The organism is Nocardioides sp. S-1144 (genome assembly GCF_005954645.2).
GTDB lineage: Bacteria > Actinomycetota > Actinomycetes > Propionibacteriales > Nocardioidaceae > Nocardioides > Nocardioides dongxiaopingii.
The window spans coordinates 2,734,278-2,790,458 of record NZ_CP040695.2; the positions used below are offsets into that span (position 1 = coordinate 2,734,278).

Sequence of the window (56,181 nt, forward strand, 5' to 3'; positions counted from 1 at the left end):
GACGCTGCGACTTCTGCCAGATCGACACCGGCAAGCCCGAGCCCCTCGACCGCGACGAGCCCCGCCGGGTCGCTGAGTCGGTGCAGAAGATGGAGCTGCGCTACGCCACCATCACCGGCGTCGCCCGCGACGACCTGCCCGACGGTGGCGCCTGGCTGTACGCCGAGACGGTGCGGATGATCCACGAGCTCAACCCCGGCATCGGCGTCGAGAACCTGATCCCCGACTTCAACGGCGACCCCGACCAGCTGCGCGAGGTGTTCGAGTCGCGGCCCGAGGTGCTGGCGCACAACGTGGAGACGGTCCCGCGGATCTTCAAGCGGATCCGCCCGGCGTTCCGCTACGAGCGCTCGCTCGACGTCATCACCGCGGCCCGCGACTTCGGCCTGGTGACCAAGTCCAACCTGATCCTCGGCATGGGCGAGACCCGCGAGGAGGTCTCGCAGGCGCTGCGCGACCTGCACGCGGCCGGCTGCGAGATCATCACGATCACCCAGTACCTGCGGCCCTCGGTCCGCCACCACCCGGTGGAGCGGTGGGTCAAGCCGGAGGAGTTCGTCGAGCTCAAGGACGAGGCCGACGAGATCGGTTTCTCGGGCGCCCTGTCCGGCCCGCTCGTCCGTTCGTCCTACCGCGCCGGTCGCCTGTACCGTCAGGCGATGGACGCGCGGGCGTCCGTCTGACCACTGACCCTTCGGGACGAGCGAGGCACGGCAACACATGGCACGGACGAAGAAGCCCCGGGAGACCGATCCCACCAAGATGAGTCGCCGTGGGCAGCTCCTCGAGACCTACAAGATGACCCGTGAGGTCGACACCCGGATCGGCCTGTGGATGGCCGGGGCGTTCCTCCTGTTCGGCGCCGTCGGGTTCGGTCTCTTCTGGGTCCTCCCGCCCAGCGACGGCACGTTCAGCCTCGTCATGGCGATCATCGGCGGCCTGCTGTTCGGCCTGCTCGGCATGATGGTCGTCTTCAGCCGCCGGGCCCAGCGGGCCGCGTTCAACCGGCTCGAGGGTCAGCTCGGCGCCGGCGCGCGGGCGCTCACCCTGCTGCGCCGCGGCTGGAAGACCGACGAGATGGTCGGCTTCACCAAGCAGCAGGACATGGTCCACCGCGTCGTCGGACCTCCCGGCATCGTCCTGGTCGGCGAGGGCAACCCGCACCGGCTCAAGACCCTGCTCGCCAGCGAGCGCCGCAAGCACGAGCGGGTCGCGTCGGAGACGCCGATCCACGAGGTCGTCGTCGGCAGCGGCGAGGGCCAGGTGCCGCTCCCCAAGCTGGTGCGCCACGTCCAGAAGCTCGGACGCAAGGTCAAGCCCGCCGAGATCACCGACATCCTCAACCGGCTCAAGGCCCTCGACGCCCAGCGCCCGAAGATCCCGCTCCCCCGCGGTCCGATGCCGACGTCCATGAAGGGCATGCGCGGCAACATGCGCGGCCGCTGAGGAAGGTCGCGCGAGCCTGCGAGCGCGAACCTGCCCGGTGCGCGCTAGCGGCGGGTCGCGGCGACCAGGGACCGGAAGACGTCGGCCCTGACCGTCGCGGTGCCGGCGGCGAGGTCGTGCAGACCCCGGCCGTCGGGCTTGAAGACCAGCGGCGGGACCACCAGCGCGACCAGCACCTGCCGCAGCAGCAGACGCAGCGGGTTGATCGGGCGCAGCCTTCCGTCGGCCGGGACCACGCGCAGGCCGGTGACGATCTTGCCGAAGGAGCCGGCGATCAGCCAGGTGAAGAGCACCGACTGCACGACGTACACGGCGAGCGTGACGAACTGCGCCGGGCTGCCCGGCTCGAAGTAGGCGTCACCGCCGATGAAGGCGATGACGACGAACATGCACACGAACCAGTCGACGAGGAGGGCGACCGCCCGGCGTCCCCACGACGCGGTCTCGAACGTCGCGCCTGCGGTCTTCTCCACGGCGCCAGCGTAGGTGGCGTCCGGGCGGCGGCGCGGACCACCCATCCCTCGACCACCTGTTACACGGGGGAAATAGAACGGATACGGTCTGGAAACGACTGGTTCGGTACGGTCGGACAGTGCCCGTGGCAAAGTCGCGGCGGGGCTCTCCAACCCGAGATTCGCGCTGCGCCCGAGGGCTCGCAGCCAAGGAGGACGAATGTTCAGCAATGCCGAGGAGCTGCTCGCCTACGTCAGGGACGAGGGCGTCGCGATGGTCGACGTCCGCTTCTGTGACCTGCCGGGCGTCATGCAGCACTTCACCGTCCCGGTCTCGTCGTTCGACGAGAGCGTCTTCGAGGACGGCCTCAACTTCGACGGTTCCTCGATCCGTGGCTTCCAGGCGATCCACGAGTCCGACATGTCGCTGTTCCCGGACCCGACGACGGCCTACATCGACCCGTTCCGCACCGCCAAGACCCTGGTCGTGAACTTCTTCATCCACGACCCGCTCACCGGCGAGCCCTACTCGCGCGACCCGCGCAACATCGCCAAGAAGGCCATGGCCTACCTGTCGACCACCGGCGTCGGCGACACCGCGTACTTCGCCCCCGAGGCCGAGTTCTACGTGTTCGACAACGTGCGCTTCGAGACCAAGGCCAACGCCGGCTACTACGAGATCAACTCCTCGGCCGGCGCGTGGAACACCGGTGACGCCTTCGAGAACGACAACCGCGGCTACAAGGTCAAGTACAAGGGCGGCTACTTCCCCGTCGCGCCGACCGACCACTTCGGCGAGCTCCGCGACGAGATGACCATCGAGCTCGAGAACGCCGGCCTCCAGGTCGAGCGCGCCCACCACGAGGTCGGCACCGCCGGCCAGGCGGAGATCAACTACCGCTTCGACGAGCTGCTCAAGGCCGCCGACGACGTGATGAAGTTCAAGTACATCATCAAGAACGTCGCCTGGCGCAACGGCAAGACCGCCACCTTCATGCCCAAGCCGATCTTCGGCGACAACGGCTCTGGCATGCACGTGCACCAGTCGATCTGGAACAACGGCGACCCGCTGTTCTACGACGAGACCGGCTACGGCGGCCTGTCCGACATGGCCCGCTACTACATCGGCGGCATCCTCAAGCACGCCCCGTCGCTGCTGGCCTTCACCAACCCAACGGTGAACTCCTACCACCGCCTGGTGCCCGGCTTCGAGGCCCCGATCTCGCTGGTGTACTCGCAGCGCAACCGCTCGGCCTGCGTCCGGATCCCGATCACCGGATCGAACCCCAAGGCCAAGCGCATCGAGTTCCGCTGTCCCGACCCGTCGGCGAACCCGTACCTCGCCTTCTCGGCGCTGCTGCTCGCCGGCCTCGACGGCATCAAGAACAAGATCGAGCCCGCCGCGCCGATCGACAAGGACATCTACGAGCTCCCGCCGGACGAGATGGCCGACATCGACCAGGTTCCGACCTCGCTGAACGCCGTCCTCGACTCGCTCGAGGCCGACCACGAGTTCCTGACGGCCGGCAACGTCTTCACGCCGGACCTGATCGAGACCTGGATCGACTTCAAGCGCACCCAGGAGATCCTCCCGGTCCAGATGCGCCCGCACCCGCACGAGTTCGAGCTGTACTACGACATCTGAGAACGGCCCTCGATCGAGGCCCTCGCACCCCGCTGACCGGCGGCGGAGCGGGGGCCTCCTTCGTGAGTTGACCGGCGTGCAGACACGCTCAGCCACGCTCGTCGGCCTGGTTGTTGCGGTGCAGCGACCGACAGCGGGTCAGTGCCCGCGCGTCGCGCGGTGGCTGCCGGCGCCGTGCTCGTGCAGCAGCTAGTGATTGCGCGCCGGCCGTCGCCTCGGAACGGACGAGCGGAGGCGGCGATCGGCGGACTCATCGCAGCCGAGACGCGCACGTCGCAACCCGGGGGAAAGTAGGTGCGACGTCGTCGTTCCAGGCCGACGATGTACCACCACGCCGGCCGCGTGTTGGCCTTGGAACGGTTGCACCTGTGACACAGGGCCTGGCCGTTGCTCGACACCGTCGCGCCGCCGCGGGACCACGGGTACACGTGATCAGCCTCTTCTGCGGGTCGGCTGCAACGACCCCACAGAAGCACCAGCGACCCTTCGCACCGGCCTCCGGCTCGACCCATGACGAGACGACGCGAGTCGTGCTTGAACAGTCGCCAAGGGTCTCTCGACGCAAGGACGCCGGGACCGCGGCCGAGCAGGGGAAACCGGAGGAGGCCCACGACGAGCACCGCCAGTGCGAGCCAGGGACCCCAGGGTGCGAGGGCTGCGACGACCCCGTCCCACACCTGCTCGACATCGAAGTCGGCCGGGGTGGTGGGGGTGCTCACCACGGCACGCTAGGGAGGCCCGGCCCGACTTGTCAGGAGAACGTTGAAGAAGGCGCGCCGCTGCCAGCCTCGGGCCATCTCCTGGAACCCGTCACCCCTCGACCATGCCGCTGGCAGGCGTCAGCCCGGATCGGACGTGCCGGGCTCGTCGAAGGTCAGCGTGAGCGTGGACCGGAGAGCAGTCGAGTCCTCGATCTCGGTCCGGGGCACCGGGTCCTGGTCTGCGGGCCACGCCGCGACGGCGGCGTACCGGAACCCGTCCTGCTTGGCAGCCTCGAACTCGAACTCGACGTCCTGCCCAGCCGTCAGCGACGCGAACCCGCCGACCAGCACCGACGAGAAGTGCGTCCAGCAGCCACCAGGCGTGAGCGCTGAGTCGATGACTCCCCAACCCTCGTCGTCGTCCCACACCCGCACCACGCCAGAGGCACTCATGGACCGAGTATGTCCCGCCAGCGCCGAGCGGCACACCGGGAATTGGCCCACGAGTTGCTCCACCTCGTTCGGCGTCCGGGTCGACGACCGCGCGCCCGTGCCGGGAGTCGGCCGTATCGTGGTGGTGCCCGACTGCGAGCACACTTCGCCACCGGGCCACGAGGCGCCGCACCAGCCCGACCCCCGTGCAGATGCCCTTCGACGGAACCCAGATCGACGACCAGGCCGGGAGTCACCCCCATGACCGAGACCCCGATCCCCCGGGACGCACCGCGGGTCACGGTGTGCGACTCCGACGAGACGCTCACCTCGGCCAGCCACTTGTTCAGCCAGTACCGGCACCACTACGGTCATGCGCCGGGCTCGGACAACGCGACCCTGGGCTGGCTCACCGACATGGTCGGCTCGGGCATGCTCACGGTGTACACGGCATCGATCGAATCCACGGCGAACGCGGCGCCAGTCGGCCTGGCCACCAGCCACCGCGTTCCTGCGTCACTGGTCCTGGGGCAGTTCTGGCAGCTGCGCGACCTCTACGTGCGGCCCGACTCCCGCCGCTGCGGAGCCGCGGCTGCGCTCGTCGGTGCGGTTCGGGCGGCGGCACTGGCAGCAGGCGCGACGCGACTGTCGCTGATGACCGAACCGGGCAACCACGCAGCGCTCGGCCTCTACCGGAGCCTGGGGTTCGAGCCGGTCGACGGCGTCACCACCCTCAGCCTCGACCTGGCTCCCTGAGCAGCCGACGGCGGAGCGCGACTTCTGAAGGCTTGCGAGCGGGGTACGGCGTCGTCATGGAGGGAGCGCTGCTGGACCTGCTCGAGCGGCACACGTCGCTCGCGCTCGCAGCGAGCGACGCCGACGGGACACTCACGATGATGACCCCGGCCCTGGAACGGCTGCTCGGGCAGGCCTACGCGCCGGTGCGGGAGTGCGACCTCTCGGCGCACATGAACCTGTACTACGAGGACGGGCGCACTCCCCTGCAGACGATCGACATGCCGATCGCTCGCGCGCGCGCCGGCGAACAGGTCATCGACGCGATCGTCACGGCTCGACCGGACCTGGGGTCGGAGCGCCTGACCTACCTGCGCTGCAACGCGACTCCCCTACGAGACGCCAGCACCGATATCTGCGGCGCCCTCGTGCTCGTCCAGGACGTCACCGAGGAGTGGCGCGTCCGCGCGCGCGAGGGCGAGCTGCGTGAGCGCCTGATGGCAACCGTGAACCACGAGCTCCGCACCCCGGTCGCGAAGCTGCTCGGGCACGCCGAGCTGCTGCTGGACGTGCGGGACCAGCTGCCCGGGTGGGCCCGGGCGAGCCTGGACACGGTGTGGCGAGCGTCGGAAGAGCTGGCGGACCTCTCCGACACCATCACGTCGCTGGTCGACCTCGAGGCGGCTGCCCACATCGTGCCCACCTACTGCGACGTCGCCCCGGTGCTCCACCAGGTGGCCGACGACCTGACGGCGAAGTTCGGCCGCCGCTGCGGGGCAGCGATCGACGTGTCCAGCCCCGCTCACCTCAGGGCGACCGTCGACCTGCGGGCCGTCACCCGCGCCGTCAGCGAGCTGGTGACCAACGCCATGACCTATGCCCCGGCGGCGTCCCGGATCGCCATCGAGGGCCACGTGGACGGCTCGTGCCTCGTCATCACGGTCGCCGACGACGGCGCCGGCATCGCCGAGGACGACTACGCCCGCCTGCTCCGGCCCTTCGAGCGCGGCGCCCACGACGGGCAGCCGGTGAGCTCGAGGGGTCTCGGACTGGCCTACGCCCGTGCCATCGCCACCGCCCACGCCGGCGGTCTCGACCTCCGGCCGAACCGACCGACGGGGCTGATCGCCGAGTGGCGCGCCAACGGCCTCGGGCAGCGACACCCCAGCACGACCTGACGAGGCCGGCTCGCTCGCGATCGCACGAAGCCCCCGCTGGTGCACGGCACTGCAGACCTGGCTCGGCGGGTCCGCCCAGCCCGCAGGGCCGACGGCACGGCCGCCGTCAGGCCTTGCCCTCGGCCTGGAGGCGCAGGCCGGCCAGGATCAGCTCGAGCCCGGCCCGGAACTGCTCGGCGTCGTCGTGGGTCTCGAAGTCGTCGGCGATCGAGTGGATGAACGGGAACGCGCCGGCGTCCAGGGCGCGCCACTGGTCGACGAAGTGGGCGAGGTAGTCGTCGCGGGTCATCGACCCGTCCACGACCTCGGGCGGCGGCTGCTGGCCCATGTCGGCGGCGGTCCCGACGACGAAGCCGACGACGGCCGAGACGGCGTGGAAGCGCTGGCGCGAGGTGAGCTCGAGCCGCAGCGTCTGTTGGCCCAGCAGCTCGTAGAGGCGCAGTCCGTTGGGCTGCACGCCGGTGTCGCGCATGAAGTAGGCACCCAGCCACGGGCGCTGGGCGACTGCGTCGAACAACGCGACCGCGATCGTGCGGATCGCGCTGATCGGGTCGTCCTCGGCCAGCGTCTCGCTGGTCCTGACCACCTCGGCCAGCACGTGGTCGGTCGCCCGGTCGAGGAGCTCGTCCTTGCCCGCGACGTACCAGTAGATGCTGCCGACCCCTCCGCCCAGGCGTGCCGCCAGGGCGCGGAAGGTCAGCGCACCCTCCCCGGCCTCGTCGAGCAGCGCCACGGCCTCGGTCAGGACTGCTTCCAGCGAGTGCGAGGCCCGCTTGCGAGGTCGCTGCTCGGGACGGGTGGCGGGAGGCGTCATGAGGCCCAGTCCACCACACCTTGCGCAGAACCGAACATCGTTCTATTGTCTCGAACGTCGTTCGAGAGTCGAACGCCGTTCGATTCTTGGGAGGCCGCCATGACCGCCACCACCGCACCCGCCTCGACGAGGACCTACCCCTCACTGCGCGCAGCGTGGATCCCGCTCTCCGCGCTCTGCCTGGCGTTCTTCGTCGAGATGGTCGACAACACCCTTCTCACCATCGCCCTGCCCACCATCGGCCGTGACCTCGACAGCGGCACCACCGGACTGCAGTGGATCACCGGCATCTACTCCCTCACCTTCGGCGGGTTGCTCCTGACCGCCGGATCGGTCGCCGACCGGCTCGGACGCCGTCGGGTGCTGCTGGTGGGGCTGGTGGCCTTCGGCCTGGTCAGCTCGCTGGTCGTCCTGGTCGACTCCGCGGGCGAGCTGGTCGCGCTGCGGGGGGTCCTCGGGCTGACCGCTGCCGCGATGGCACCGATCACCAACTCGCTGGTGTTCCGGCTCTTCGACGACCAGGCCCTGCGGATGCGGGCGATGACGCTGATGATCGTGGTCGGCATGTCGGGCTTCGTCCTGGGACCGGTGCTCGGCGGCGGCGCGCTGGCCCACGTGCGGTGGGAGTGGCTCCTCCTGGTCAACGCGCCCATCGCCCTGGTCGCCTTCCTGGGCGTCCGGCTCGGCGTGCCCGCCGACCACCCCGGCGACCTCACCGACGATGCCCTCGACCTTCCCGGCGCCGTGCTGAGCATCGCCGCGATCGGCCTGGGCTGCTGGGCCCTGACCAGCGGGGTCGAGCACGGCTGGCTCTCGCTGCCGACCCTGGGCTCCGCCGGTGCCGCCGCCGTCGCCGCCTTCGCCTTCGTCCGCCACGAGCGCCGCACCGACGCGCCGATGCTCGACCTCGGGCTGTTCTCCGACGGCACCGTCCGCGGAGCCGCGATCGCCCAAGTCGGGACGTCGATCGCCATGGCCAGCGTGATGTTCGGGCTGATCCTGCACTTCCAGTACGCCTTCGGCTGGAGCCCGGTGCGTGCCGGCCTCGCCAACCTGCCGCTCATCGTGACCATGGTCCTGGCCACGCCGCTGACCGAGTGGCTCGCCCGCCGCTTCGGCCACCGCCACGCCTCCCTCGTCGGCGCAGCCCTGCTCGCGGGGTCGCTGGCCGGGCTGTCGTGGGCGGTGGCGCACGGGTACCTCGCCATCGCGGTCTGCATGGTCGTGATGACCATCGGCCTCCGCACGGTGATGACCATCTGCGCCATCGCCCTCGTCGAGGCGATGCCGGCCAACCGGACCTCGATCGGCACCGCGCTCAACGACACCGCCCAGGAGGTCGGCACCAGCATCGGCACCGCGGCCGTCGGCACGCTCATCGCGGTCCTGGTCACCACCACGCTGCCCGCCGGCGCCTGGAGCAGCGAGCTCGTCGCGTCGTTCTTCCGGGGCGAGAGCATCACCTACGGCGTGCTCGCGGTCGTCGTGGGCGTCGTCGCCGCCGCCGGCGCCCTGACCCTCACCGACTCGCGCAGCGTCGACGAACCACGCTAGCCCGCCACGTGGTGCTCGGACGTGAGCTCAGGTTCCGGGGACGCCATGCAGGGCGACGGTCAGCAGCACGGCGGCGTCCTCGACCGCCTCCACGTCGTGTCGTGTCGGCGGCACGAGGAGGAGGTCGCCCGTGCCGGCGACCCAGCTCTCGGCGCCGGCGTGCAGCCGGACCGTGCCCCGCAGCACCTGCAGGGTCGCCTCGCCGGGGCTCTCGTGCTCGCCGAGCAGGCGCCCGGCCGCGAGGGCGATCAGCGTCTGTCGCAGGGCGTTGCCCTGCCCGCCGTACAGCGTGTGCGCACTGCGCCCCGCGCTGTGCTCGCGGGCGAGCGCGAGGTGCTCGTCGACCTGGAGCTGCAGGGAAACGGGGGTGGTGTCCATGGGGTCTCCTCGAGGTGGGCCGGCGGATCGTCGGTACCGCGCGGCTCGTGACCTGACGCCGACCGGCCACCGCGCGCACCGTGACGCCCGAGGTGGGAGGACAACCCCACCGGGCGCCCCGCCCAGCCTAGGCCACCTGGAGCACGGGGTCCGGGCTCGTGGCGGGAGCAGGACCAGCGCAGGGCGGCGGCGCGCCGGCCCCGTACCCTGGTGCGACTGAGGAGGCGGCCGTGAGGCGGCGCCCCCGGCCGCCCGCCGGGACCGGACCCGCCGCACCGACCGCACCAGCTGCTGTCCCGGAGCCTGGGCGACGGCTCCCCCACCCAGCCCGACCAGGAGAGCCCCGTGACCGACCACGACGTCCACGACGACCTCCGGGGCGACCACCGTGACGACCTCGACGACGACCTCGACGACGAGGAGCTCCGCGCCGAGCTGGCGGCCGAGCGGGCCGCCGACCACCAACCACGGTCGTTCGGGATCATGCTCGTCGTGCTCGGTGCGGCCGGGCTCGCGGCGGCCTTCGCGCTCGCCGTCGACAAGTACCGCATCCTCGCCGACCCGAGCTACGTGCCGAGCTGCAACCTCAGCCCGGTCCTGTCGTGCGGCTCGGTGATGACGACCGACCAGGCCGAGGCGTTCGGGTTCCCGAACCCGCTCCTGGGGCTGGTGGCCTTCGGCGTCGTCGTCACGCTCGGGGTCCTGATCGCGGCGGGCGTGCGGCTCCCCGGGTGGGTGCTCGGCGGGCTCGCCGTCGGCGGGTTCCTCGGGGCGGTCTTCGTGCACTGGCTCGCGTTCCAGAGCATGTACCGCATCGACGCACTGTGCCCGTGGTGCCTGGTGGTGTGGACCGTGACGCTGCCGATCGCCCTGTGGAGCGTTCTGCTCGCCGCTCGGACCGGCACCCCGGGGCTCCGACGCCGTGCCCGCGTGGCCTGGTCGGCACGGTTCCTCGTGCTGACCGCCTGGTACCTCGTCTTCGTGGTCGCGGCCCTGGTCCGGTTCTGGGACTACTGGCGCACGCTGCTGTGACGACGGCCGAGGGCCGGCACGACGGACCCCGCACGGCCACTAGCCTGTCCGGCATGAGCGAACAGGTCGTGCGCGACGCCGCCTCGCTGCGACGGCTGGTCGCGGCTCCCGTGCCGCGCGTCGCCGCCAAGGTGCGCAGCGAGCTGGGCCCGGTGGACCTCGACTTCCTGGCCCGCTCACCGTTCTGCATCGTCGCCACCAGCGACGTCGACGGCAACGCCGACGCCTCCCCGAAAGGTGACCCACCCGGCTTCTGCCACGTCCTCGACGAGCGGACGATCGCCATCCCGGAGCGCGCGGGCAACCGCCGACTCGACGGGTACCTGAACGTGCTGACCAACCCGCACGTGGGCCTGGTCTTCCTGGTGCCGGGTCGCGGCGACACGCTACGGATCAACGGGACGGCCACGGTCGTCTCGGACGCCGACTGGTTCAGCGAGCTGCGGGTCAACGACACCCCGCCGCTGCTGGCCCTCAAGGTCGCCGTCGAGGAGGTCTTCTTCCACTGCTCGAAGGCGTTCCTTCGCTCGAGGCTCTGGAACCCGGAGTCGTGGGACCCGCAGGGCGCCCCCTCCCCCGCGACCATCCTGCGGACGGTGCTGCCGGCCGACGACCCGCTCGTGGAGCGGGCCGACCGCGGCGGGGACTTCAGCGACCAGGAGCTCTACCCGACGCCCTGACCGGGCTCCTCGACCGACGCGGACCGCAGAGAGATCAGGTCAAAGGTGACGTCGCGAATCCGGTCTCACCGGTTGCCATGGGTCCTCCTCGGAGTTGGGACGTGCAGACCACGTCCGGTACCCGGTCGCCCCCGTCGTACTCACCGCTCCATGGTCGCGGGGGCTCGACCCGTGCCCTACCCGTCGGGGTGATGGCGGTGCATCCGTCCACAGCGGACGCCGTCCGCGGGTTAGCCTCGACGAGGCCGAGCAGCGGCCGCCCACCACCCGTGTGTCCCGAGGACCAATCGATGTCCGCGTCCGAGTCGTTCGGCCGCCGTCCGTCGACGGCACCGTTCACCGCGCCCTGGTGGATGTGGCAGGTCCCCACGGCCGCCTTCGCGCTCACCGTCGCCGTGCTCGTCTCGCTCACCCAACGGAGCACACCCGCGCTGCTGGTCGCGGTCGCCGCCACGGTCCTCGTCGTGGTCGTGTCGGTCGGCGGCCTCTCGCGCCGCCTCAGCGACGGGCCGCTCGGCATCGTCCTGCCGCTGCTCGACATGGTGGCCGCCGCACTGCTGCACGGCTCGGCCGGCGACGCGACGTGGTCGACGCTCCTGGTGTGCGGGCTCCCCGCCGCGTGGCTCGCCTTCGCGTTCGGCGCCGCCGGCACGGCCCTGGCCGTGGCCGGGGTGGCCGGTGTGGCCGCCGCTCCGTTCCTCGCCGGCGGGAGCCTGCCCTCGACCGCCGGTGACCGCCTCGACGTGGTGCTGCCCGCGCTGGCCCTCGCCGGGATGTCGGTCGTCACCTACGGCGCCAGCCGGGTCCTCAGTGCGGCGCGCGCCGAGGTCGTCGCCCGGACGGAGGCACTCGAGATGCAGGTCAGGACGACGGCCGGGGTGCTCGAGGCCGTCGACGTCGCCGTGGCCGTCCACGTCCCCGGTCGGGAGCCGGTCATCAACGAGCTCGGCCAGCGGCTCCGGCAGCGCATGGAGTCGGAGTCGGGGCCGCTGGTCTTCGGTCCCGACCGGGTCACGCCCGTGCCGCGGCACGAGCAGGCGCACCGCCGGGCGATGGCGGGCCAGACGTTCGCCGGTCTCCTCCAGTGGGTCGGGGAGCCGGGCGACCAGGTGGCCGCCGTCTGCAGCGCCCACCAGTTCGGCGGCCCCTCCGACCCCGGACGCGGGTGGGTCCTGGCCGCGTGGGACGCGACGGACCTGCTGGACTCGGTCCGCGTGCGCGAGGAGTTCCTCGGCACCGTCTCCCACGAGCTGCGCACGCCGCTGACGTCGGTGATGGGCTACCTCGAGGTCCTGGAGGACACCCTGCTCGACGGCGCCCACGACGTCGCGACCGCGCTCCACCACCTCACGGTCATCCGGCGCAACGCGGTCGCCCTCCACGAGCGGGTCGAGCAGCTGCTCAACGTCGCCCGTGCCGAGGACGACGCGCTGCGGTTGAAGGTCGTCGACGTGGCCAGCCTGGTCCGCGACAGCCTCGTCCGGCACCGCGACGCGGCCGAGCGCGCCGGCCTGCGGGTGGTGGCCTCGATCCCCCCGACGCTGCAGGCGCGGGTCGACCCGGTCGCGCTGGACCGCATCGCCGACAACCTGCTCACCAACGCCGTCAAGTACACCGCGGACGGACACATCGACGTCTCCGTCGAGCGCCCGCCCGGGTCCGGGTGCCACTCGGGGTTCGTCCTGCGCGTCGCCGACACCGGCTGCGGCATGAGCGAGACGGAGGTCCGTCACGCCTTCGAGCGGTTCTACCGCGCCGAGGCGGCGACCAAGGACGTGGTCGGGGGGCTCGGCATCGGGCTGGCCGTCGTCAAGCAGCTCGTCGACGCCCTCGGTGGCACGATCGCGGTCGACAGCCTCCCGGGCGATGGGACCACGTTCGTGGTCACCGTGCCCTAACGGGCCCCGGCCGCCGGACGGCGCGCACGGAGCCGTCGTCGTGGACCGAGCACCGGCCGGCCGCGGCGGTGGTGCCATCCTCGTGCAGGTCGGCGTCGAAGACGCGTGTCTCGTTCATGCCTGCTCCTCTTCGGGCGTCCAAGACGACCACGACGTCGGCCGTGGGTCCACCCTCGTCCTCGAGGCCGCCGGGATGGACGAGCAGTCCTGAGCCACCGGGTCCTCCGGCGGCAGTAGTGTCTCGGCGTGAGCGCCGAGCACCCCGTACCCGCGAGAGTCCTCGTGGCGGGCGGCTGGGTCGTGGCGGTCGTCCTCCTCGGTGCGGTGACGCTCCTGGCCGGGCTCGCGCCCGGAGCGGTCCCCGACGAGCCCCGGCTCGGCTGGTGGGAGCTCTCGGCCGGGTTCGTCGCCGTCACCCTCCAGGCGTGGCTGCTGCAGTGGCGGTCGCTGAGCCCCGCGCTGACCCTCGTCCTCGCCTCCGCCGTCGTGCCGGCGGCCGCGGCCGCGGGGCTCGGCGCCGCGACCGGGGTGACGACGGTCGCGGTGCTCGTCGCGGCGTACGTCGTCGTCGTCGAGTGCCCGTGGCCGCGTCCGGTTCCGGCCCTCGTCACCGGCGCCGTGCTCGTCGCGACCGGCGAGGGGGTCCGCGCCGCCACGGGCGAGGGCCTCTCCCCCGGCGCCGCCGGCGCCGCGGTCCTCCAGGGCGCGTCGACGGTGGTCCTGGCCGCGGTCGTCGGTGCCGTCGTCGCGACGCGTCGCGAGGCCGCGCGTGCCCGCCTCGAGGGACTCCGGGCCGCCGCCGGGGAGCAGGTGGCGCTCACCCAGGCCGCGGTGGCCCGGCAGCGGACCGCCATGGCGCGCGAGCTGCACGACATCGCCGCCCACCACCTGTCCGGGATCGCGGTGATGACGGCCGCCCTCGACCGTCAGATCGACACCGACCCCGAGGGCGCGAAGCAGGCGGTGCGCGAGGTCCGTCACCAGAGCACCGCCATGCTCAAGGACCTCCGCAACCTGGTGGCCCTCCTCCGCGACGACGAGCCCGGGGAGGTCCGCGGGGTCGAGCCGGAGACCCTCGGCAGCGTCCAGGGCCTGGTCGAGGGCGCCCGGCGGGCCGGACGCGACGTCGACCTGTCCCTGCTCGGCACCGACGCCGCCGGGCTCGGCCAGCTCGACGTCGGCCCCCTGGCCCAGCTCGCCGCCTACCGCACCGTGCAGGAGTCGTTGAGCAACGCCGCGCGGCACGCACCGGGCGCGCGCTGCGAGGTCGTGATCGATGCCCGGGACCCGCGCCGCGTCGACGTCACCGTGCGCAACGGCCCGCCGTCCGCGCCGACCCCGGCACCCGCCGCCGGCCCCCACCGGGGCGGCAGAGGCTTCGGGCTGGTCGGGATGCGCGAGCGCGCCGAGCTCACCGACGCCCGCCTCGTGACCGGCCCCAGCGCCGACGGCGGCTTCCTCGTCGCGCTGGCCCTGCCCACGTCGACCTCGGAGGAACAACCATGAACGAGCCGGCCACCGCGGGCGTCCTCCGCGTCGTGATCGCCGACGACCAGCCGCTCGTGCGGGCCGGGCTCACCACGATGATCGGCGCCGAGCCCGACCTCGAGGTGGTGGCGGCCGTGGCCGACGGCCGGGCCGCGGTCGACGCGGCCCGCTCCCTGCGGGCCGACGTGGTGTGCATGGACATCCGGATGCCCGGCACCGACGGCATCACCGCCACCCTCGAGCTGTGCGGCCCCGACGTGGCCGACCCCGTGCCGGTGCTGGTCATCACCACCTTCGACGTGGACGAGTACCTCTTCGGCGCGCTGGAGGCGGGAGCCTCGGGCTTCCTCCTCAAGGACGCCGAGCCGGAGGCCGTCGTGGACGCCGTCCGCGCCGTCGCGGCCGGCCACGGCACGCTGGACAACTCGCTGACCCGCCGGGTCCTGCAGGAGATGGTCAGCCGTCGGCGGACCCAGCCCGTGGTGGCCGCCCGGGCCACCGAGCTCCTCACCCCCCGCGAGCTCGACATCCTGCTGCTGCTCGCCGAGGGGATGTCGAACGACGACATCGCCCGCAGGCTCGTGCTGGAGGTCTCGACCATCAAGTCGCACCTGGCCCGGATGCTGCCCAAGCTCGGGGTGAAGTCGCGTCTCCAGGCGGTCGTGTGGGCCTACCAGAACGGCCTGGTGAAGACCGGGGGCTGAGCCGCCCGAGGCTCCGGCAGCGTCCCTCACCGGGGCCTTGCATCGAAAGGTGCAAGCCGCGGAGTTGCATCCTGCGCGGCTCGTGGGCACGGTCCGCCGCTCGTAGCGTCGTGGTGACAGATCATCCGACCGAGGAGCCCTCGTGACCGTCACGAACCCGATGCCCGCCCCGCCCCTGACCGGCACGGCGGTCGCCCTGCACGACGTCCGCAAGACCTACCGGAACGGCCCCGCGACGACCGCCGCGCTCCGGGGCCTCACGCTCACCCTGCGGCCCGGGTCGATCACCGCCGTCGTCGGCCAGTCCGGGTCCGGGAAGTCGACGCTGCTGCACTGCGCCGCCGGCCTCGACCGACCCACCAGCGGGACCGTCGTCGTCGGCGGGCACGACATCAGCACCCTCGGCGACGACGCCCTGACCCGCTTCCGCCGCGACCACGTCGGCTTCGTCTTCCAGGCCTACAACCTGGTCGGGCACCTCAGCGTCCGCGACAACATCGACCTCCCGCTCGTCCTCGCCGGGCGCGGGGCCGACCCCGACTGGGTGGCGCACCTGGTGCACCGGATGGATCTCGGTGCACTGCTCGACCGACGTCCTGGCGAGCTCTCCGGCGGCCAGGCCCAGCGCGTGGCGATCGCTCGCGCGCTGGTCACCCGACCCACCGTGGTCTTCGCCGACGAGCCGACCGGCGCCCTGGACTCCGCCACCGGCGCCGCCGTGCTCACGCTGCTGCGCGACACCGCCCGCGACCTCGGCCAGACCCTGGTCGTCGTCACGCACGACAGCCGCGTCGCGGCGGTCGCCGATCGGGTGCTCGTGCTCTCCGACGGGCTCCTGGTCGACACCCTCGACGCGCCGACGGCCGACGAGGTCACCGCCCGCGTGCTGGCGGTGGGCCGATGAGCACCCCGACGGTGCACCCCGCGCCGGGCAGCCTGCGCCACCTGGCCGTCGCCGGCGCCCGGGCCAGCTGGACCGGAGCGGTCGGGACCGGCCTCGTCCTCGCGCTGGCGTCGGCGCTGACCACCCTGACGGGGGCGCTGCTGGAGTCCGGCCTGCGGGAGCCGGCGGGCGGCGGCGGCATGCTGGTGACGCTCGCGTCGTCGTTCGCCGGTACCGCGCTGGTCCTGGTGGTCGTCGTCGTGGCCGCCACCACCACCCTGGCGCTGCGCCGTCGGCGCCGCGAGCTCGCGCTGCTGCGCGCCGTCGGGGCGACCCGCGGCCAGGTGCGACGGCTCGTCTCGACCGAGCTGCTGCTGCTCGGCCTCGTCGCCGTGCCGGCCGGCGCCGTCCCCGGCCTGCTCGCGACCCGCCTGCTCGACCCGGTGCTGCGCGACGCCGAGGTGGTGGGGCCGGACTTCACCTCCTCGCTGTCGCCGTTCCCGGTCCTGGGCGCCGTGGTCCTCCTGGTGCCGACGGCGATGCTGGCCGGGCTGCTCGCCGCCCGCGAGACCGTCCGCGCCGCTCCCACCGCGGCGATCGCCGAGAGCGCCGCCGAGGCGACGCCGGTCGGCGCCGTGCGGCGCGCGGCCGCGTTGCTCACCGCGCTGGCCGGGCTGGCGGCCGCGGGCACGCCGCTGCTCGTCCCCGGCACCGTCGGCGGGGCGCTCGCGGCCACGTCGGCGTTCCTCCTCATCGGCGCCGCGGCCCTGGCCGGACCGGTCCTGGTGGAGTGGGTCTTCGGGCGTGCCGCCCGGATCGCCTCGACCCGGTCCGGTGCCCCGACCCGGCTCGCCCTCGGCAACCTGCGCGGGTTCTCCCGGCGCCTCACCACGGTGGTCGTGCCGCTGGCCCTGGTCGTCGCGGTCGGGACCACGCAGAGCACGGTCGACCGGGCCGTGCAGCGCGCCGCCACCGAGCAGCTGGCCGCAGCCCTGGGCACCGACGTCGTCGCCACCTCCGCCGGCGGCCTCGGCCCCGCCGAGCTCGCGGCCCTGTCCGGCACACCCGGGGTCACCGCCGTCACCCCCCTGGCCGACGCACCCGCCGAGGTGCGCACCGACGACGACGCCGACCTCCCCGACAGCCTCGTGTGGGAGGCCGCCACCCTGCGCGCCGTCCAGCCCGACGTCGACCCGGCCGTGTTCGACCCCGGCGTCACCGACGGGGACCTGGCCTCGCTGGGCGCCACCGACAGCGTCGCCGTCAGCTCCGACGCCGCCTTCGAGACCGGCCGGGGCGTCGGGGACACCCTCGACGTCCGCCTCGGGGGCACCGACGTCGCGCTCGAGGTCGTCGCCGTCTACGACCGCGGCCTCGGCGTCGGCGACCTGCTCGTCTCCCCGGCCACCCTCGCCAAGCACGGCGTGACGCCCGCCGTCCACCTCGCCCTCGTCAGCACCGAGACCCCGGGGTCACGGCCCTCCACCTCGCCGGCGGGCTCCGCCGAGGCGGTCGCGACGACGTCCACCGACGACTACGTCGGCTCGGCCGGCAGCGCCGACGCCGCGTCCCAGCGCCTCTCGACGCTGCTGACGCTCGCCCTGCTGCTGTTCGTCGGTCTGGGTGCCCTCAACGCGCTGGTCCTCCTCACCGCCGGCCGCCGCGCCGAGCTGCGCCTCCTGCACCGTGGCGGGGCGACCGCGCGCCAGCTGCTGACGATGACCGGCGTCGAGGCGGCGGTGACCGGCCTGGTCGCCTGGGCGATCGGCACCCTCGCGGTCCTGCCGGCCGTCGTCGGCGTCAGCGCGGGGCTGTTGGGAGCCGGGGTCCCCGTCGTCGACCTCCCGACCTACGCCGTCCTCAGCGGCCTGGTGCTGGCCCTCACCGTCGCCGCCACGCTCCTCACCGCCACCCGCACGGTGCGCGGGGCGACCAGCGTCGCGCGGTGAGCACCCGGACGGGTGACGACCGCGGTCGTGGGGGCCGGTCGGCGCGTGTCCGGCCTCGGTGCGGGGCACCGTGGTGACGCCGCGAGATCACCACGCCCGGGTGGGCGTCCATCCCGACAGGGTGCCTGGCGGCGCCGCGTCCCCGGCCGGAACGCCGGGCCGGGGACGCGGGCCCGACCCGCACCAGGGACGGCGACAGGGCGAGCCGGCGCGGTCACCGCTGCGGCAGCGGGGTGCCCCCGTCGCCGCTCGCGCCGAGCCGGAGGCGGCGCCGGGCCTCCTGGTGCCCGAACAGTCCGGGAAGGCCGCCCGTGTGGACCAGCACGGTCCGCTCGCCCCGCCGGACGTCGCCCTCGCGGACCGCCGCCGCGAGCCCGGCCAGCGCGCGGCCGGTGTAGGTGGGTTCGAGGACCAGTCCCTCGGTGCGCCCGGCCAGGAGCACGGCCTGCCAGGCCGGCTCGGCCAGGTCGCCGTAGGACGTGCCGACCTGGTCGGTGCGGATGCGGAGCCCGTCGTGGGCGACCGGGGTGTCGGACAGGAGCCGGCGCACCGCGGCGTGCGGGTCCGGCACCGCACCACAGTGGACGCCCAGGACGCGCCCGACACCGAGGCTCGAGACCAGCCCGGCCATGGTGCCCCCGGAGCCGAGCGCGACCACGACGTGGCGCACGTCGGGGACCTGCTCGGCCAGCTCGTCACCCGCGGCCGCGTAGCCACGGACGCTGCTCGGGCTCGACCCCCCGAACGGGACGAGGAAGGGCGTCGCGCCCTCGCTCCGCAGCCCGGTGACCACCCGGTCCGCGGCCGCCTCGAGCCCGGGGCCGTCGACGTCCCCGGCCCACACCACCTGCGCGCCGAGCAGGACGTCGAGCAGGAGGTTCCCCTCCGCGTCGTCCCGACGGCGTCCGGCCAGGACCAGGACGACGCGCAGGCCGAGCCGGGCACCGACGGCGGCGGTCAGGCGCGCGTGGTTGCTCTGCGCGGCGCCGGTGGTGACGAGCGTGTCCGCGCCTGCGGCGAGCGCCTCGGCACACGTCCACTCCAGCTTGCGCACCTTGTTGCCGCCCCCGCCGGGCCCCAGCAGGTCGTCGCGCTTCACGAGCAGGTCGCCCGGTCCGAGACCGAGGGCGTCGGCCAACCGGTCGGCGACCTCGACGGGGGTCTGAACCGATCCGAGATCCAGCCGGGAGAGACTCACCCGCCCTTCATAGCAGTCGGGCGTCGCGCCCACCGCGGTGCCGGCCGGGCGACGTCCCTCGCCCCACCGGCGCGGGGCTCCCTCAGGGGTGCAGGTGCGCCCCCTTGAGCACCTTGTCGACGGCGTTGCGCGGGGCGTGGACGCCGAGCCCCACCACGTCGAGGTCGGCAGCGGCGACGGCGGCGACGGCGGCGCGGTTGGCCTCGTCGTGGCCGGTCGCGAACAGCTCGCGCGTGAACACCGTGACCGGGAGCGTGCGGCGCCGGCACCGCTCGTGCGCGGCGCGCAGCACGTCGCGGTCGCCCTCCATGACCAGCACGGGCTGGCCGAACATCGCGAGGTACGCCGTCCCGTCGGCGTCGGCGTAGGGCTCGCCGACGAGCCCGGGGGCGGAGGCGGCGACGCCGCTGGCGAGGAACGCGGTCACGTTGAGGCGCTGCCAGACCTCGAGGTCGTCACGCAGCAGGATGGCGATCTTGGTGTCGAAGCGGGTGGTCATGCCACCAGCTTCGCCGCAGCCGGACGCTGCGGTCTTGTACGTTCCTGACGTGGGTGCCGAGGAGTCCGTCCGCGCCTGGTCCTCCGACGTCGCGGGGGTCGCCGAGGTGCTGCGGGCGCGCTTCACGAGCCACGCGTACCCGCCCCACACCCACGACACCTGGACCCTCCTGCTGGTCGACACCGGAGCCGTGCGCTTCGACCTGGACCGGCGCGAGCACGGCGCCCTCGGCGACCGCGTCACGCTGCTGCCCCCGGGAGTGCCCCACGACGGCCGCGCCACGACGGCGGCCGGCTTCCACAAGCGGGTCGTCTACCTCGACCCCGACGTCCTCGACCCGCGACGGGTCGGCGCCGCCGTGGACCACCCCGGGTGGGTCGACGGCACGCTCCGCGCCGAGGTCAGCCGCCTGCACGAGGCCCTCGTCGACCCGGCGGAGGCGTTCGAGGCCGAGGACCGCCTGGCCTCGGTGGCCGCCCGCCTCGACGCGCTCCTGGGCGCGCCGCAGCCCTCACGACACGTCGACCACGGCACCGCGTCCCGACTGCGCGAGCTGCTCGACGCACGGACCGGGACCGGTCTGACGCTGGTGGAGGCGGCCCGGCTGGTCGGGGTCAGCCCGACCCACCTGGTGCGCTCCTTCTCGGCGGCCTACGGCATCGCCCCGCACCGCTACCTGACCGGGCGGCGCATCGACCGCGCGCGCAGGCTGCTCCTCGCCGGGACGCCGCCCGCCAGCGTCGCCGTCGCCGTCGGCTTCCACGACCAGCCGCACCTGACCCGCCAGTTCCGGCGCTACCTCGGCGTCACCCCCGCCGCCTACGCACGCAGCGCGCGGTCCTGAGGCGACCTGCCGGCGGCACGACCGAGCCGCGACCGGTGGCGGGCGCACCCGCCACCGGCCGCGGCCCGGTGGTCAGCGACGGCGGACGACCTCGGCGGTCGGCCGGCTCGTCGCCGTGCGGCTTGCGTAGCCGTCCTTGGTGCCGGTCACCCGCACGGTGACCCGCCGGCCGCGGAAGGCGGGACGCACCGTGAGCCGCTCCGCGGTGGCGCCGCGGACGAGCCGGCCCCCGACGTACCACCGCACGCGCAGGTCGACCGGGGCCGGGCCCCACCGTCCGGTCCGCACCGTCAGGACGCGACCGACGACCGGCCGGCCGCGCAGGACGGGTCGGCGCGAGACCAGCCGGCCGGGCGTGACGGTGCGGGCGGCCGAGACGGCCGTGCTGGACGGCGACCCGTTCCCCCGGCCGGTGACCTCGACGGCGAGACGGGCACCGGCCAGCTCCCGCCCGAGCCGCAGGGTGCGGCCGGTGGCGCCGGCGAGCGGCCGTCCGGCGACGAGCCACCGGTAGGTCAACGACGTGCCCGCGGGCCAGCGCCCCGGGTCGGCGGTGACGACCCGGTCGACGCGGGCGGTGCCGCGGATGCGGGGGGTGCCGGGCGTCGGTGCCCCGGGTGCCTCGACGGTGACGGTGCGGACCTCGGAGACGTCGGTGCCTCCGAACGGTCCGGTCGTCTCGACGTACCAGCCGTGCTCGCCGGGCTCGACGTCCCAGGTGACGGTGCGCGTCGCGCCGGACGGCACGTCGCGCAGCGCCTCGATGTCGGTGGTGGTCAGCACGTCGGCGCGGAAGGCGTCGGTGGCGAGGGTCTTGGTGACCGGGCTGATGCCGGCGGCGGCGTACGGGATCTCGAACTCCTGGTGCTCCGGCGCCAGCGACGGGTCGTCGGAGTCGAAGTCGTCGAGCGACGGCGAGTAGGTCCGCACGACGATCCGCCCACCCTCGTTGTCGAAGTGCATCAGGCGCAGGTAGCCCAGGCCGCCCTCGGGCAGCCCCTGGTAGTCGAAGAGCATCGAGTACACGGTGCGGTCGGCGGTGCCGTCGCCGTCGTCGTCGAACTCGTCGGTGCGGGTGAACGCGTCGTGGTAGTGCCCCGAGGAGACCGCGAAGACGTTCGGGTTCGTCGCCACCACCTCGTCCTGGATCCGCTGCGGGATCGGGCCGAGGCCACCCGTGGTGAGCATGAACTCGTGCAGGTTGAGCCAGACCTTGCGCTCGGGGTAGCGCGCGATGACCTCGTTCATCCAGTCGATCTGCTCGTCGCCGGGACCCCAGCCCATGTAGAGCATGAGGAAGTCGACGCCGTGGGCGCTGACGAGGTCGTAGTGGCCGCGGTTGTCCTGCAGCGACCCGCCGTACCAGGGGTTGGCGGCGTACCGGTCCTCCCCGAACCACCGGGAGTACTCGGTGTAGTCCTCCTCGGCGCCGCTGACGTCGTGGTTGCCGGCGAGGACGCCGTAGGGCAGCCCGGCCGCGTCGAGCGGGCGGTAGGCGGCGTCGGCGTTCTCCCACTGGCGCTGCTCACGGGCGACGTTGACGATGTCGCCGGTGTGGATGACGTACTGCAGGTTGAGCTCCTCGCGCTGGTCGAGGAGGAAGCGGTTGATCGCCAGCTGGTGCTTGTAGAAGTCCTGGGTCTCGTTGTAGTACTGCGTGTCGGACTGCCAGCCGATGGTGAAGTCGTACTCCGAGCGCGGCGTCGCGCCCGCGGCGTACGGCGCGGCGCTGCTGTCGCGGCTGGAGCCCGGCGTCCCGGCGAAGCCCTCCGAGTGCTGGACCAGGACGGTGACCTCGCCGTCCGCGGTGTGGCCGGCGGTCGGGACCGTCGCCTCGAGCACGAAGGGCTCGGCGTCGGTGGTGACCTTGCGCGCCACCTCCTGCCAGGCGCCCGACCCGGTCCCACGGACGTACAGCAGCACCTTGGCGCCGGGGTTGGCGGAGCCGTCCCAGCGCAGCCGCACCGAGGCGTCGGCGCCCGCGTCGTCCGGGACGGCGACGGTGAACAGCTGGTAGGGCAGCTCGGTCTCCGAGGACACCTCGTGCGAGATCCCGTCGGTCCCGGCGATCTCGGCCAGCTCGGCGGCGCTCAGCGCCACCCGGTCGTCGCGGTCGAGGTCCGCGGCGTCCTCGGTGGTGCCGGCGTGGGCACCGACCTCCGCGTCGGTCGGGACGAAGGTGCTGCCCTCGCGGAAGGCCATGGTCAGCTCGTCGCCCTCCGGGGAGCCGGCGGTGGCGCGCAGCTCGACGCGACCGGCGGTCGCGACCGCGCCGTCGCCCGGCGCCTGCAGGGTGGTCTCGGGCCGCTCGTCGGCGGTGGTGAAGTCGATCGTCCGGGTGACCTCGTTGCCCACCCGGTCCTGGGCGGTGAGCACCACCTGGTGCGGGCCGGGCGCCAGGTCCAGCGAGCTCGTGGTGAACGGCAGCGTGACGGGCTCCCCGTCGAGGGTGGCGGTGAGCGCGTCGGCCCCGAGGCCGGCACCCGCGTCGGTCGCGGTCGCGTCGATGACCACCTCGCCCCGGTAGCGCCGACCGTCGGTGAGCGAGGAGGAGATCGAGGGCGCCGTGTTGTCGACGCGCACCGTCCGGGTCACCGACTCCGCACCCGACGTGGCGGTCACGACGTGCGGGCCGTCGACGACGGCGGTGGTGTCCCAGGCGTGGGCCACGGAGTCGAAGGCGTCGGCGGGGAGGGCGAAGGTGGCGGTGAAGTAGACCTGGTTGGCGTCGGAGAACCCGATCCGCGTCGCCGGGTCCGCGGGGCAGGCCCGCACCGTCTCCTGCTGGCCCTCGCCGGCGCCGCCGCAGCGCACCGGGCGCAGCACCCGGCCGTCGGGCAGGGCCATCCGCAGGTTGAGGGCGGAGAAGTCGTCGTTGTTCTCGTTCGGGTCCGGCTGCGGGTAGGCCTTGGTGCCCGCGTGGATGGCGACGGTGAGCTCCTCGCCGCGCACGACCCGCGTGATCGGCACCGGTGCGGTGACCGTCTCGACCCGCTCGTAGAAGCCCTCGTCGAACACGGTGAGGACGTCGTCGCCCATCCGGACGCCGTTGCGGAAGAAGGCGTCGGTGTTGGTGGCCTCGAAGGCGAACACCGGCGCGGCCTCGAGGGCCGGCACCAGGGGGGTCACCGGCCGGTCGTCGACGGCCAGGGTGAGTCCGGCGGGGTCGGCGTCGGTGGTCGCGGAGAGCCGGGTGGTGCCACCGACGTACTGCTCGTCGTCGACGTTGAGGCGGACCGGCGCCGTCGCGGCCCCGTCGAGGACGACGCGGACCGGGCCGAACGTCGTGGTGTTGACGCCGTCGGTGGTGCGCAGCGTGTACTCGACCCAGCGCTTGCCGTACAGGTCGACCGCGGGGATCTCGTAGGCGTAGCGGTCGGGCGCCCCGAAGCGCAGGAACCGGCTCGAGGGGTCGTCGACGTCGGTGTCGGTGGTCAGCTCGACGGTGCGGACCAGCCGGTCGTCGGTGACGCGGAGGTCGAGGGCGAGGCCGTCGGTGTCGGGGGCGTCGGTGCTGCCGGTCAGGTCGGTGACGACGGGACCGGTCGTGTCGACCGGTGTGGGCACCAGGCCGGCCGGCACCTGCGCGGGCGCGGCGTAGCCGGGGGTGGCGGTCGCGGTGCCGATCTTGGTCTGCCGGGTGCCGCTCTCCCAGCGGTACTGGAGGGGCTGGTCGGCGACCGTGTCGGCGTCGTCGAGGTAGTAGGCGCGGCTGACGTCGTGACCGGAGTTGGTGAGCACCTGGATCCCGCGCAGGCCGGCGTTGGCCATGCCGCCCGAGACCATCTCCACGAGGTCGACGCCCGCGGTGAGGTGCGCACCGAAGTGGGCGTTGAAGTCGGCGGCACCGAGCGCGGCGTTCTGGGCGTTCTTGACCCAGAGCACCAGGGTCCGGCCGGGCTGGACGACCGGGTCGGCCGGGACCGCCGGCCAGAGCGCGCTGCTGGTCGTCGTCTCGTTGGCGTCGGTGTAGAGGTAGTTGATGGTGTGGTCGGCGAAGTCGACCGGCTCGTCGGAGGCGTTGTAGACCTCGACGAACTCGTAGCCGTCGGCCGTGCCGACGTTCGTGGTGTCCGGGGCGACCTCGGTGACCTGCAGGATCGGGGCGCTCAGGGTCGGGTCGGTCGGCGGCGGCGGTCCCTGGTCGGGCACACCGGTGTCGCCGGGCTCCTCGGGCTCCTCGGGGGGCTCCGTGGCCGGAGCCACGAGCTGCGCGGGGTCGACCACGCCGGCGGTGAACGGCGCGAGGTCGGCGGTGACCCGGGCCGAGCCCCCACCAGTGGCCGGGACGCCGAAGTGGGTCGAGGCCATCGGGGTGGCGGTCCGGGCCGGGAGGAACGACCAGGTCAGCGGCGTCCCGCCCGCGTCGACCCGGATGCCGCGGTTGCCGCCGTTGGCGATGCCGGGCTGGCCGGTGGCGTGCAGGACGACGGCGTCGGCCGGCGCCCCGACCGCCGCGCGGAACTCGGCGTCGGTGCGCGCGAAGCTGTCGACGTTGCCGCTGGCGTACTGCAGCCACACGAGGGCGACGCCGCGGGCCGGGATCGTCGCGACGGCCTCGGAGATGGTGAGCGCCTTGTCGCTCGCGCTGGTGCCGGTGTCGCTGAAGATGTAGGAGAACCGGTGGTCCTGGGCGACGTCGACCGGCGCGGCCGTGGTGTTCGCGACCTCGAAGTACTCGAAGGTGTCGTCGCCGGTCAGGTCGGGGGCGATCTCGGTCACCAGCAGGCTGGGGGCGACGCCCGGCTCGGCGGGCGGGTCGGTCGGCGGGTCGGTCGGCGGGTCGGTGACCGCGCCGACCTGCGCGGGGTCGACGGTGCCCGGGGTCGGCACCTGGCGCTGGGCGAAGACGCCGAGCTGGGTGGAGTCCGCGGTCGCCGGGACGCCGTAGGCCACGGTCTGGTCGGGCCCGACGTCGTTGCTCGACCAGGTGATCCGCGAGACCTCGACCCCACCCCGGGTGAGGTACATCGAGGTGCCGGTGTTGTTCAGCCCGTCCTGGCCGGTGAGGTGGGCCAGGGCGTAGTCGGTGCCGGCGCCGAGCCCGGCGTAGAAGGCGCGGAACTGCTCGTCGGTGAGCCGGGCGTCGGTGCCGCCCTCCGCGGTGGCGTCGCGGTACCGGCTGTTCTTGGCCCACAGGACGACGGTCCCGTGCGCCGGCACGACCGTGCCGGGGTCGTAGGCCAGGGTCCTCGGCGTCGACCCGCTCAGGTAGACGACGTCGACGTCGGCGGCGGCCAGGTCGATGGCCGTGGCCGTGGTGTTGTGCAGCTCGACGAACTCCCACGCGTCGAGGGAGGCGCCGTCGGAGGCCGGCGCGTTGCCGGAGTTGACGTTGACCTCGGTGATCATCAGCGACGGCGGGGGCACCGCCGCCGTCGCGGCGGAGGGCGCGACGACGGCGAGCACCCCCGCGGTGAGGGCGGTGCCGAGGGCGGCGACGACGGGGCGGGCGAGCGTGCGGCGTGACAGGGGCATGCGGAGGGATCCACCTTCTTCTCGGGACCCGCGGACTGTCGCAGCGCCCAGGTGCCGTCGGAGGAACGCGAGGTGACCCGCCGGTGTCGCCCGGACGTCGAACCAGTGCCGCGGGGCGGCGTCCCCGGTGCCGCGACCCGGGCGGCGGCCGACGGACGCCGGCCTAGGCGCGCGAGATGGTGAAGGCGACGAGGAAGCCGAGCGAGACCACCAGCCCGGTGTAGAGGTGGTCGCGCTCGAAGGCCTCGGGCAGCATCGTGTCGGCGATCATCGTCAAGATGGCGCCGGCGGCCACGGCGGTGATGGCCGCGACGGTCGCGTCGCTCGCCCCGTCGAGGAGCAGGCACCCGAGCAGCCCGGCCGCACCGCTGGCCACGGCGATCGAGACCCAGACGCCGAACACGTAGCCGGCCCCCCGCCCGGCCTGCTTCATCCCGGCGGCGCTGGAGAGACCCTCGGGCAGGTTCGAGATGAAGATCGCCGCCAGCACCGACAGGCCGACCCCCTGCCCCTCGAGCAGCGTGAGCCCGAGCACGACCGACTCCGGCACGCCGTCGAGCAGCGCACCGATCGCGATCGCGGCGCCGCTGCCGGCCTGCTGGGCCTCGCTGGGCTGGTGCCCGCCCGAGCGCTTGCGGTGGCGGGCCCCGCGACGCGCCAGCAGCAGGTTCGCGCCGAGGTAGGCGACGGCCCCACCCACGAACCCGCCGAGGGTCGGGACCAGCCCGCCGGCGGTCTCGGCCTCGTCGACCAGGTCGAAGCTGAGGGCGGAGACGAGCACGCCGGCCCCGAAGGCCATGACCGTGGCGACCGCGCGTGGCGGCACCGTGACGACCCACGCGACGGCCGCGCCCACGACCAGCGCACCCCCGGCCAGCAGGCCCCACAGCCCCGCCTCGAACCACACGGGCATCGGCCACCCCCCTCGTCGTCGGTGCCCTCCCGGTACCCGTTTCGCGACGGTTCGACCGCTCCGTCGAAGCCCTCCGGATCCCGCCACCTCCACGCACGGGTGCGGCCGCCGGCGACCTACTCTCGCTGTCGGGCGCACGGTGCGGCCAGGGGCGGGCGGGACGGGCCGGGTCACCGTCGTGCCCAAGCCACGAGGACTCCGCGGGCCGTGGCCATGCCCCGGGCGGGTGAGCGTGCGAGGCTGGGTGGCGAGCCGAGCCCCGCGCACGACCCCGACGAGAGGCCCCCATGACCCGCCACGCCCGCTCCGTCCGCGGCACCGTCGTCCTCGTCACCGGCGCCGGGCACGGCATGGGTCGCGCCACCGCCGAGGTGTTCGCCGCCGAGGGGGCCCGGGTCGCCGTCACCGACGTCGACCGCACCGCGGCCGACGACGTCGCCGCCGCGATCCGCGGGTCCGGGGGCGACGCCACCGCCTGGACCCTCGACGTCGGCGACCCCGCCAGCGTCGCCGAGGTGGTGCCGGCCGTCGCCGCGCACCTCGGGGGGCTCGACGTCGTCGTCAACAACGCCGGCATCGCCGGCTTCTCCCCGCTCGACGGCGACGACTACGAGCAGCTGTGGGAGCGGATGCTGCGGATCAACCTGACCGCCCAGCAACGGGTCGTCCGGGCCGCGCTGCCCTTCCTGCGGTCCTCCGACGCCGCACGGGTCGTGAACATCGCCTCGACCGAGGCCCTCGGCGCGACGGTCAACGACAGCGCCTACGCCGCGAGCAAGGCCGGCGTCGTCGGCCTGACCCGCGCGCTGGCCCTCGACCTCGGCAAGGAGGGCATCACCGTCAACTGCATCTGCCCGGGACCGATCGAGACCCCGATGACGGCGTTCGCGCGACCCGAGGACAAGGCCCTCTACGCGAACCGCCGCACCGCGCTGCGTCGCTACGGCCTGCCCGAGGAGGTCGCGCACACGACCCTCAGCCTCTGCCTGCCCGCGGCGTCCTACGTCACCGGCGCGGTCATCCCGGTCGACGGCGGCCTGACCGCCCGCAACGCCTGACCGACCGCGGGGCCGGCCGTCCGGTCCCGGCTCAGGCGTCGGTGGTCGGGGTCCCGGCCCGGCGGGGCATCAGCAGCCCCGACAGCAGCAGGGCCAGCGCGACGACCGCGGAGCAGACGAAGACGGCGTGGATCGCCGGGGCCAGGACGCCGGCCGACAGGTTCTCGAGGTCGAGGGTCGCGCCGTCGGGCGCCGCCCCGGCGACCCGGGCGTTCACGATGGCGCCGAAGACCGCGACCCCGACCGCGCTGCCCATGGAGCGGGCGAACATGTTGGTCCCGGTCGCCACCCCGCGGTGCTGCCAGTCGACCGACGACTGGGCCACGACCACGCCGGGGCTGGCGACGTAGCCGAAGCCGATGCCCATCACGAAGCACGGGAGCGCCAGCTGCCACAGGGCGCTGTCGGCGTCCACCGGCAGCAGCAGGGCGGCGCCCACGACCACGACCACCGCCCCCATCAGCACGGTGCGGCGGAACCCGATGGTGAGGTAGAAGCGGCCGCTCGTCGTGGCCGCGATCGGCCAGCCGATGGTCATCGCCGCCAGCGCGAGCCCGGCGACCAGGGCGCCGTGGCCGAGCACGCCCTGGGCGTAGAGGGGCACGTACGAGGTGAGGCCGAGCATCAGGACGCCGACGACGAACGCTCCCGAGTTCGCCGCGTTCAGCACCCGACGCTGGAAGATCCACAGCGGCAGCACCGGCTCGGGGGCTCGCGACTCGACCACCACGAAGGCCGCCAGCAGCACCGCGGCGGCGAGGAGGATCCCGACACCGGGCAGCGAGCCCCAGTCCCACCGCACCCCGCCCTCGAGCAGGCCGAGCAGCAGCAACGACCCGCCGGCCGCCAGCAGGCCCGCGCCCAGGAAGTCGATGGAGTGCCGCCGGCGCTCGACCTCCTCCGAGAAGCGGCGCCACAGCATCCAGCCGGCCGCGATGCCCAGCGGGAGGTTGACGAGGAAGATCCAGCGCCACGAGAGGTAGTCGGCGAAGACCCCGCCGAGCGTCGGCCCGACCACCGAGGCGATCGCCCAGACGCTGGCGAGGTAGCCCTGGACCTTGGCCCGCTCGGCCAGGGAGTAGATGTCGCCGACGATGGTCATGCCCATCGGCTGCACCGCGCCGGCGCCGAGGCCCTGCACGAGGCGGAAGACGATGAGCGCCGGCATGCTCCAGGCGAGGCCGCACAGCAGCGAGCCGAGGACGAAGAGCCCGATCCCGAGCAGCATCACCGGCTTGCGCCCGTACAGGTCCGCGACCTTGCCGTAGATCGGCACCGAGACCGCCTGCGCCAGCAGGTAGATGGAGAACAGCCACGGGAACGAGGTGAACCCACCGAGGTCGTCGACGACCGCGGGCACCGCCGTCGCCAGGATCGTCGCGTCGATCGCCACCAGCCCGGTGCCGAGCATCACCGCCAGCAGGACGGGGCCGCGCTCGCTGCGGAGTCCGACACTGGCGCGGGTGATCTCGGGAGCCGACACAGGGTGCCCAACCGAGGGGGGACGGCCGGTGTTCCCGACTGTTCCCACGAGGCCGTCCGGGTCGGCAGCGGTTCGTTGCTAGGGTCCAGCCGTGCGGCAGCGCCTCCTCGAGACGGTGACCTGGCGCGAGTCGCCAGTCCACCTCCCCGGGGCTACCCCGGGGGCCACCGGTACGTCCGGGCACTGCACCGCGCGCGCCTCGCTGCGCTCCGCTGCAGGTCCGCGCGCGCACGACGGGACAGGTCGAGCAGCGCTGCCGCACACCCCCGCCCGCCTCCTACGACGAGGAGCCCGGTGAGACCGGACCTCGCCCGCGCCCTGGCCGCGGGTCTCCTCGCCGGGGAGTGGACGCCGGCGGGGCTCGTCGAGAGCGGCTCCATGGTCCTGGGCCGCCGCCGCCGGTGGCTGACCCCGCTCGCACGCCAGGCCCTCGAGCTCTACCCCCGCCCGCCGCACGACCGGCCGCGCGAGCTGGCCGCGGTGCTCGCGGGGCTGCCCGCGGCGGGCAGGGCGGCGGCCGACCGGCCGGTCTCCCGGCCCCTGTCCGGCACCCGGATGCTCGCGAACCCCTGGCGGCTCCCGGCCCTCGACGGCCTCGACGACCTGGCGCGCCACCTCGACCTCACCCCCGGCGAGCTCGACTGGTTTGCCGACCCGCGGCGCCTGGCCCGGCGCACCAGCGAGCCCCGGCTCCAGCACTACCGGGTGAGCCACCGGGTCGCGCCGAGCGGCGCCATCCGGGTGCTCGAGGCACCCAAGCCGCGGACCAAGGCCCTCCAGCGACTGCTGCTCGACGACGTCGTGTCCAGCATCGCGCCGCACGACGCCGCCCGGGGCTTCCGGCGCGGCGGCTCGGTGGGCTCGTACGCCGCCCCGCACGCCGGCCGACCGGTCGTGCTCCGGCTCGACCTGGAGTCGTTCTTCGCCAGCGTCACCGTCGCCCGGGTGTACGGGATCTGGCGCTCGGCCGGCTACCCCGAGCCCGTCGCCCACGCCCTGGCGGGGCTGACGACCACCGTGCTGCCCCACGCCGCGTGGCGCGCGATCCCGAGGCCGGCGCCCCCCCGCCTGCTCGACGCCCACTGGCGCCTCGGTCGGCGGCTCGCCGCACCCCACCTCCCGCAGGGCGCGCCCACCTCCCCCGCCCTGGCCAACCTCGCGGCGTACCGCCTCGACGTCCGTCTCACCGCCCTCGCGCGGTCGTGGGGCGGCCGCTACACCCGCTACGCCGACGACCTCGCCCTGTCCGGCGACCGCGGCTGGGGCACCGGCACCTCGCGCCTGCTCGACGCGGTCGAGACGGTGGTGCGCGACGAGGGATTCCGCCTCAACCCCCGCAAGACCGCCGTCATGCCGCGCGGCGGCCGCCAGACCCTCGGCGGGCTCGTGGTCAACCAGCAACCCCGGGTCTCGCGCGCCGAGGTCGACACGCTGCGGGCCGTCGTGCACAACTGCCGGCGGTACGGCCCCAGCACCCAGAACCGCGAGGAGCGACCGGCCTTCGCCGAGCACCTGCGCGGCCGGATCGCCTGGGTCGCCCAGCACGACCCCGCGCGCGGGGCGCGCCTGCTGGCCGACTACGACACGATCGACTGGTCGCGCTGAGCTAGCGGACCTCGTCGGCCTCCTCGACCCAGGCACCGTGCTCGACCTCGGCCCACGTGCGCCGGACCCGGCCGGTGCGCATGCCCCGGCGGGCCTCCGGGTCCCGGTAGGCGTACAGGACGTGGCCGAGCACGAGCAGCCCGAGGCCGAGCGCGAACCAGTCGTGCACGAACGTCGCGCCCGCCCGCCAGGACAGCCGGACCAGGCCCGTCCACCCCAGGATGACCCCGGTGCCCAGCAGGACGCCGGTCGAGCCGGCCACCAGCCACGTGTTGAGCTTCTGGCCGGCGTTGAACTTGCCGACCCGGAGGTAGCCGTCGCGCCGGGTGCGGCTGCGCAGCCACCGCCGGTCGTCGCGGGTGAACCGGTTGAGCCGTCGCAGGTCGGCCCGGTAGGCCGCCGACGCGGCGCCCAGCAGCATCGGGACCGGCAGCGCGAGGCCGCACCACAGGTGGACGGTCTCGACGACGTGGCGGTGTCCCACGGCCAGCATGAGCGAGCCGTTGTAGAGGATCGCCGCGGTCACGATGCAGACCCCCATGAGGAGCGCCACGGACCGGTGCACCCAGCGCTCGGCGCGGGCGAACCGGTGCAGGTCGCGGGCCTCACTCACCGAGGTACCCGTCGAGGGGGTACCCGCGGTCCTCCCAGTAGCCCGGCTCGTTGTTGGAGGTGACCTCGATCTCCGAGAGCCACTTGGCGCTCTTGTAGCCGTACATCGAGCCCGAGTAGATCCGCACCGGTCCTCCGTGGTCGTGGGTGACCGGCTCGCCGTACATAGTCAGCACCACGAGGACGTCGTCGGCGCGGGCCTGCTCCAGGGTCATGTTGGTCGTGTAGGTCCCGTCGAAGGAGCGGAACCGCACCCCGACGGCCTCGCCGGTCGGCGCCGCGCTCTCCAGCAGGTCGGCCACCCGGACCCCGCTCCACGGCACGTCCTCGACCTTCCAGCCGGTGACGCAGTGGAACGTGTCGGAGAACGCCGTCTGCGGCAGCCCCTGGAGGTCGGCCAGCGAGTACGTCGCCGGGCGGTCGACGAGCCCGGACACGTCGAGGGCGTACGTCGAGGCGTCGCGTGCCTCGACCGGACCCGTGACGGAGTAGTAGCGCCAGGTGTCACCCACCGGGATCGCCGAGGTGAGCCCGGTCGGGTCCCGCAGCTGGATCGGGGCCAGCGCCCGGCTGAGCCCCTCCTGGACCCTGCTGCCGGTGACGACGCCGACCGCGCCGAGGCCGAGCAGGCCCAGCACGACGCGACGTCCGACCGGGGCGCCGTCCAAGGGGTCTGTCACGCCTCGACTCAACCACGACGGTGGTCGCGGCGCGGCCGGACGTCTCGATCCGGGGCGTCGTTCTTACTGGAGTAACTCAGTATGCTTTAGTACTCCGCATGACTCAGACCCTGGCGCCGGCGGGAGCCGGTGCGCCGACGGATCCGTCCGTTCCGGCCCGCCCCACCAGGACCCGCCGGCCCCGGCGCTCGCTGCGCCTGCTCGGCCTGCACGCGACCACGTTCGTCGTCCTGGTGCTGGCCTGGTGGCTGGTCACGCGGGCCGGGTGGGTGCGCCCGCTGTACCTGCCCTCCCCGGGCGCGGTGTGGGACGCCTTCGTCCGCGCCAACACCGACCACCCGGTCAGCTCCGGCTCCGAGCGCGTCGTGCGCGGCGAGCAGGGCTACTACCTGTGGGAGCACCTGCTCGCGAGCCTGCAGCGCATCGGGATCGGCGTCGGGGCGGGCATCCTGCTCGGCGTCCCACTCGGCCTCGTGATGGCCACCACCTGGCTCGGCACGGTGCTGGAGCCGTACCTGAGCTTCCTGCGCTCGCTGCCGCCGCTGGCCTACATCGGCCTCCTGATCGTGTGGTTCGGCATCGGCGACACCTCGAAGGTGTGGCTGCTGTTCCTGGCGGCGTTCCCGCCGATCGCGATGGCCACGATCAGCGGCGTGCGCGGCGTCCGCGAGGACCAGGTGAACGCCGGCCGCTCGCTCGGCGCCTCGCGCCGCCAGCTGCTCACCTCCGTCGTCCTGCCCGCGACGCTGCCCGAGGTGCTCACCGGCATCCGGGTGGCGACGGGGTTCGCGTGGACCACGGTGGTCGCCGCCGAGATCGCCAACGGCATCCCCGGCATCGGGGGCCTGGCGTACCTGGCCGGCGAGCAGCTCCAGAGCGCCCTCGTGATCGCCTGCATGGTCGTCATCGGACTGGCCGCGATCCTCCTCGATCTCGGGCTGAAGTCGTTGGAAAAGGCCCTCGTCCCCTGGCGGGGCAAGGCATGACGCGTCGAAGGACGCACGAAGGAGCAACCCCCGTGAAGACCACCATCACCGCGCTCGCGGCCGCCGCCCTGGCACTCTCGCTGTCCGGGTGCGTCGAGTCGGGGCGCAGCAGCGCCGCGGCGTCGCCGGACACCGACTGCCCCTGGGAGCCGGACGAGTCGATCACCACCGAGGCGCGCATCGCCTGGCAGGCCATCCCGAACGGCGACGTCGTCGTGAAGGACCTCGGGCTGCTCGAGGCCTGCATGCCGAACGCGAAGATCAGCTGGGTCCAGGCCGCGTCCGGCGGCGACGTCGTGAAGTACTACGGGTCCGGCGACGTCGACCTCGGCCTGATGGGATCCTCCCCGGCCACCATCGCCTCGTCCGACCCGGTCGTGCAGGACGTCGACATCGCGGTCGTCTGGATCCACGACGTGATCGGCGACGCCGAGTCGCTGATCGTCAAGGACCCCGCGATCACCGACATCGCCGGACTGCGCGGCAGGACCGTGGCGGTCCCGTTCAGCAGCACCGCGCACTACTCGCTCCTCCAGGCCCTCGCCGAGGCCGGGCTCGTGCCCGACGAGGACGTCACCGTCATCAACCTCGACCCCGAGAAGATGCCCGCGGCCTGGCAGGGCGACCAGATCGACGCCGCCTGGGTGTGGGACCCGACCCAGAGCCAGCTCCTCGAGGACGGCGGCGAGCGGATCCTGTCGAGCGCCGACACCGCCGAGGCCGGCCGGCCGACCTACGACGTGGGCACGGCGAGCCGGGCGTTCATCGACGCCAACCCCGACTTCCTCGCCCAGTGGGCCAAGGCGCAGGACCACGCCGTCCGGCTGATCGAGGACGACCCGGCCGCGGCCGCGGAGTCGGTCGCCGTCGCCCTCGGCATCGACCCCGCCGACGCCGAGAAGCAGTTCGCCGGGCTGACCTACCTCACCGCCGAGGAGCAGGCCGGCCCCGACTACCTGGGCGGCACGTTCGCCTCCGACCTCTTCAACACCGCCGGGTTCCTCCTGGAGCAGGGCGGCATCGAGGGCGTCGGCACCGAGGAGGACTACGCCGACCACGTGGACGCGGGGCCGGCCGCGAGCGTCTCCGGTGACTGAGGCAGCCAGCGGCCGCCACGACCGGCGGGTGGAGATCGCCGGCGTGCGGCACCACTTCACCGTGGGCGGTGCCGCCGTCCCGGCGCTCGACCGGATCGACCTGACCGTCGAGCCCGGTGAGTTCGTGACCCTCGCCGGGCCGTCGGGGTGCGGGAAGACGACGCTGCTCCGGCTGGTCGCCGGCTTCACCACGCCGAGCGAGGGCACGGTGAGCATCGACGGCTCGCCGGTGCGCGGTCCCGGCCCCGAGCGCGGCGTCGTGTTCCAGCAGGCGACGCTCTACCCCTGGCTGTCGGTCCGGCGCAACGTCGAGCTCGGACCCCGGCTGCGCGGGGTCCCGAAGCGGGAGCGGGCCCGCATCTCGGAGGAGTACCTGCAGCTCGTGGGACTCTCCGACTTCGCCGACCACCGGCCCTACGAGCTGTCCGGCGGCATGCAGCAGCGGTGCCAGATCGCGCGGGTGCTGGCCAACGAGCCCGACATCGTGCTCATGGACGAGCCGTTCGGCGCCCTCGACGCCCTCACGCGGGAGCGGCTGCAGGCCGAGCTGCTGGAGATCTGGCGCGCGACGGGCCGGACGATCCTGTTCATCACGCACAGCGTCGACGAGGCGGTGTTCCTCGGCTCGCGGGTCATGGTGATGAGCCCTCGGCCCGGGCGGATCGTGCTCGACGAGCCGGCGGTCTTCACCGACGGCGGCACCCGGGTCCCGGCCGGCGAGATCCGTGCGCTGCCCGAGTACGTCGCGCTGTGCGACCGCGTCCGCTCGGCGATCCAGGCACCGGTCGCGGTCTGAAGGTCGCCCCCCGGCGATCCGGTGTCCTAGCCTGGCGTCGTGTCTCGTCCCACGCACCCACCCCGCCCCCCGTGGCGGGTGTTGGTCACGGAACGGAGCCACGATGGCTCATTCACCTCATCGGCACCAGAAGGGCTGCCCGCTCTGCAAGCCGCACAAGGATCGCCGTCACGGCCGCGCCGTCCGCGAGCCCTGGAGCGTGCTTCGCAAGGTCGGCAAGAGGCGGCGGCTCCGTCGCGGTGATCTCGGCGACGCCGACTGATCACCTCGCCCGCGCGTCGTCCGTAGCTCGGGCGGGCGACGCGCGGTCGCCCTGGCGCCGCCCGACCGAGTCCGGGAGGAGCTCGACCCACGGTCGCTGCACAGCGTGGTCGAGGCGACGAGCCTTGGGACGCCGAGCCTTGATCGCTGCGTCGGCCTGAGCGCGCTCAGCGTCATAGACCCCGCCGGTACCCCTGCCCTTGACCCCGCACGATCCCCGCACGCGGGGAACCACCCCAGGTGCGGAGAAGCTGCGCTTCAACTCACGACACACCGTCGAGGGATGCTTCCCGACCGCCGCGGCAATGTGCCGCTGCGTCAACCCCGCCCGATAACCCCGCCCGATGACCCGACGCTCATCCAGCGTCACCCACACACCTGCCATGACTGCAACCTCCCACCACCCAAAGTTGCAACCACCACTGGAAACCAAGACAGGCGCGTTGCGCGAGAAGGTCTGGGAGGCTCTGCGGGCAGACTGGTCACCGCAACAGATCTCGAGCTCGCTGCCTGTGCTGTACCCGAGGAGCCGGCGGATGCGTATGTCACCCGAGACCATCTACCAACCGTTGTTCGTCCAGACCAAGGGCGAGCTCAAGCGCGAGCTGACCGCGCATCGGCGTACCCAGCGCCGCAACCGCAAGCCCCAGATCGGTAACGATGGCCCCAACACGCACAGTTCCGCATCGAGACCGGCATGCCGATCTGCTCTGCGACCCTCAGTCACCCTGGCAACCCGGCACCAACGAGAACACCAACGGGCTGCTGGTCAGTGCTGGGCCAAAGGCTCGGACCTGCGGGCGCTGACCCAGACCGAGTGCGACGAGGTCGCAAGGCGCCTGAACACCAGGCCACGCAAGACCCTTGGATGGCAGACTCCCGCCAGAGTCCTCAACGCGAGACTCGTCGTAACAATCAGTTGACTCCGGGTTGGGTTCCTCCACAGGCAGATCGAACACACTGTCGATCGTCGGTAGCCGCCGGTAGAATCAGGCTATGAGCAAGCACCCCGGCGACCGCCACGACGGGCACCCCGTCGCCCGGTTCGTCGCGCTGCTCGAGGCCGAGCTCGCGGCCCTGGTGGAGGGCCCCGACGTGGTCGCTGGACTCTGCGACGACGGCCGACCTGGTGCCGCGGCTGGCTGGGCTCGTGGCTGGGGTGCAGGAGCTCGAGGCCCGCGTGGTGGGCCACGCGGGGGTGCTGGATCTGCCGGGTTCGATCGGTGCGCGGTCGCTGGCTGCTTGGTTGGCCCGGGTGACCCGGGTGACCGGTGCCGAGGCTGCGCGGAAGGCTCGACTGGCTGGCGACCTCGCCGCCCACGAGCCCGTCCGGGTGGCGATGGCCAAGGGACGGTTGCACGGCGAGCAGGCCAAGGTCATCGCCGCCGCGGTCGGCGACCTCGACGGTGACCACCTTGCGTGGCGCGACAAAGCCGAGGCCCACCTGCTCGGAGAGGCCCGCCCACCACGACGCCCACGACCTGAAGACCCTGGGCCGGCGGATCCTGGAGACGATCGACCCCGACCAGGCCGACGAGCACGAAGCCCGACTGCTGGAGGCCGAGGAGGCGAGGGCCCGGAAGAAGACTCGCTTCGCGATGTGGGACGACGGCGAAGGTCTCGCGCACGGCCGGTTCACCCTGCCCTCCGCCCAGGCCTCGATGCTGCGCAAAGCACTCACCGCGATCGCGGCCCCCAAGCACGTCCGCGCCACCGACGGCGCCGGCTCCTACGACCACGAGCGACCGACCCCGGAACGCCTCGGGCAGGCGTTCCGCGAGTACGTCGAGCGCTACCCGACCAACCAGCTCCCGGCGATGGGCGGGGTGAACGCCACCGTGGTGGTGACGATGACCCTTGACGCGCTCAACGGCGGACTTGAGGCAGCCCACCTCGACACCGGGACCGCGGTCTCACCCGAGCAGGCCCGACGACTGGCCTGCGAGGCCGGGATCGTCCCCGCCGTCCTCGACGGCGCCGGCCAGGTCCTCGACCTCGGCCGCAAGCGCCGCTTCCACACCCCCGGGCAACGACTCGCGATCACCCTCGAGCAGCAGCACTGCCAGCACCCGACCTGCACCACCCCCGCCGCCTACTGCCACACCCACCACGGCATCCCGTGGTCCGAGGGCGGCAGGACCGACACCCGCGACGCCGTCCTGCTCTGCCCCTTCCACCACCACCAGACCCACCGAGCCGCCCACGCCACCGGCCAGACCCACCCGTTGCGCACCTAGGTCGACTCAGGTCGGGCGGAACGAGATGGGGAACGACAGCGCACCGGTGTTGCCGGAGACGGGCAGCCACTCCCCCGGACCGTCGGGGACGGCGTCCGGCATGCGCTGCGCCAGCATCGGGAGGGCGACGGCCATGTCGGTGCGCGCCACGAAGTGGCCCAGACAGTGGTGCGCGCCGCCCCCGAAGCCCAGGTGCGGCGGCCGGTCGCCGGCGCGGGCGATGTCGAACACCGGGTCCGGCACGGCGGTCGGGTCGGTGCCGGCCGCGTGCGAGAGGACCTGGACGATGGTGCCCGCCGGGAGGTGGAGCCCGTGCAGGTCGACGTCGGCGATGGCCTCCCGGGTCACCCAGGTCACGGTCGGGTTCACCCGCATCACCTCCTCGACGGCGGCGCGCCCGAGCTCGGGCTGCTCGGCCAGGAGCCGCCACTGGTCCGGGTGCCGCAGCAGGGTCTGCACGGCGAGGCCGATCTGGTTGCGGGTGGTCTCCATGCCGGCGAAGGCGAGGAAGACCAGCGAGACCACCAGCTCGTCGCGGCTCAGCCGGCCGTCGGTCTCCTGCGCCTGCAGCAGGGTGGTCACCAGGTCGTCCCGGGGCCGGGCCGCCCGGTCGTCGACCACCGCCTCGACGTAGGCCGTGAGCCCGGCCAGGGCCGCCTCGATCCGGGGCAGGTCCTCCTTGACCCGGATCCCGAAGGACTTCCCGAGGTCGTCGGCCCACCGGGCGACCTGGTGCCACTCGTCGTCCGGCAGGCCGAGCAGCAGGCACAGCACGCGGGCGGCGTACGGCTCGGCGAACTCGGCGATCAGCTCGACGTCGCCGCGCGACCCGAAACCCTCGACGAGCTCGGCGGCAATGCGCCGGAACTCGGGCTGCAGGTCCTCGATCACCCGACGCCGGAACGCCGGCATCAGCAGCCGGCGCAGCCGCGCGTGGTCCTCCCCCTCCAGGCTGAGCAGCACCTCCTGCCACCACCGCAGGAAGGGGCCCTCCTCGATCCCGTTCTGGGCCGGCCACCGCGCGTTGCCCTGCTGGAACCGGCGATCGGTGAGCAGCGCGCTGGCCTCGGCGTAGCGCAGCACGGCGTAGCCGTACGGCGTCTCGGCGTACCAGTCGTGATCCCGCGCGTCGTGGACGGCGGGTGAGGTCACGTCGAAGGCGGGGTCGGCCAGGTCGAGGTGGCGGAGGTCGGGTGCGCCGGCGGTCACGGTCCGAGGGTAGGGCAGCGCGCAATGACGTCCGTCTCACGACCGGCTAGGGTGCAGTGGTCACGAGTCTGAACCGTGTTCCACATGCTGATCGTCCGCCGGAAAGGCGCCCTCCCCATGACCCGTCCCACGACCCGTCTCAAGCGACGCGCCCGCCGCCTGTCCCGCTGGTCCGCCCTGCGCGTGCGGGTGCTCGTCGCCCTGGTGGTCGCCGCCGGCCTGACGAGCGCCGTCGCGTCGCAGGCCGTCGCCGAGCAGGCCCCCGCGGGGGCGGCCGCTGCCCCGCGCACCTGGGTGGTCGACGCGATCGACGACGGTCGTGGCAACCGCTGGGAGGCCGTCGGCACCGGCACGTCGCAGGCCAGGATCGTGGTCGGCGACACCGTCGAGTGGCAGTTCGACCGCGCCACGATCAGCCACGACCTGACCTCCGAGAACACCGGTGCGACCTGGCCGACCCCGGTGCTGGTGTCCCGCGTCCCGGGCGGCGCGCCCTTCCGGTACACCTTCGACCAGCCCGGCACCTACCACTACCTGTGCTCGGTGCACGGCACGCTGATGCGCGGCACGGTCGTCGTCGAGGAGCCGGGTCGGGTCAACCAGACTCCGTTGATCGATCCGATGCTCAGCTCCCTCACCGGCACCGCACCGCTGAACACGAGCGTGATGGCGCACGCGAGCGACCCCGACGGCGACGCGCTGAGCTACCTCTGGGACTTCGGGGTCCCCGGCGTGACCTCGACCTTCGAGGACGCCAGCTACACCTACACCGCGCCCGGCTTCTACTCCCTGTCCCTCCGGGTGACCGACGCCCGCGGCGCGTCGGTCGAGCGGACCTGGACCGTGACCGTGGGCGGCGGCGGAGCCGCTCCCCTCGTGCGGGCCGCGGCGGCACCGGCGTCCGGCACGGCGCCGCTGCCGGTCTCCTTCAGCGGACAGGCGCACGACGCCCAGGGCGGCGCCCTCACCTACTCCTGGGACTTCGGGGTCGACGGCACGACCACCGACGTCGCGACGACGCCGAACGCCAGCTGGACCTACCCGACGCCGGGCACCTACGACGCGACCCTCACCGTCACCGACGCCCAGGGCAACCCCGGCGTCGACACCGTCGAGGTCGTCGTGGCCGACCCCGGGGAGACGCTCCCCGCGATCAGGGCCACCGCGACCCCCACCAGCGGCGCGGCACCCCTCGCCGTCGGCTTCTCGACGGAGGTCACCACCGACGGCGACGTGCTCCCCTACGCCGAGGGCATCGGCACCTACGACGACCTCGTCGGCACCGCGGAGATGGTGCGCAGCCGCGGGGCGACGTACGCCAGCATCTCGGTCACCGGGCTCCAGCCCGACGCGCTGCACCAGGTGCACGTGCACGAGCAGAGCTGCGCCAACAACCGCGGCGGTGTGCACTACCGCTTCGACGAGACCCAGCCGTTCGCCGAGGCGAACGAGATCTGGCTCTACTTCACCTCCGACGGCGAGGGTCGCAGCGGGCTGGTCGAGACGCGGGCGACCCGGCGCGCCGGCGAGAAGGCAGTGTCGATCGTCGTCCACGACCCGGACGAGCCGGCCCGGCGGATCGGCTGCGTCGACCTCGCCCCCACCACCGTCGACCTGGCCCACGCGTGGGACTTCGGGGACGGCACCACGGGCTCCGGGCCCGACCCCGACCACACCTACGCGCGCGCCGGCCGCTACACGGCCACCGTCACCGTCGGCAGCGTCCACGCGGGCCACGGCACGGGTCTCGACGCGACCGTCACCTCGTCGGTCGACGTCGTCGTCCGAGCCGGCGCCGCGCCGCAGACCACGATCGCGGGCGGCCCGCGGGGCCACGTCCGGGCGCGGACGTCGACGTTCCGCTTCACCGGCAGCGAACCCGGCAGCGGGTTCGAGTGCCGCCTGGACGCCGGTCGGTGGGCCGGGTGCGGCGCCACGACCACCGTCAGGGGCCTCGCGGAGGGCCGGCACACGATGCGGGTGCGCGCCGTCGACGGCGCCGGCACCGCCGACGCCAGCCCGGCGGTCCGTCGGTGGACGGTCGACCGGAGCGGCCCGACGGTGCGCGGCACCCGGCCCACCGGCGCGACTCGCGACCGCACCCCGACGATCCGGGCACGGGTCGGCGACCGGTTCACCCCCGCCGCCGGCGTCGGCGTCGTCCTGCGCGTCGACGGCCTCAGGGCGCCGGCCCGACGGTCCGGGGGCGCGGTGACCTACACCCCGCGGCGCGCCCTCGCGCCCGGGCGCCACGTCGTGCGGCTCGTCGCCGTCGACCTGGCCGGCAACCGCACGCTCCGGGTCTGGCGGTTCACGGTCCGCCGCTGAGCCGGCGGCGGCGCTCACCTCCAGGGGCGTACCCCCCACGCACCCGGGTGCGGTGCCCTGGGGGGTCCCCGACCCGAAGGAGCTGCCTGACATGGACAGCGGAACCATCATCGTGCTCGTCGTCGTGGGCGTCCTCGTCCTGGCGGCCCTGGTCGCCCTCGCGCTGGTGCTGAGCCGGCGCAGGAAGAGCGCAGAGCTCGCGCAGCGCCGCGCGCAGTCCGACGAGCTGCGCCACCGGGCCGCCGGCCAGACCGAGGACGTCGTCCGTGCCGAGCAGCGCGCCACCGAGGCCGAGCGGGCCGCCGAGCAGGCCCGGCAGGAGGCGCACCGCGCCGAGGAGGAGTCCGCCGTCGCGGAGCGGGCCGCGATGCAGGCCCGCGCCCGCCAGGAGGACGTCGTCCGCGAGGCCGACCGCGTCGACCCCGTCGTCGACCACCAGGCCGACGACTACCGGCCCGTCACCGACACCCGGGCGATCAAGGACCCGCTCGACGAGTCGGCCCCGGCCACCGAGCCGGCACCGACCGACCGGCCGACGCACCGGCACGAGGGCTGACCCGACGCGGCACTACCCTGGGCCGACACCATGCCCAGCTCCCCGGACGACCGCGACCCGCGCCTGCTCCTCGTCGTCGACGCGCCGTCGTTGCTGCACCGCAACCACCACGCGCGCCTCGAGACCGGGCTGCGCGACCGCGGCGGCCGGCCGGCGTGGGCGCTGCACGGCATGCTGCGCCAGATCCTGGAGGCCATCGACCGGTTCGCCCCGGACGCGGTGGTCTTCGGGCTCGACGACCGGACGGCGTCCGTGCGGGCGGCGGGCTACCCGGCCTACAAGGCCGGGCGGGCCGAGAAGCACCCCCTGCTGGTCGAGCAGCTCGAGCGGGCCGCGGCCATGCTCGACGCCCTCGGCCTCCGCACCGTCACGCCCGCCGGGCTCGAGGCCGACGACGTCAGCGCCTCGGCCGCGACGTGGGCCGAGCGGCACGGCTGGCACTGCGTCATCATCACCTCCGACCGCGACTCCTTCGCCCACATCAGCGCCAGCACCCGCGTGCTGCGCCTGATCAACGGCGGCATCGGCGGCTCACCGCTGCTCGACCCCGCGCGGCTGCACACGATGTACGGCGTCGCGGCCGAGCACTACCTCGAGTACGCCGCGCTGCGCGGTGACGCCAGCGACAACCTGCCCGGCGTACCGGGGATCGGCCCGAAGACCGCGGCGCTGCTGCTCAACGAGATGGGCTCGATGCGCGCGGTGTGGGCCGACGTCGAGCACTGCGCCGGGGTGAACCTGGTGGCCACCCTCGACTCGCTCGGCGAGGAGAACGGGACCCCGCGGATGGGCGCGACCCTGCTCCGGCGGCTCACCGCCGACGGCGCCCGGGAGCGCTTCGAGTTCAACGTCGAGATCATGACCGGGCGCGACGACGTCGACCTCGGCCTGACCCCCGACGTGCCGGGCACCCCGGGCCTGCTGCCGCTGCACCCGGACGTGGTGAGCCGGGTGGTCGGCTACCTCGGCGTCCCGTCGACGACCGACCTCGCCCTCCGGGTGCTCACCGAGCCGCCGGCGTCGGCGGCCCGGTGAGCCCGGTCGGCCCGGTGGGTCCGCCGGGCCCGACGGCTCAGAGGATGTAGAGCATCTCCTGGTAGGTCGGGAGCGGCCACAGGTCGTCGGCGACGAGGCCCTCGAGCTCGTCGGCGGCCTCGCGGACGGCGGCCATGGCCGGCAGCACGAGGTCGCGTGCGTCCCGCGCCGTCTCGAGCGGGTCGGCGGCGTGGTCGTGGGCGATGGCGGTCCGCAGGCCCGCCAGCCCGGCGGTGAGGGCGGCGACCTTCTCGCTGACCGTCTCCAGCCCGGTCCGGTCGGGCGTGAGCCCGGCGTCGGCGAGCGCCTTGACGTTGAGCGCGAGCTCGGTCTGGTAGCGCAGCGCGGCCGGGAGCACCGTCGTGGCGCCGATCTCCAGGGTGAGGTTGGCCTCGACGGCCACCGCGAGGACGTACTGCTCGCAGCCGATCTCGAAGCGGCTGTGCGCCTCGCCGGCGCTGAAGACGCCGTACCGGCCGAACAGCTCGACCGCCTCGGGGCTGATCAGCTCGGGCAGCGCGTCGACGGTGGTGCGCAGGTTCTTCAGCCCGCGCTGCTCGGCCTCGACCGGCCACTCGTCGGAGTAGCCGTTGCCGTTGAAGATGACCGCGCCGTGGTCGGAGACGATGTCGCTGAGCAGCGCCTGGACGGCCTCGTTGAAGTCGGTGCCGGCGGCGACGGCGTCCTCGAGGTAGGTCGCGCAGTGGTCGAGCGCCTCGGCCATGATCGTGTTGAGCATGACCATCGGTCCGGCGACGGTCTGGTTGGAGCCCGGCGCCCGGAACTCGAACCGGTTGCCGGTGAAGGCGAACGGCGAGGTGCGGTTGCGGTCGCCCGGGTCCTGGGTGAGGTTCGGCAGGGTGTCGACGCCGACCATCAGGGTGCCCTTCTCCTTGGAGTGGGTCGCACCGCCCTTGGCGATCTGGTCGAAGACGTCGGCGAGCTGGTCACCGAGGAAGACCGAGATGATCGCGGGCGGCGCCTCGTTGGCCCCGAGGCGGTGGTCGTTGGACGCCGAGGCGACCGAGACCCGCAGCAGCCCGCTGTACTTGTGCACCGCGCGGATGACCGCGGCGCAGAAGACCAGGAACTGCGCGTTGTCGTGCGGGTTGTCGCCGGGCACGAGCAGGGAGCCGAGCTCGGAGTTCCCGAGGGAGAAGTTCACGTGCTTGCCCGAGCCGTTGACGCCGGCGAACGGCTTCTCGTGGAACAGGCACTCCATGCCGTGCTTCTTGGCGACCGACTTGAACGTCGTCATCAGCAGCTGCTGGTGGTCGGAGGCCTCGTTGGCGCGCTCGAACATCGGCGCGACCTCGAACTGGCCGGGTGCGACCTCGTTGTGCCGGGTCTTGGCGGGGATGCCGAGCTTGAACAGCTCCCGCTCGGTGTCCATCATGAAGCCCAGGACCCGCTCGGGGATGGCGCCGAAGTAGTGGTCGTCGAACTCCTGGCCCTTGGGCGGCTTCGCGCCGAACAGGGTCCGGCCGGCGTTCAACAGGTCGGGGCGGGCCAGGAAGAAGTGGCTGTCGACCAGGAAGTACTCCTGCTCGGGGCCGCAGTAGGCCACCACGTTGTCGGGGTCGGTGTGCCCGAAGAGCTCGAGCACCCGACGCGCGTGCACCGACATCGCCTGCTGCGAGCGCAGCACGGGCGTCTTGTGGTCCAGCGCCTCGCCGGTCATCGAGATGAAGATGGTCGGGATGCACAGCGTGTTGCCGTTGGGGTTCTCCAGCACGTACGCCGGGCTCATCACGTCCCAGCCGGTGTAGCCGCGCGCCTCGAAGGTGTTGCGCAGCCCGCCGTTGGGGAACGAGGAGGCGTCCGGCTCGCCCTGCACCAGGGTCTTGCCGGAGAACGACGCCAGCGCCGTGCCGTCACCCACCGGGTCGAGGAAGCTGTCGTGCTTCTCGGCGGTCAGGCCGGTCAGCGGGTAGAACACGTGGGCGTAGTGGGTGGCGCCCTTCTCCAGGGCCCAGTCCTTCATCGCCGAGGCGACGGCGTCCGCGACGTCGGGGTCGAGGCGCGTCGACTTCTCGATTGTGGCGACCACCGACTTGTAGACCGACTTCGGCAGCCGCTTCTGCATCGCGCTGAGGCTGAAGACGTTGGTGCCGAAGATCTCGCCGGGCTCCTCGCCGGGATCGAAGCTGATCGGCGGCGGCGTGAACGCCTCGACGGCGGCGATGGCCTGGAGGCGGACGGGGTTGGCGGTCATGACGGCTCCTCGAGCGGGCTGCGCCGGGCTCGGGCACCGGGCGACCCCTCGAGGCTAGGAGCGCTGCGTGTCGGTCTTGTTACGTCGACGTGACGGACCGCGGCTCGCGCGTGTGACGCCCGTCACGGGAGCGGGGCGGGCGGCTCCACGTCGGGGTCGGGAGCCGGGTGGGTCTGCGGGTCGGCCATCGGCTGGTCGGGGTCGAGGCTCGGGACGACGTCCGGCTGGCCGTCGGGGTCGGTCGGGGACACGGGCTGCTCGGGGGTCGTGGTCATGGGCCCATCCCACCCGGCCGCGGCCGTGACGCACCACACCCGGACGGCCCTTGTCGGCGCAGCGCACCCACGGCGCCTCCCGGAGGTGGCAGGATTCGTTGAATGTCGCTGGATGAGGCTCAAGCAGAGCGCCGCGCCGTCGTCGTGGAGGACGACGAGGACATCCGCGTCCTGATCGAGTTCACCCTCGGCACGCAGGGCTTCGACGTCCGCACCGCGGCCAACGGGCTGGACGGCGTCGCCCTCGTGCGCAGCTTCGACCCCGACCTGGTGACCCTCGACCTGGGTCTCCCGGGCATCGACGGGATCGAGACCTGCCGCCGGATCCGCGAGGTCACCGACGCCTACGTCGTGATGATCACCGCCCGCGACGACGAGATCGACCGCCTGCTCGGCCTGGAGACCGGCGCCGACGACTTCCTCTCCAAGCCCTTCAGCATCCGCGAGCTCAAGGCCCGGGTGAACGCGCTGTTCCGGCGGCCCCGGCGCGCGCCCGGCTCCCACGCGGGCGACCCGGCGGCGCCGCCGCCCCCGGCCGCGACGAACGGGCACGAGATCCTGCGACACGGTCTGCTGCGCGTCGACGTCGACGGACGCCGCGCGTTCTGCGCCGACGACGAGCTGGCGCTGACCCGCACCGAGTTCGACCTGCTCGCCGAGCTGATGCGCACCCCGGAGCGGGTCTGGACCCGCGAGGCGCTGCTGCGGTCGGTGTGGGGCACGGAGTGGGTCTCCGACACCCACCTGGTCGAGGTCCACATCGGCAACCTGCGCCGCAAGCTCGGCGAGAACGCCGGGGCACCGCCGTTCATCAAGACCGTCCGCGGCGTCGGCTACCGGATGGAGTCGCCGGTCCCCTGAGCGGGACGCGCCGCGCCGGGCCCCCGCACGCTCACGACGTAGCGGGTGATCGCCTCCTCGGCACGGGTCGCCGCCGGCGGCAGCAGGAGCGCCTCGGCCCGGGCGTCCGCCAGCTCGTCGCGGCGCAGGTGCGTCTCGACGACGCCGGCCATCTCGGCCAGCTCCTGGGCCCCGGTCATCGTCGAGGACACCTTGAGGCTGAGCACGGCGTCCATCGCGCACTCCAGGTCGGCGGCGAGGACGGCGTCGACCACCCGCGTCACGCGGGGCCGCAGCATCGACCGGTAGGTGCCGACCAGGTCGAGCACGAACGGCTGCTCGCGCACGTCGTCGACCAGCAGGTGCAGCGTGGCCGGGTCGAAGGGTGTGGTCGTCCGGGCCCAGGAGATCATTGAACCCAGGCTGGCGGGCCCGGTTCAGCGCCCGGTCACGGCTGGCTCAAGAAATCCGCAAGGTCGGGCGAAAACAGGTGCACGGACCGCGGCCTCTGGGGGGATCGGCCGCGATCCGTGCAGTCACATCATGGCACATCGGCGCCCGCTCCACGACGTCGGTCACCAGAAGACCCGGTCGACGACGCCCCGGGCCAGTCGGGTGACGCGCAGGTGGTCGTTGACCATCTCGTCGGTCCGGCCGCCCGGGTAGCCCAGGATGGCCGCGACGGCGGCCCGCTCGCGCGTGTCGCGCGGGAGCTGCTCGGCCGCCTTGCCCCGGGCCAGCGTGACGGCGTTGCGCACCCGGCTGACCGCGCGCCACGCCTCGGTGAGGACGGCGGCGTCGTCGTCGGTGACCAGGCCGGCCTCGCGGGCCGCCTCGAGCGCGGTCAGGGTGCGGGGGGTCCGCAGGGCCGGCACCTCGCCGGCGAAGCGCATCTGGAGCAGCTGGACGGTCCACTCGATGTCGGCCAGTCCCCCGCGCCCCAGCTTGAGGTGCAGCTGCGGGTCGGCACCGCGCGGCATCCGCTCCTTGTCGACGCGCGCCTTGATCCGGCGCACCTCGAGGACGTCGTCGTCGGAGAGCCCACCCCGCGGGTAGCGCAGCGGGTCGATGAGCTGCTCGAACGCCGTCCGCAGCGCCGGGTCGCCGACGACGGCGTCGGCGCGGAGCAGCGCCTGGGCCTCCCAGACCTTCGACCACTTGGCGTAGTAGGCGGCGTATGAGTCGAGGGTGCGCACCAGGGCGCCCTGCTTGCCCTCGGGCCGCAGGTCCGCGTCGACGGTGAGGGCGGGGTCGGCCCCGGGCAGCGCGAGCTGGTTGCGGACCTCGTTGGCCACCGCGGTCGCGTACTGCGTCGCGCGGTGCGGGTCGGCGCCCTCGACCGGCTGGTGCACGAAGAGGACGTCGGCGTCGCTGCCGTAGGAGAGCTCGAAGCCGCCGTAGCGGCCCATCGCGACGACCGCCATGGCGGTGGGCGGCTCGTCGAACCCGCGCTGGCGGCACAGGTCGCGCCCCACGACCTCCAGGGTGGTCTCGAGGGTGGCGTCGGTGATCCGCGACAGGGCCGCGCCGACGTCGGCGACGTCGGTCAGGTCGAGGACGTCGCCCGCCGCGACGCGGAAGAGCTCGCGGCGCCGGACCGCGCGCGCGGCGCGGACCGCCTTGTCGACGTCGTCCTGGCGGGCCGCCGTCGAGCGCATCTCCTCGATCATCGCCTCGGCGCTGAGCGGCGACAGGTCCCCGCCGAGCATGCGGACGCCCTGCGGCTCGCGCTCGAGCAGGCCGGTGACGTAGCGCGAGGTCGACAGCAGGTGGGCCAGGCGCTCGGCGACCTCGCCCTCGTCGCGCAGGGTGCGCAGGTACCAGGGGGTGCGGCCCAGCGCCTCGCTGAGCCGCCGGAAGCCGAACAGCCCGGCGTCGGGGTCGGCACCCTCCGCGAACCAGCTGAGCATCGCCGGCAGCAGCGCGCGCTGCAGGGTGGCCGTGCGGGAGACGCCGCTGGTCAGCGCCTCCAGGTTGCGCAGCGCGGCCTGCGGGTCGGCGTACCCGAGCGCGGCGAGCCGCGCGCCGGCCGCCTCGGAGGAGAGCCGGACCTCCCCGCTGTGCACCCGCGCCACCGCGGTGAGCAGCGGGCGGTAGAAGAGCTTCTCGTTGAGCCGCCGGACCTCGCGGCGGTGGTGCTCCCACGCCGAGGCCAGGGTGGCCTCGGGCTCCCGGACGAACCCGATGCTGCGGCCCAGGCGGCGCAACGCCGCGGTGTCGTCGGGGACGACGTGGGTGCGGCGCAGCTGCACGAGCTGGATGCGGTGCTCGAGGGTGCGCAGGAACGCGTAGGCGTCGTGCAGCGCCTCGCCGTCCTCGCGGCCGACGTAGCCGTGCTCGGTGAGCTGGGCGAGCGCGCTGAGGGTCGTGGACGCACGGATCCGGTCGTCGGCCAGGCCGTGCACCAGCTGCAGCAGCTGGACGGCGAACTCGACGTCGCGCAGGCCACCCCAGCCGAGCTTGAGCTGGCGGTCGGCCTCCTTGGCCGGGATGTGGTCGAGCACCCGGCGGCGCATCGCCTGGACGTCGGCCACGAACCCGTCGCGCTCCGCGACGCTCCACACCATCGGCTCCACGGTCGCGATGAACTCGCCGCCGAGCTCGAGGTCGCCGGCCACCGGACGGGCCTTGAGCAGCGCCTGGAACTCCCACGCCTTGGCCCAGCGCTCGTAGTAGCCGCGGTGGCTGGCCAGGGTGCGGGTCAGCGGCCCGGCCTTGCCCTCGGGGCGCAGCGCCGCGTCGACCGGCCAGATCGTGCCCTCGCCGGTGTGCTCGGAGCAGATCCGGATCAGGTGGCTGGCCAGCCGGGTCGCGGTCCGGAGCGCCCGCGCGTCCGAGGTGCGCCCGCCGTCGGCCGCCACGGCCGGCTCGTGGACGAAGATCACGTCGACGTCCGAGACGTAGTTCAGCTCGTGGCCGCCGCACTTGCCCATCGCGACGACGGCCAGGCGCGCGCACCCGGCGTCCTCCCCCACCCGCTGGCGGGCCACCGCGAGGGCGGCGTCCAGGGTGCCGGCCGCGAGGTCGGAGAGCTCGGCGGCGGCGTCGTCGACGCCGAGGTCGTGGGCGAGGTCGCGCGCGGCCAGCCGCAGCAGCACCCGGCGGTACTCGACCCGCAGCGCGTCGACGGCCTCGGCGTCCGGGAGCGTCGCGGTCGGCAGGTCGGAGTCGGGGTCGGCACCGACGGCGGCGAGCAGGCCGGCGCGCACGACGTAGGCCGGCGGGCGGGTCGAGCCGAGGGTGGGGTCGGTGAGCTCGCGCCAGTGCTCGGGGTGGCGGGCCAGGTGGTCGGCCAGCGCCTCGCTGGCCCCGAGCACGCACAGCAGCCGCATCGCGGTGCCCTCGTCGTCGGCCAGCTCCGCGAGCATCGTGGCGCGCTCGTCGCCCGCGGCGTCGGCCAGCCGGACCAGCCCGGTCAGGGCCTGGTCGGGGTCGGCGGTGCGGGCCAGCAGCGCGACCAGCGGCTCGCTGGCCACGCCCAGCAGCGCGAGGTCGGCCAGCGCCTCGTCGGTGCGCTGGAAGCCGAGCCGCAGCAGGGTCCCCTTGGTCGTGGCGACCCGGCTCACGACGCCACCCCGGCGCCCGCGACAACCCGCGCGAACGACGTCGCCAGCGGCCGCCAGGTCGTCTCCAGCTCATCGGCGGCGGCACCGACCTCCGCGGCCAGCGCGTCGGCGGCGGCGTCCGGCTCCGTGGTGCCCCACCTCTCGACGACGGCCCGGTCCACCTCGGGGTGCGGCTGGACGCCCCACGCGCGCGGCGCGAACCGGGCGGCCTGCACCTCCCCGCCGGGTGCGAGCGCGAGCACCTCGGCCCCGGGCGGCAGCGCGGTGACGACGTCGACGTTCCAGTGCAGGCAGCGCTGTGGGGCGTGCCGCGTGGCGTGCTGCAGGGGGGCGACGAGCTCGTCGTCGAGCGCGGCCGCCGTCCAGCCGACCGGCAGCAGCCCCCGCTGCTGCCCGGCGGGGTTCGGCGCGGACGTGCCGCCCAGGGCCGCGGCCAGCAGCTGGTGGCCCAGGCAGATGCCGAGCGTCGCGACGTCGGCCGCGACGGCGTCGCGCAGCAGCGCCCGCGTCGGGGCGAGCCAGGCGTGCTCGGCGTCGTCGGTGGCGGCCATCGGACCCCCGAGCACCAGCAGCCCGGTGTGGCCGGCCAGGTCGTCGGGCAGCGGGTCGCCGGCGTAGGGGCGGCGCACGTCGAGGCCGACGCCGGCCTCCGCCAGCCACCGGCCCACGAGCGCCGGCGGGCAGTCGTCCTCGTGCTGGATCACCAGGACCGTCATCGCGAGCGTCAGATCACCGGCAGCATCTGGTCGCGCTCGAAGGCGGAGACCTGGCCGCGGTACTCGTCCCACTCGGCGCGCTTGTTGCGCAGGAAGTACTCGAAGACGTTCTCCCCCAGCGTCTCGGCCAGCAGCTCGCTGGTCTCGGCGACCTCGATCGCCTCGTTGAGGTTCTTGGGCAGCGGGTCGATGCCGAGGCTCTTGCGCTCGCGCTCGGAGAGCGCCCAGACGTCGTCCTCGGCCTCGCGCGGGAGCTCGTAGCCCTCCTCGATGCCCTTCATGCCGGCCGCCAGGATCGCGGCGAAGGCGAGGTAGGGGTTGCAGGCGGGGTCGAGGGTGCGGACCTCGACCCGGGTCGAGGCGCCCTTGAGCGGCTTGTACATCGGCACCCGGACCATCGCGGAACGGTTGTTGTGGCCCCAGCAGACGTACGACGGCGCCTCGCCGCCGAACATCATCCGCTTGTAGGAGTTGACCCACTGGTTGGTCACGACGCTGATCTCGGGTGCGTGCCTGAGGATGCCGGCGATGAAGCGGCGTCCGGTCTGGCTCAGCTGGTACTCGGCGCCGGCCTCGTAGAAGGCGTTCTGGTCGCCCTCGAAGAGCGAGACGTGGGTGTGCATGCCCGAGCCCGGGTGGGTCGTGAACGGCTTCGGCATGAAGCTGGCCCAGATGCCCTGGCTCAGCGCGACCTCCCGGATGACGGTGCGGAAGGTGAGGATGTTGTCGGCCGTGGAGAGGGCGTCGGCGTAGCGCAGGTCGATCTCCTGCTGCCCCGGGCCGCCTTCGTGGTGGCTGAACTCCACCGAGATGCCCATCGCCTCGAGCATGGTGATGGCCTCGCGGCGGAAGTCGGAGCCGTGCGACTGCGCGGTGTGGTCGAAGAAGCCGCTGCGGTCGACCGGCACCGGGTCGACCCCAGCCTGCGGCGTGTCCTTGAACAGGTAGAACTCGATCTCGGGGTGGGTGTAGAAGGTGAAGCCCCGCTCGGCGGCCCGGGCGAGGGTGCGCTTGAGGACGTAGCGCGGGTCGGAGTACGACGGGCTGCCGTCGGGCATCACCACGTCGCAGAACATCCGCGCCGTCGCCGGGCCGTCGCCCCCGCGCCACGGCAGGATCTGGAACGTCGACGGGTCCGGCATCAGCAGCATGTCGGCCTCGTAGACGCGCGCGAAGCCCTCGATCGCCGAGCCGTCGAACCCGATGCCCTCCTCGAAGGCGCCCTCGAGCTCGGCCGGAGCCACCGCCACCGACTTGAGGAAGCCAAGCACGTCGGTGAACCACAGTCGCACGAACCGGACGTCGCGCTCCTCGAGAGCGCGGAGAACGAACTCTTCCTGCTTGCCCATGGCGCCACCCTAGGGTGCCGGTCAGTCCCCGTCGCCGAGGGTCTGGTCCTCGCGGTCGGACAGCGTCGGGCGACCGCCGTTGCAGTAGACCTCCAGCTCGATGGAGCGGGCACCGGAGGAGAACACCGCGTCGACGTCGTCGTCGGGTCCGGACTCGAAGCCGATGGTGGTCCACCCGGGTGCCGGGGCGGCCTCGACGCCGTAGGCGACGGCGCCCCGGCAGGCCACGGTGATGCTGCCGAAGTCGTCGTCGAAGACCTGCTCGCGCCGCTCGGCCGCGGGGTCCGGCGTCACCGCGCCCGGGGTGCCGAGGCCTGCGGCCTCGAAGGCACGCTGCTGACCGTTGAGCGGACCGCGGTCACGCACGCTCGCCCCCACCCCGGTCACCGCGAAGAGACCGACCGCCACCGCGAGCGCCGCCGCGCCGAGCCAGCCGGCGAGGTAGCCGAGCGTGCGCACGGAGGGACGGGCCATGGCGCCATCATCCCCGACGGGGGCTGAGCCAGTAGGTTCGCCCACGTGCAGGTGCTGATCATCGAGGACGACGCGCGGATCCGTCCGCTGCTGATGCGCTCGCTCGGTGAGCGGGGGTACGCCGTCGAGTCGGCCTCGACCGGCATGCAGGGCCTGCAGATGGCCGTCGACTCGCGTCCCGACCTGGTGATCCTCGACCTCGGCCTGCCCGACGTCGACGGCACCCAGGTGCTGTCGATGCTGCGCGCGGTGAGCACCGTGCCGGTCATCGTGGCCAGCGCCCGCGACGACGACCCGTCGCTGGTCGGCTGCCTCGACGCCGGCGCCGACGACTACGTGGTCAAGCCCTACACGACCGCCCAGCTCGAGGCCCGGATCCGCGCGGTGATGCGCCGCTCCGGCGCCGGCGGCTCCCCCGCCCGGCGCACCATCGTCGTCGGCGCCCTCGAGATCGACGTCGCCGCCCGGCAGGCGCGCGTCTCCGGGACCAACCTCGACCTGAGCCCCAAGGAGTTCGACCTGCTGCGCCACCTGGCCGAGCGTCCGGACGAGGTGGTCACCAAGCGCGAGCTGCTCGTCGAGGTCTGGCAGCAGCCGTGGGGCGGGTCCGACAAGACCGTCGACGTCCACCTGTCGTGGCTGCGCCGCAAGCTCGGCGAGTCGGCGTCCGAGCCGCGCTACCTGCACACCGTGCGCGGCGTCGGCGTCCGGCTCAGCGAGCCGGAGGGCTGAGGTGCGCCGGAGGCTGACCGTCACGGTGGCCGCCGCCGTGAGCATGGTCCTGCTCGCCATGCTCGTGCCGATGGCGGTCCTGCTGCGCAGCTACGTCCTCGAGGACCGGCTGGCCCAGGCGGCGCTGGAGGTGCAGTCCACCGAGAGCGTGGTGGCCCGCTACGGCCGCAGCGAGATCGCCCGCTACGTCGCGGAGGTCAACGCCGACAGCGACACCGAGACGACGGTCGTCATGGCCGACGGCGATGTCCTCGGCCCCGCGCCGGGAGCCGCCGAGGAGGCCCGGATCGTCGAGGCGCGCATCAACAGCACCGCCCGGGTCGACGACGTCGACGGCGGCACCGCGATCCTGGTGCCGGTCTCGCTCAGCGGCAGCTCGGCGGGTCCCGAGTCCCAGCCGATCATCCGGGTCTTCGTGCCGACGCCCGGCTTCGAGCGCGAGCTGGTGCGGAGCTGGCTGATCCTGCTGGCCCTCGGCGCGCTGCTGCTCGTCGGCGCGCTGGTGCTCTCCGACCGGCTGGCCCGCTCGTTCGTGCGGCCCATCCAGAGCCTGGCCGGGTACGCCGCCGGCCTCGGCGCCGGGCGCCGGACCGAGCAGCCCCCCGTCGAGGGTCCCTCCGAGGTCCGCGACCTCGGCGTGGCGCTGCACCGGCTGGTCGACCGCGTCGAGGTGCTGCTCGAGCGCGAGCGCGCCGGCATCGCCGACGTCTCGCACCGGCTGCGCACCCCGATGACCGCGCTCCGGCTGCGCGTCGAGGGCATCGCCGACGACGCCGCTCGCGAGCGGCTGATGGCCGACCTCGACGACCTGCAGGCCACCGTCGACCACGTCGTGCGCGAGGCGCGGCGCTCCGAGCGCGAGGGCCTGGTGCCGGTGACCGACGGCGTCGCCGTTCTCACCGAGCGGGCGCGGTTCTGGGAGCCGCTCGCCGAGGACCAGGGGCGCCGCTTCGACCTGGAGGTCACGACCACCGGGCCGGTGCCGGTGCGGGCCGGGCCGGAGGACCTGGCCGCCCTGGTCGACGTCCTGCTCGACAACGTCTTCACCCACACGCCCGAGCCGGTCGGCGTCCGGGTCACCGTGGCCCCCGGCGCCGACGGTGGGCTCCGGCTGGTCGTCGAGGACGGCGGACCGGGCCTGTCCGTCGAGGACGCCGCCCGCCTCGTCGACCGCGGGGTCTCCGGCGGCGACTCGACCGGGCTCGGCCTCTCCATCGTCGACAAGACCGCCACCGAGTCCGGTGGCGGTCTGTCGATCGGGCGGTCGGCGCTCGGCGGCACCGAGGTCGTGGTCGACCTCGGCGGCGCCTAGCCCGATCCGTGCGCCGGGGTCAGACGGTGACCGAGGCGCCGCAGCGGGTGGTGGCGCCGACCCGCTTGGCGGTGAACTTGAAGGTGTCGGCGCCGGCGGTGTTCGGGCGGTAGCGCTCGAGGTCGAGGTCGCCGTCGCGCTCGGCGGTGCGGACGACGTTCGCGACCCGCTTGCCGTCCTGCCACAGCTTGACCCGCCACGCGCTGCCGGCGGGCAGGTTGTCGAGGTCGACGTTGACCTCGTGGCCGCGGCCCTCGCGGTCGACCGACAGCTCGTAGGTGCCGGTGCCGCAGACCCCCTGGCGCTCGACGTCGGCGTGGGCCGGGGCGGCGGTGAGGGCGACGGCGGCGGGGCCGGCCAGCAGGGCGGTGGCGGACAGGGCGGCGATGCTCTTCTTCATGGTGGTTCCTCCGGGTGGTGGGGTGTGTGGTGGACGGATCAGCGGTTCAGGGTGGCGACGCAGGGGTCGCCCTCGGCCGGGCTGACGCTCACGCGGTACTCCTGCGTGCCGTCCTTGTCGACCGGGGTGTCGAGGTCGAGCTCGCCGTCCTCGTCGGTGCTGCGCTCGCCGGCGAGCACGGAGGCGCCGTCCTGCTCGACGAGCACCTGCCAGACCTCGGCCGGGCCGCTCGACTGGAGCTCGAACTCGAGCTCGAGGCCGCCGTCGTCCTCGCCGACGACGAGCTCGTAGGCGGCGCCGTCGCAGGTGCCGCGCTCCCGGGTCTCGTCGTCGGCGCCGAAGGCCATCACGGCTCCGGCCCCGAGCCCGGCCACGACGACCGCGCCGACCGCACCCGCGGCCACGAACTTCTTCCTCATCTCGCTCCTCCTCGTCTTCGACCCTGGGTCGCTGGTGTCCCTCGTGTGCTGCTGGGGTGACGAGGACGACGATGCCGCCGACGGCGCTAAGCGCGATCCAGCGGCGGGCTAAGGCGCGGTTAAGGAGTCGCGACCACCGGCGGCGGCGTCCAGGATGGGAGCCATGTCGATCGAGCCTGGACCGGACGCACGCCCTGGCGCCGTCGAGCACGTGGTGGCCGTCGACGGCGGCGCGGACGGCGGCGGCTACGACCTCTGGGTGCGCGAGAGCGGTGACCGCTCCGGCAGCACGGTGCTGCTCGTGATGGGCGCGGCCTCCAGCGGCGTCCTCTGGCCCGACCGGCTGGTGGAGCGGCTCGGGCGCCGCCACCGCGTGGTCGTGTGGGACCACCGCGACACCGGCCGGTCCACCCGCGGGATCGACGACCGGCCCTACGCGATCCGCGACCTGGCCGGCGACGCCGTCGCCGTGCTCGACGCCCTCGCCGTCGACCGCGCGCACGTCGTGGGGATGTCGATGGGCGGCTACCTCGTGCAGCTCCTGCTGCTCGACCACCCCGACCGGCTGCTCTCCGCGACGCTGTTCTGCACCGGCGCCCTGCCCGGCGCGCCCGGTGCGGACGCCGTGCCCGGGCCCTCCGACGAGCTGCTCGCCGTGTGGGCGACGCTGGGGGAACCGCGCGACGCCGCCGCCGAGCTCGACTGGCGGGTGGAGCACTGGCGGGTGCTCAACGGCGGCGGGGTGCCGTTCGACGCCGAGGAGTTCCGCGCCCTCGAGGAGCGGGTCGTCGCCCACGGCGGCCCGCCGGACGCCGCCTCCGCCACGGCGCACGCCCGCGCCGGCACCGACGGGCTCGCCCGCGGCGCCGAGCTGGCCGGCGTGACGACCCCGGTGCTCGTCGTCGAGGCACCGGCCGACCCGGCCTACCCGCCCCCGAGCGCCGCGCACCTGGCGCGCACCATCGGCTCCGCGCACCGCGTCGAGGTGCCGGGGATGGGGCACGCGCTGCCGGGCGCCGTCCTGGGCCCGCTGGGCGAC

General features: G+C 73.7%; 51 protein-coding genes and 1 pseudogene (2 of these 52 running past the window's edge). 28 read left to right on the plus strand and 24 right to left on the minus strand.

Going from position 1 to position 56,181, the window contains the following annotated elements:
* On the plus strand, positions 1-683 hold the 3' portion of the coding sequence (lipA, locus tag FE634_RS12735; RefSeq protein WP_137292638.1) for a lipoyl synthase. 268 nt of this gene lie to the left of the window's left edge; the window shows 683 of its 951 coding nt (coding positions 269-951); its start codon lies off the left edge, out of view; its stop codon occupies positions 681-683.
* A gap of 37 nt (positions 684-720) precedes the next feature.
* Positions 721-1,446, plus strand: a complete 726-nt coding sequence (locus FE634_RS12740; protein ID WP_170981465.1) for a DUF4191 domain-containing protein — start codon at positions 721-723, stop codon at positions 1,444-1,446.
* A 44-nt stretch (positions 1,447-1,490) separates the two neighbouring features.
* Here the strand turns inward: FE634_RS12740 and FE634_RS12745 are convergent, their stop codons facing one another.
* A complete protein-coding gene (locus FE634_RS12745; protein WP_246060554.1) occupies positions 1,491-1,919 on the minus strand; it encodes an RDD family protein in 429 nt (142 codons plus the stop codon).
* A gap of 199 nt (positions 1,920-2,118) precedes the next feature.
* Here FE634_RS12745 and glnA point away from each other — a divergent pair, with 199 nt between their 5' ends.
* The gene (gene glnA / locus FE634_RS12750) at positions 2,119-3,543 is read left to right on the plus strand and encodes a type I glutamate--ammonia ligase (protein WP_137292640.1); all 1,425 of its coding nucleotides are present in this window, start codon (positions 2,119-2,121) and stop codon (positions 3,541-3,543) included.
* Here the strand turns inward: glnA and FE634_RS21875 are convergent.
* Both FE634_RS21875 and FE634_RS12760 read right to left on the minus strand, forming a co-directional pair.
* On the minus strand, positions 3,531-4,055 hold the full coding sequence (locus FE634_RS21875) for an HNH endonuclease (RefSeq protein ID WP_138877158.1): 525 nt from the start codon (positions 4,053-4,055) through the stop codon (positions 3,531-3,533). The genes glnA and FE634_RS21875 overlap by 13 nt on opposite strands.
* Before the next feature lie 327 nt (positions 4,056-4,382).
* Positions 4,383-4,697, minus strand: coding sequence for a cold-shock protein (locus tag FE634_RS12760; protein WP_138876097.1), 315 nt, complete (start codon positions 4,695-4,697; stop codon positions 4,383-4,385).
* 240 nt (positions 4,698-4,937) lie between these two features.
* Here FE634_RS12760 and FE634_RS12765 point away from each other — a divergent pair, with 240 nt between their 5' ends.
* Both FE634_RS12765 and FE634_RS12770 read left to right on the plus strand, forming a co-directional pair.
* Positions 4,938-5,432 carry a GNAT family N-acetyltransferase gene (locus tag FE634_RS12765; RefSeq protein WP_187366702.1) on the plus strand — a complete coding sequence of 165 codons (495 nt, stop codon included), beginning with the start codon at positions 4,938-4,940 and terminating at the stop codon, positions 5,430-5,432.
* 56 nt (positions 5,433-5,488) lie between these two features.
* Positions 5,489-6,589: a PAS domain-containing sensor histidine kinase gene (locus FE634_RS12770; RefSeq protein WP_148240656.1), complete on the plus strand. Its 1,101-nt coding sequence runs from the start codon at positions 5,489-5,491 to the stop codon at positions 6,587-6,589.
* A 106-nt stretch (positions 6,590-6,695) separates the two neighbouring features.
* Here the strand turns inward: FE634_RS12770 and FE634_RS12775 are convergent, their stop codons facing one another.
* Positions 6,696-7,403, minus strand: coding sequence for a TetR/AcrR family transcriptional regulator (locus tag FE634_RS12775; protein WP_138876101.1), 708 nt, complete (start codon positions 7,401-7,403; stop codon positions 6,696-6,698).
* 99 nt (positions 7,404-7,502) lie between these two features.
* Here FE634_RS12775 and FE634_RS12780 point away from each other — a divergent pair, with 99 nt between their 5' ends.
* A complete protein-coding gene (locus FE634_RS12780) occupies positions 7,503-8,957 on the plus strand; it encodes an MFS transporter (protein ID WP_148240657.1) in 1,455 nt (484 codons plus the stop codon).
* Between the two features lie 27 nt (positions 8,958-8,984).
* Here FE634_RS12780 and FE634_RS12785 read toward each other — a convergent pair whose 3' ends face one another.
* Positions 8,985-9,335 carry a cupin domain-containing protein gene (locus tag FE634_RS12785; protein ID WP_137292646.1) on the minus strand — a complete coding sequence of 117 codons (351 nt, stop codon included), beginning with the start codon at positions 9,333-9,335 and terminating at the stop codon, positions 8,985-8,987.
* 345 nt (positions 9,336-9,680) lie between these two features.
* Between FE634_RS12785 and FE634_RS12790 the strand changes: the two genes are divergently transcribed.
* The 3 genes from FE634_RS12790 (at position 9,681) to FE634_RS12800 (ending at position 12,945) form a co-directional block, all read left to right on the plus strand.
* On the plus strand, positions 9,681-10,367 hold the full coding sequence (locus FE634_RS12790) for a vitamin K epoxide reductase family protein (protein WP_262347409.1): 687 nt from the start codon (positions 9,681-9,683) through the stop codon (positions 10,365-10,367).
* 53 nt (positions 10,368-10,420) lie between these two features.
* Positions 10,421-11,047 carry an MSMEG_1061 family FMN-dependent PPOX-type flavoprotein gene (locus FE634_RS12795; RefSeq protein ID WP_138876103.1) on the plus strand — a complete coding sequence of 209 codons (627 nt, stop codon included), beginning with the start codon at positions 10,421-10,423 and terminating at the stop codon, positions 11,045-11,047.
* Positions 11,048-11,337: 290 nt separating this feature from the next.
* Positions 11,338-12,945, plus strand: coding sequence for a sensor histidine kinase (locus tag FE634_RS12800; RefSeq protein WP_187366703.1), 1,608 nt, complete (start codon positions 11,338-11,340; stop codon positions 12,943-12,945).
* Here the strand turns inward: FE634_RS12800 and FE634_RS21650 are convergent.
* The gene (locus tag FE634_RS21650; RefSeq protein ID WP_262347410.1) at positions 12,932-13,063 is read right to left on the minus strand and encodes a hypothetical protein; all 132 of its coding nucleotides are present in this window, start codon (positions 13,061-13,063) and stop codon (positions 12,932-12,934) included. The two genes, FE634_RS12800 and FE634_RS21650, sit on opposite strands and share 14 nt — an antisense overlap.
* Before the next feature lie 128 nt (positions 13,064-13,191).
* Between FE634_RS21650 and FE634_RS12805 the strand changes: the two genes are divergently transcribed.
* From FE634_RS12805 to FE634_RS12820, 4 genes are all read left to right on the plus strand, one after another.
* The gene (locus FE634_RS12805; RefSeq protein ID WP_138876105.1) at positions 13,192-14,451 is read left to right on the plus strand and encodes a sensor histidine kinase; all 1,260 of its coding nucleotides are present in this window, start codon (positions 13,192-13,194) and stop codon (positions 14,449-14,451) included.
* Complete coding sequence (locus FE634_RS12810) at positions 14,448-15,137, plus strand: response regulator (RefSeq protein WP_138876106.1); 690 nt, start codon at positions 14,448-14,450, stop codon at positions 15,135-15,137. Before FE634_RS12805 ends, FE634_RS12810 begins: the two co-directional genes overlap by 4 nt.
* 142 nt (positions 15,138-15,279) lie before the next feature.
* Complete coding sequence (locus tag FE634_RS12815) at positions 15,280-16,041, plus strand: ABC transporter ATP-binding protein (RefSeq protein ID WP_262347411.1); 762 nt, start codon at positions 15,280-15,282, stop codon at positions 16,039-16,041.
* Complete coding sequence (locus tag FE634_RS12820) at positions 16,038-17,969, plus strand: FtsX-like permease family protein (RefSeq protein WP_148240658.1); 1,932 nt, start codon at positions 16,038-16,040, stop codon at positions 17,967-17,969. The genes FE634_RS12815 and FE634_RS12820 overlap by 4 nt, the downstream gene beginning before the upstream one ends.
* Before the next feature lie 214 nt (positions 17,970-18,183).
* Here FE634_RS12820 and FE634_RS12825 read toward each other — a convergent pair whose 3' ends face one another.
* Both FE634_RS12825 and FE634_RS12830 read right to left on the minus strand, forming a co-directional pair.
* Positions 18,184-19,167, minus strand: a complete 984-nt coding sequence (locus FE634_RS12825; RefSeq protein WP_137292652.1) for a pyridoxal-phosphate dependent enzyme — start codon at positions 19,165-19,167, stop codon at positions 18,184-18,186.
* A gap of 82 nt (positions 19,168-19,249) precedes the next feature.
* On the minus strand, positions 19,250-19,666 hold the full coding sequence (locus FE634_RS12830) for a DUF2000 domain-containing protein (protein ID WP_137292653.1): 417 nt from the start codon (positions 19,664-19,666) through the stop codon (positions 19,250-19,252).
* Between the two features lie 49 nt (positions 19,667-19,715).
* Between FE634_RS12830 and FE634_RS12835 the strand changes: the two genes are divergently transcribed.
* Complete coding sequence (locus tag FE634_RS12835; protein ID WP_246060557.1) at positions 19,716-20,510, plus strand: helix-turn-helix transcriptional regulator; 795 nt, start codon at positions 19,716-19,718, stop codon at positions 20,508-20,510.
* A 72-nt stretch (positions 20,511-20,582) separates the two neighbouring features.
* Here the strand turns inward: FE634_RS12835 and FE634_RS12840 are convergent, their stop codons facing one another.
* Together FE634_RS12840 and FE634_RS12845 are read right to left on the minus strand one after the other, a co-directional pair.
* On the minus strand, positions 20,583-25,988 hold the full coding sequence (locus FE634_RS12840) for a metallophosphoesterase (protein ID WP_148240659.1): 5,406 nt from the start codon (positions 25,986-25,988) through the stop codon (positions 20,583-20,585).
* Between the two features lie 163 nt (positions 25,989-26,151).
* Complete coding sequence (locus tag FE634_RS12845; RefSeq protein WP_138876111.1) at positions 26,152-26,901, minus strand: ZIP family metal transporter; 750 nt, start codon at positions 26,899-26,901, stop codon at positions 26,152-26,154.
* Between the two features lie 287 nt (positions 26,902-27,188).
* Here FE634_RS12845 and FE634_RS12850 point away from each other — a divergent pair, with 287 nt between their 5' ends.
* The gene (locus tag FE634_RS12850; RefSeq protein ID WP_137292657.1) at positions 27,189-27,959 is read left to right on the plus strand and encodes an SDR family NAD(P)-dependent oxidoreductase; all 771 of its coding nucleotides are present in this window, start codon (positions 27,189-27,191) and stop codon (positions 27,957-27,959) included.
* A 31-nt stretch (positions 27,960-27,990) separates the two neighbouring features.
* Here the strand turns inward: FE634_RS12850 and FE634_RS12855 are convergent, their stop codons facing one another.
* Positions 27,991-29,442 carry an MDR family MFS transporter gene (locus tag FE634_RS12855; RefSeq protein ID WP_262347412.1) on the minus strand — a complete coding sequence of 484 codons (1,452 nt, stop codon included), beginning with the start codon at positions 29,440-29,442 and terminating at the stop codon, positions 27,991-27,993.
* Between the two features lie 294 nt (positions 29,443-29,736).
* On the opposite strand from FE634_RS12855, the gene FE634_RS12860 reads away from it, so the two are divergent.
* Entirely contained in the window at positions 29,737-31,047 is a 1,311-nt protein-coding gene (locus FE634_RS12860) for a reverse transcriptase family protein (protein ID WP_148240660.1), read from the plus strand.
* 1 nt (position 31,048) lies between these two features.
* Here FE634_RS12860 and FE634_RS12865 read toward each other — a convergent pair whose 3' ends face one another.
* Positions 31,049-31,660: a cytochrome b/b6 domain-containing protein gene (locus tag FE634_RS12865; RefSeq protein ID WP_137292659.1), complete on the minus strand. Its 612-nt coding sequence runs from the start codon at positions 31,658-31,660 to the stop codon at positions 31,049-31,051.
* Positions 31,653-32,339: a molybdopterin-dependent oxidoreductase gene (locus FE634_RS12870; protein WP_212721473.1), complete on the minus strand. Its 687-nt coding sequence runs from the start codon at positions 32,337-32,339 to the stop codon at positions 31,653-31,655. Before FE634_RS12870 ends, FE634_RS12865 begins: the two co-directional genes overlap by 8 nt.
* A 98-nt stretch (positions 32,340-32,437) precedes the next feature.
* On the opposite strand from FE634_RS12870, the gene FE634_RS12875 reads away from it, so the two are divergent.
* From FE634_RS12875 to FE634_RS12885, 3 genes are read left to right on the plus strand one after another with little or no spacing between them, the layout of a single operon-like run.
* Positions 32,438-33,325 carry an ABC transporter permease gene (locus tag FE634_RS12875; RefSeq protein ID WP_137292660.1) on the plus strand — a complete coding sequence of 296 codons (888 nt, stop codon included), beginning with the start codon at positions 32,438-32,440 and terminating at the stop codon, positions 33,323-33,325.
* Positions 33,326-33,357: 32 nt separating this feature from the next.
* The gene (locus FE634_RS12880; protein WP_222847578.1) at positions 33,358-34,422 is read left to right on the plus strand and encodes a taurine ABC transporter substrate-binding protein; all 1,065 of its coding nucleotides are present in this window, start codon (positions 33,358-33,360) and stop codon (positions 34,420-34,422) included.
* Positions 34,415-35,218 carry an ABC transporter ATP-binding protein gene (locus FE634_RS12885; RefSeq protein WP_138876115.1) on the plus strand — a complete coding sequence of 268 codons (804 nt, stop codon included), beginning with the start codon at positions 34,415-34,417 and terminating at the stop codon, positions 35,216-35,218. Before FE634_RS12880 ends, FE634_RS12885 begins: the two co-directional genes overlap by 8 nt.
* A 262-nt stretch (positions 35,219-35,480) precedes the next feature.
* Here FE634_RS12885 and FE634_RS21880 read toward each other — a convergent pair whose 3' ends face one another.
* Positions 35,481-36,038, minus strand: a complete 558-nt coding sequence (locus FE634_RS21880) for a helix-turn-helix domain-containing protein (RefSeq protein ID WP_138876116.1) — start codon at positions 36,036-36,038, stop codon at positions 35,481-35,483.
* A gap of 111 nt (positions 36,039-36,149) precedes the next feature.
* Here FE634_RS21880 and FE634_RS21885 point away from each other — a divergent pair.
* Both FE634_RS21885 and FE634_RS12895 read left to right on the plus strand, forming a co-directional pair.
* A pseudogene (locus FE634_RS21885) lies at positions 36,150-36,402 on the plus strand (transposase); the annotation flags it as partial.
* A gap of 492 nt (positions 36,403-36,894) precedes the next feature.
* Positions 36,895-37,716, plus strand: a complete 822-nt coding sequence (locus FE634_RS12895; protein ID WP_187366705.1) for an HNH endonuclease signature motif containing protein — start codon at positions 36,895-36,897, stop codon at positions 37,714-37,716.
* A 6-nt stretch (positions 37,717-37,722) separates the two neighbouring features.
* Here the strand turns inward: FE634_RS12895 and FE634_RS12900 are convergent, their stop codons facing one another.
* Positions 37,723-38,925 carry a cytochrome P450 gene (locus FE634_RS12900; RefSeq protein WP_138876117.1) on the minus strand — a complete coding sequence of 401 codons (1,203 nt, stop codon included), beginning with the start codon at positions 38,923-38,925 and terminating at the stop codon, positions 37,723-37,725.
* A gap of 117 nt (positions 38,926-39,042) precedes the next feature.
* Here FE634_RS12900 and FE634_RS12905 point away from each other — a divergent pair, with 117 nt between their 5' ends.
* The 3 genes from FE634_RS12905 to FE634_RS12915 all read left to right on the plus strand — a co-directional run bounded on the left by FE634_RS12905 (position 39,043) and on the right by FE634_RS12915 (position 42,844).
* Entirely contained in the window at positions 39,043-41,253 is a 2,211-nt protein-coding gene (locus FE634_RS12905) for a PKD domain-containing protein (protein ID WP_148240662.1), read from the plus strand.
* 91 nt (positions 41,254-41,344) lie between these two features.
* Positions 41,345-41,809 carry a hypothetical protein gene (locus tag FE634_RS12910; protein ID WP_138876119.1) on the plus strand — a complete coding sequence of 155 codons (465 nt, stop codon included), beginning with the start codon at positions 41,345-41,347 and terminating at the stop codon, positions 41,807-41,809.
* 30 nt (positions 41,810-41,839) lie between these two features.
* Entirely contained in the window at positions 41,840-42,844 is a 1,005-nt protein-coding gene (locus FE634_RS12915; protein ID WP_137292668.1) for a 5'-3' exonuclease, read from the plus strand.
* Positions 42,845-42,881: 37 nt separating this feature from the next.
* Here the strand turns inward: FE634_RS12915 and FE634_RS12920 are convergent, their stop codons facing one another.
* Complete coding sequence (locus FE634_RS12920; RefSeq protein WP_148240663.1) at positions 42,882-45,059, minus strand: glutamine synthetase III family protein; 2,178 nt, start codon at positions 45,057-45,059, stop codon at positions 42,882-42,884.
* Positions 45,060-45,181: 122 nt separating this feature from the next.
* A complete protein-coding gene (locus FE634_RS21090) occupies positions 45,182-45,334 on the minus strand; it encodes a hypothetical protein (RefSeq protein WP_170981468.1) in 153 nt (50 codons plus the stop codon).
* Positions 45,335-45,436: 102 nt separating this feature from the next.
* Between FE634_RS21090 and FE634_RS12925 the strand changes: the two genes are divergently transcribed.
* Complete coding sequence (locus tag FE634_RS12925) at positions 45,437-46,195, plus strand: response regulator transcription factor (protein ID WP_137292670.1); 759 nt, start codon at positions 45,437-45,439, stop codon at positions 46,193-46,195.
* On the opposite strand, the gene FE634_RS12930 is transcribed toward FE634_RS12925, so the two are convergent.
* From FE634_RS12930 to FE634_RS12950, 5 genes are all read right to left on the minus strand, one after another.
* Positions 46,168-46,587, minus strand: a complete 420-nt coding sequence (locus FE634_RS12930) for an Hpt domain-containing protein (RefSeq protein WP_138876120.1) — start codon at positions 46,585-46,587, stop codon at positions 46,168-46,170. The genes FE634_RS12925 and FE634_RS12930 overlap by 28 nt on opposite strands.
* A gap of 162 nt (positions 46,588-46,749) precedes the next feature.
* Positions 46,750-49,740: a bifunctional [glutamine synthetase] adenylyltransferase/[glutamine synthetase]-adenylyl-L-tyrosine phosphorylase gene (locus FE634_RS12935; RefSeq protein ID WP_138876121.1), complete on the minus strand. Its 2,991-nt coding sequence runs from the start codon at positions 49,738-49,740 to the stop codon at positions 46,750-46,752.
* The gene (locus FE634_RS12940; protein WP_138876122.1) at positions 49,737-50,456 is read right to left on the minus strand and encodes a type 1 glutamine amidotransferase; all 720 of its coding nucleotides are present in this window, start codon (positions 50,454-50,456) and stop codon (positions 49,737-49,739) included. The genes FE634_RS12935 and FE634_RS12940 overlap by 4 nt, the downstream gene beginning before the upstream one ends.
* An 8-nt stretch (positions 50,457-50,464) precedes the next feature.
* Positions 50,465-51,805, minus strand: a complete 1,341-nt coding sequence (locus FE634_RS12945) for a glutamine synthetase family protein (protein WP_138876123.1) — start codon at positions 51,803-51,805, stop codon at positions 50,465-50,467.
* Between the two features lie 21 nt (positions 51,806-51,826).
* Positions 51,827-52,279: a hypothetical protein gene (locus tag FE634_RS12950; protein ID WP_148240664.1), complete on the minus strand. Its 453-nt coding sequence runs from the start codon at positions 52,277-52,279 to the stop codon at positions 51,827-51,829.
* A gap of 45 nt (positions 52,280-52,324) precedes the next feature.
* Between FE634_RS12950 and FE634_RS12955 the strand changes: the two genes are divergently transcribed.
* Together FE634_RS12955 and FE634_RS12960 are read left to right on the plus strand one after the other, a co-directional pair.
* A complete protein-coding gene (locus tag FE634_RS12955; RefSeq protein WP_262347413.1) occupies positions 52,325-53,011 on the plus strand; it encodes a response regulator transcription factor in 687 nt (228 codons plus the stop codon).
* A 43-nt stretch (positions 53,012-53,054) separates the two neighbouring features.
* Positions 53,055-54,323 carry a sensor histidine kinase gene (locus FE634_RS12960; RefSeq protein WP_262347670.1) on the plus strand — a complete coding sequence of 423 codons (1,269 nt, stop codon included), beginning with the start codon at positions 53,055-53,057 and terminating at the stop codon, positions 54,321-54,323.
* A 19-nt stretch (positions 54,324-54,342) separates the two neighbouring features.
* Here FE634_RS12960 and FE634_RS12965 read toward each other — a convergent pair whose 3' ends face one another.
* A complete protein-coding gene (locus tag FE634_RS12965) occupies positions 54,343-54,723 on the minus strand; it encodes a hypothetical protein (RefSeq protein ID WP_137292677.1) in 381 nt (126 codons plus the stop codon).
* Positions 54,724-54,761: 38 nt separating this feature from the next.
* The gene (locus FE634_RS12970) at positions 54,762-55,142 is read right to left on the minus strand and encodes a hypothetical protein (RefSeq protein WP_138876127.1); all 381 of its coding nucleotides are present in this window, start codon (positions 55,140-55,142) and stop codon (positions 54,762-54,764) included.
* 163 nt (positions 55,143-55,305) lie between these two features.
* Here FE634_RS12970 and FE634_RS12975 point away from each other — a divergent pair, with 163 nt between their 5' ends.
* Positions 55,306-56,181: the 5' portion of an alpha/beta fold hydrolase gene (locus tag FE634_RS12975; RefSeq protein ID WP_138876128.1), read on the plus strand. It continues 81 nt past the right edge of the window; only the first 876 of its 957 coding nucleotides appear in the window; it begins with the start codon at positions 55,306-55,308; its stop codon lies off the right edge, out of view.

Excerpts from the sequence above, each read along its gene's own strand:
- FE634_RS12915 (WP_137292668.1), top strand. The coding sequence starts at position 41,840 with ATGCCCAGCTCCCCGGACGACCGCGACCCGCGCCTGCTCCTCGTCGTC.
- FE634_RS12875 (WP_137292660.1), top strand. The coding sequence starts at position 32,438 with ATGACTCAGACCCTGGCGCCGGCGGGAGCCGGTGCGCCGACGGATCCG.
- FE634_RS12965 (WP_137292677.1), bottom strand. The coding sequence starts at position 54,723 with ATGAAGAAGAGCATCGCCGCCCTGTCCGCCACCGCCCTGCTGGCCGGC.
- FE634_RS12840 (WP_148240659.1), bottom strand. The coding sequence starts at position 25,988 with ATGCCCCTGTCACGCCGCACGCTCGCCCGCCCCGTCGTCGCCGCCCTC.
- FE634_RS12970 (WP_138876127.1), bottom strand. The coding sequence starts at position 55,142 with ATGAGGAAGAAGTTCGTGGCCGCGGGTGCGGTCGGCGCGGTCGTCGTG.
- glnA (WP_137292640.1), top strand. The coding sequence starts at position 2,119 with ATGTTCAGCAATGCCGAGGAGCTGCTCGCCTACGTCAGGGACGAGGGC.
- FE634_RS12740 (WP_170981465.1), top strand. The coding sequence starts at position 721 with ATGGCACGGACGAAGAAGCCCCGGGAGACCGATCCCACCAAGATGAGT.
- FE634_RS12850 (WP_137292657.1), top strand. The coding sequence starts at position 27,189 with ATGACCCGCCACGCCCGCTCCGTCCGCGGCACCGTCGTCCTCGTCACC.
- FE634_RS12760 (WP_138876097.1), bottom strand. The coding sequence starts at position 4,697 with ATGAGTGCCTCTGGCGTGGTGCGGGTGTGGGACGACGACGAGGGTTGG.
- FE634_RS12950 (WP_148240664.1), bottom strand. The coding sequence starts at position 52,279 with ATGGCCCGTCCCTCCGTGCGCACGCTCGGCTACCTCGCCGGCTGGCTC.
- FE634_RS12920 (WP_148240663.1), bottom strand. The coding sequence starts at position 45,059 with ATGACCGCCAACCCCGTCCGCCTCCAGGCCATCGCCGCCGTCGAGGCG.
- FE634_RS21875 (WP_138877158.1), bottom strand. The coding sequence starts at position 4,055 with ATGGGTCGAGCCGGAGGCCGGTGCGAAGGGTCGCTGGTGCTTCTGTGG.
- FE634_RS12945 (WP_138876123.1), bottom strand. The coding sequence starts at position 51,805 with ATGGGCAAGCAGGAAGAGTTCGTTCTCCGCGCTCTCGAGGAGCGCGAC.
- FE634_RS12785 (WP_137292646.1), bottom strand. The coding sequence starts at position 9,335 with ATGGACACCACCCCCGTTTCCCTGCAGCTCCAGGTCGACGAGCACCTC.
- FE634_RS12905 (WP_148240662.1), top strand. The coding sequence starts at position 39,043 with ATGACCCGTCCCACGACCCGTCTCAAGCGACGCGCCCGCCGCCTGTCC.
- FE634_RS21650 (WP_262347410.1), bottom strand. The coding sequence starts at position 13,063 with ATGAACGAGACACGCGTCTTCGACGCCGACCTGCACGAGGATGGCACC.
- FE634_RS12765 (WP_187366702.1), top strand. The coding sequence starts at position 4,938 with ATGACCGAGACCCCGATCCCCCGGGACGCACCGCGGGTCACGGTGTGC.
- FE634_RS12830 (WP_137292653.1), bottom strand. The coding sequence starts at position 19,666 with ATGACCACCCGCTTCGACACCAAGATCGCCATCCTGCTGCGTGACGAC.
- FE634_RS12795 (WP_138876103.1), top strand. The coding sequence starts at position 10,421 with ATGAGCGAACAGGTCGTGCGCGACGCCGCCTCGCTGCGACGGCTGGTC.
- FE634_RS12930 (WP_138876120.1), bottom strand. The coding sequence starts at position 46,587 with ATGATCTCCTGGGCCCGGACGACCACACCCTTCGACCCGGCCACGCTG.
- FE634_RS12925 (WP_137292670.1), top strand. The coding sequence starts at position 45,437 with ATGTCGCTGGATGAGGCTCAAGCAGAGCGCCGCGCCGTCGTCGTGGAG.
- FE634_RS12770 (WP_148240656.1), top strand. The coding sequence starts at position 5,489 with ATGGAGGGAGCGCTGCTGGACCTGCTCGAGCGGCACACGTCGCTCGCG.
- FE634_RS12780 (WP_148240657.1), top strand. The coding sequence starts at position 7,503 with ATGACCGCCACCACCGCACCCGCCTCGACGAGGACCTACCCCTCACTG.
- FE634_RS12810 (WP_138876106.1), top strand. The coding sequence starts at position 14,448 with ATGAACGAGCCGGCCACCGCGGGCGTCCTCCGCGTCGTGATCGCCGAC.
- FE634_RS12820 (WP_148240658.1), top strand. The coding sequence starts at position 16,038 with ATGAGCACCCCGACGGTGCACCCCGCGCCGGGCAGCCTGCGCCACCTG.
- FE634_RS12800 (WP_187366703.1), top strand. The coding sequence starts at position 11,338 with ATGTCCGCGTCCGAGTCGTTCGGCCGCCGTCCGTCGACGGCACCGTTC.
- FE634_RS12940 (WP_138876122.1), bottom strand. The coding sequence starts at position 50,456 with ATGACGGTCCTGGTGATCCAGCACGAGGACGACTGCCCGCCGGCGCTC.
- FE634_RS12845 (WP_138876111.1), bottom strand. The coding sequence starts at position 26,901 with ATGCCCGTGTGGTTCGAGGCGGGGCTGTGGGGCCTGCTGGCCGGGGGT.
- FE634_RS12960 (WP_262347670.1), top strand. The coding sequence starts at position 53,055 with ATGGTCCTGCTCGCCATGCTCGTGCCGATGGCGGTCCTGCTGCGCAGC.
- FE634_RS21090 (WP_170981468.1), bottom strand. The coding sequence starts at position 45,334 with ATGACCACGACCCCCGAGCAGCCCGTGTCCCCGACCGACCCCGACGGC.
- FE634_RS12775 (WP_138876101.1), bottom strand. The coding sequence starts at position 7,403 with ATGACGCCTCCCGCCACCCGTCCCGAGCAGCGACCTCGCAAGCGGGCC.
- FE634_RS21880 (WP_138876116.1), bottom strand. The coding sequence starts at position 36,038 with ATGGTCTCGGGTGACATACGCATCCGCCGGCTCCTCGGGTACAGCACA.
- FE634_RS12910 (WP_138876119.1), top strand. The coding sequence starts at position 41,345 with ATGGACAGCGGAACCATCATCGTGCTCGTCGTCGTGGGCGTCCTCGTC.